This is a genomic window from Bradyrhizobium sp. MOS002, from assembly GCF_003020115.1.
Taxonomy (GTDB): Bacteria; Pseudomonadota; Alphaproteobacteria; order Rhizobiales; family Xanthobacteraceae; genus Bradyrhizobium.
The window spans coordinates 1-57,671 of record NZ_PYFX01000012.1 but is presented as its reverse complement, the minus strand read 5'-3'; the positions used below and the strand labels follow the sequence as shown (position 1 = coordinate 57,671).

The following is a 57,671-nucleotide window of genomic DNA, read 5'->3' as shown; positions in this document are numbered from 1 at the left end:
GCGTGTCTTTATCTTTGGCGACGCCACCCACGCCGTTGCCGCCGCACGCATTGCATCCGACGAGCTCGGCTTCAAGGTCGTCGGTCTCGGCACCTACAGCCGCGAATTCGGCCGCGAAATCCGGGACGCGGCAAAACGTTATGACGTCGAACCCTTGATCACCGACGACTATCTGGAGGTCGAGGCCAAGGTCGCAGAACTGCAGCCCGAGTTGGTGCTGGGGACGCAGATGGAGCGTCATATCGCCAAGCGCCTCGGCGTTCCCTGCGCCGTGATCTCGGCGCCGGTGCATGTACAGGATTTTCCGGCACGCTACGCGCCGCAGATGGGGTTTGAGGGCGCCAACGTCATCTTCGATACCTGGGTGCACCCGCTGATGATGGGCCTCGAAGAGCATCTGCTCGCGATGTTCAAGGATGATTTCGAATTCAAGGACGGCGCCGTGCCGTCGCATCTCGGCGCGGGCAATTCAGCGCCCGTTGCTGATCGGCCGGTTGAGGTTTCTGTCCCTGCGTCGAATATCGCAGCCGTTTGGGCGGCGGACGCCGAGAAGGAACTGCACAAAATCCCGTTCTTTGTCCGCGGCAAGGCGCGCCGCAACACCGAACGTTTCGCCAATGAAAACGGCGTTGCCACCATAACCATTGAGACGCTCTACGATGCCAAAGCGCATTACGCCCGCTGACGCGACGCCTCTCCGGGTCGTCGTCGTGACCATGGACAGTCATCTGTCCGGCGCGGCTGCGCGTGCGCAGGCACTGTTGAGGAATAACTTCCCGGGGCTGTCGCTCACGGTGCATTCCGCAGACGAATGGGGCACTGACGACGCAGCGCTCGATCGCTGCAAGGCCGATATTGCCCGCGGCGACATCGTGATCGCCACCATGCTGTTTCTCGACGACCATGTTCGCGCTGTGATGCCGGCACTTGTTACACGGCGCAATGATTGCGACGCGATGATCTGCTGCATGTCGGCGGCCGAGATTGTCAAGCTGACGCGGGTCGGCAAGTTCGACATGAGCGGTGAGGCGCTCGGCGCCATCGCATGGCTGAAGAAGCTGCGCGGCAATCGCAAGGGCAGCCCCGGCGGCAAGGGCGAGATGAAGATGCTGCGGCAGCTGCCCAAGTTGCTGCGCTTCATTCCCGGCACCGCGCAGGACATGCGCGCCTATTTCCTGACGCTGCAATACTGGCTGGCTGGGTCCGAGCAGAACATCGCCAACATGATCCGCCTGCTGGTCGATCGGTATGCGGAAGGACCGCGCCGCGGCCTGCGGGGCATCGTGAAGGCCGAGGCGCCGGTCGACTATGCCGATATCGGTGTTTACCATCCGCGCTTCAAGGGACGCATCGCGGATACAGCCGATCGCTTACCTGCCCTGGCTGGCGAGCGCGGCACCGTCGGCCTCCTTCTATTGCGCTCCTATCTGCTGGCCGGAAATGCCGGTCACTATGATGGTGTGATCGCGGCGTTCGAGGCGAGGGGGCTGCGCGTCATTCCCGCTTTCGCGAGTGGCCTGGATCAGCGCCCGGCAATCGAACGCTTCTTCATGAAGGACGGAAGCAGCATCGTCGATGCCGTGGTCTCGCTGACCGGTTTCTCGCTGGTCGGCGGCCCCGCCTACAACGACTCCCGGGCAGCCGAAGACATTCTCGCCAAGCTCGATGTACCCTATCTGTCGGCGCATCCCGTCGAATTCCAGACGCTCGAGCAGTGGGGCGCCTCGGATCGTGGTCTGATGCCGGTGGAGAGCACCATCATGGTGGCGATCCCCGAGCTGGACGGTGCGGCGGGGCCGATGGTCTATGGCGGCCGCTCCGACGGCGCAGGCGCTCCCTGCACCGGCTGTGAACGCGCCTGCATTTTCGCATCGGCCGAGACCGGCGGCGCAATGCATGTCTGCAGCGAGCGTGCCGACATGCTGGCGGCGCGTACGGCGCGTCTGGTCGCGACGCGCCGTACGGAGCGCCGGGATCGTAAGGTTGCGATCGTCCTGTTCAACTTCCCGCCGAATGCCGGCAACACCGGCACTGCGGCGTTTCTCTCTGTGTTCGAATCGCTGCATCGAACGCTTTGCGCAATGAAGCGCGCAGGTTATCAGGTCGAAGTGCCCGAAAGCGCCGACGCGTTGCGCGAGAGCATCGTGGTCGGTAACGCCGCCCGCTTTGGCGCCGATGCCAACGTCCACACCAAGATTCCGGCTGGCGACCACGTCCGCCGCGAAAAATGGTTGCGGCAGATCGAGGCGCAATGGGGGCCGGGACCGGGCAAGCAGCAGAGCGATGGCAGCTCGATCTTCGTGCTCGGAGAGCGCTTCGGTAACGTCTTCGTCGGGGTCCAGCCAGCATTTGGATATGAGGGCGATCCGATGCGGTTGTTGTTCGAGAAGGGCTTTGCGCCGACGCATGCCTTCTCGGCATTTTATCGCTGGCTGCGCGAGGATTTCGGCGCCGGCGCGGTGCTGCATTTCGGAACCCACGGCGCGCTCGAATTCATGCCGGGCAAGCAGGCCGGTCTCTCCGGCGCATGCTGGCCCGACCGCATGATCGACGATCTGCCGAATCTCTATCTCTATGCCTCGAACAACCCGTCCGAAGGCACGATCGCCAAGCGCCGTTCGGCTGCGACGCTGATCAGCTATCTGACGCCACCGGTCGCCCATGCCGGACTCTACAAGGGTCTGGTTGAGCTGAAGGCTTCGATCGCGCGCTGGCGTGGACTTGCTCCGGAAGACGATGCGGAACGCAGAGATATCGCGACATTGATACAGGCCCAGGCCAGTGCTCTCGAGCTAACCGAGGCGTCTCCCGCCTGGATGGATCCGGCCGCAGCGGTCGGCAAATTGTCGGAAGCCGTGCTCGAGCTTGAATACACCCTGATCCCGCATGGACTGCATGTCGTCGGTGAAACGCCGTCAGTCGGACAGCGGGTCGAGATGCTGCAGGCAGTCGCGGATGCCTCGCACGGCGCACGCCCGGACAAATCGATCCTCGAGGCGCTGGTGACGGGCGAGGCGCCCGAAGTGTTGGCCGCGAGGGACGACGCCGCGCTGGCGCTTTACAAGGAATTGGCTGGCATCGATCGCATCCTTCAGCAGGATCACGAACTGCCTGCGATCCTGCATGCGCTGGACGGAAAATTCATTCGGCCGGCACCGGGCGGCGATCTCCTGCGCACGCCGGCGATCCTGCCGACGGGCCGCAATCTCCATGGCTTCGATCCGTTCCGCATTCCCAGCGCCTTTGCCGTGCAGGACGGAGCACACCAGGCCGAGCGGCTGATCGACAAGCATGTCGGCGAAGGACACGGCATCCCGGAATCTGTCGCGATTGTGCTGTGGGGTACCGATAATCTCAAGAACGAGGGCGCACCGATCGGGCAAGCGCTGGCCTTGCTTGGGGCAAGACCGCGCTTTGACGGCTATGGCCGCTTGACCGGCGCGGAATTGATCCCGCTCGATCAGCTCAACCGGCCGCGGATCGACGTCATCATCACCATGTCCGGCATCTTCCGCGATCTGCTGCCGCTGCAGATCAAGTTGCTGGCCGAGGCCTGCTTCCTGGCAGCATCCGCCGATGAGCCGGTCGAACGGAATTTCGTGCGCAAGCACGTCTTGGCGTTTCAGGCAGCCAACAATTGCGACCTGGAAACGGCGTCCTTGCGCGTGTTCGGCAATGCCGACGGCGCCTATGGGTCGAACGTCAATCATCTGGTCGAGAACGGCCGCTGGGATAACGAGGATGAACTGGCCGAGACCTATACCCGCCGCAAGAGCTTTGCCTATGGCCTCAAGGGCCAGCCGGTGCAGCAGACGGCGCTGTTGAAGAACGCGCTCGCTACTGTCGATCTCGCCTATCAGAACCTCGACTCGGTCGAACTCGGCGTCACCACGGTCGATCATTATTTCGACACGCTCGGCGGCATCAGCCGTGCGGTGCGGATGGCCAGGGGCGGCCAGTCGGCGCCGGTCTATATCGGCGACCAGACCCGCGGCGCGGGTACGGTCCGCACGTTGTCGGAGCAGGTCGCGCTGGAAACCCGCACCAGGATGCTCAATCCGAAATGGTACGAGGGCATGCTCAAGCACGGCTATGAGGGCGTGCGCCAGATCGAGGAACACGTCACCAACACCATGGGCTGGTCGGCGACGACGGGCGAGGTGGCGCCGTGGGTCTACCGGCAGCTCACCGAGACCTTCATGCTCGATCCCGAAATGCGTGAGCGCCTGGCCTCGCTCAATCCGGTCGCCTCCGCGAAGGTCGCGAACCGGCTGATCGAAGCGCACGAACGCAAATACTGGTCGCCCGATCCGGAGATGCTCGATGTCCTGCGCAGGGCAGGCGAAGAGCTCGAAGACCGCCTCGAAGGCGTGGGAGTTGCCGCATGAATGTCCAGACCAAACCATCGTCGCTCAAGAGCCCGTCCTGTTGCGGCGATGGCGAAGGCAGCGTGCAAGTACAGCTCGATCCCAAGCTCAAGATCGGAACCGCAAAAGTGTTCTCGGTCTACGGCAAGGGCGGCATCGGCAAGAGCACGACGTCGTCGAATCTCTCCGTTGCCTTTTCCAGGCTCGGCAAGCGCGTGCTGCAGATCGGCTGCGATCCCAAGCATGACTCAACCTTCACGCTGACCAAGCGCCTGGTCCCGACCGTGATCGACGTGCTGGAATCCGTGAACTTCCACGCCGAGGAACTTCGCCCTGAGGATTTCGTGTTCGAAGGCTACAATGGCGTGATGTGCCTGGAGGCGGGCGGCCCGCCGGCGGGCACCGGCTGCGGCGGCTATGTCGTCGGCCAGACCGTGAAGCTTCTGAAGGAACACCATCTGCTCGAAGACACCGACGTGGTGATCTTCGACGTGCTCGGTGATGTCGTATGCGGCGGCTTCGCAGCACCCTTGCAACACTCAGACCGCGCGCTGATCGTCGCAGCCAATGATTTCGACTCGATCTTCGCGATGAACCGCATCGTCGCCGCAATCGAGGCCAAATCGAGAAATTACGGCGTCCGGCTCGGCGGCGTGATCGCCAATCGCAGCAAGGATACCGACCAGATCGACCGCTACAACGAACAGGCCGGCTTGAAGCGCGTCGCGCATTTCCCGGACCTCGACGTCATCCGCAAAAGCCGCCTGAAGAAATCGACGCTGTTTGAAATGGACGAGACGCCTGAATTGAAGGCCGTCACCGACGAATACATGCGCCTCGCCGCCGAGCTCTGGGCCGGAACGATCGAGCCGTTGCCCGGCAAGTCACTGAAGGACCGTGAAATCTTCGATCTGTTGGGGTTTGACTGATGTCCATCGCAACCTATCTCGAACGGCGTGGCGAGCTTGAGACCTATTTCGACCGGACCGCGGTCGATGCCTGGGCCAAACTGACGTCGGATGCTCCGGTCGGCCGCATCAGGGCAACCGTCCGCGCCGGCCGGGACGAGATGCGCAACACGCTGCTGTCGTGGCTGCCGCAGAGCATGAGCGGCGCGCGATTGCTGGACGCTGGCTGCGGCACCGGTGCCTTGTCGATCGAGGCCGCGCGGCGTGGCGCTCGCGTGGTTGCGATCGATCTGTCGCCAACGCTGGTGTCGGTGGCGCGAGAGCGGCTGCCGTCGGACCTCGATTCCTCCACCATCGAATTCCGCTCCGGCGACATGCTCGACCCCAAGCTCGGCAGGTTCGACTTCGTGGTCGCGATGGACTCGCTGATCCATTATCGCCCGGCTGATACCTGCCGGGTAATGGCCGGGTTGGCGGAGCGCACCGCCGAGGCCCTGCTGGTGACGTTCGCTCCGAAAACACCGGCTCTGGCCGTGATGCATGCTGTCGGCCGCCTTTTCCCGCGCGGCGATCGCGCACCGGCGATCGAGCCGGTTGGCGAGCAGAAATTGCGCCGGCTGCTGATGTCGGAAGAAGGGCTGGAGCGCTGGCAGCTCGGCCGCAGCCATCGCGTCGCCAGCGGATTCTACAAGTCGCAGGCCTTAGAAATGAAGCCTTGGAGATGATTCCCCGATGACCCGGATTTCGTCGACATTGGCAAAAGGCTGGATGCGGCTCGGGACCCGCTTCCTACCCTTTGCGGACGCGGCAACGACGGAGCTTCCGCTCGGACGGCTGCTGCGTCTGTCGCTGTTCCAGGTGTCGACTGGTATCTCGATCGTGCTGCTGAACGGCACGCTCAACCGTGTGATGATCGTCGAGCTCGGCGTCTCCACGCTTTTGGTCTCGCTGATGGTGTCGATACCGTTGGTGTTCGCGCCTTTCAGGGTGCTGATCGGCTTCAAGTCCGACAATCATCGCTCGGTGCTGGGCTGGCGCAGGGTGCCCTATATCTGGATGGGAACGCTGATCCAGTTCGGCGGCTTCGCCATTCTGCCGTTTGCGCTGCTTGTGCTGTCAGGCACCGGCGAATATCCCGCGGTCTACGGACAATTCGGCGCAGCGCTCGCCTTCCTGCTGGTCGGAGCCGGCATGCATACGGCCCAGACGGCGGGTCTCGCGCTCGCCACTGATCTCGCGCCAGCCGATGCGCGGCCGCGCGTGGTGGCCTTTCTCTATGTGATGCTGCTGTTCGGAATGGCCGGCAGCGCGCTAATCTTCAGTGAGCTCTTGCGCAACTTCAACGAGATACGCCTGATCCAGGTGATCCAGGGCGTTGCCGTCACGCAATTGCTGCTCAACATCGCCGCCCTGTGGAAGCAGGAGGCGCGCAATCCGGCACTGACGTCAGCTGCGCGAGAGCGGCCCGAATTCCAGCACTCCTGGGCCAGGTTCCGCAATGCCGGCGGCTCCGTCCGCGTCCTCGTTGCGGTGGCGCTCGGGACCTCGGCATTCTCGATGCAGGATATTCTGCTCGAACCCTACGGCGCCGAAATCCTCAAGCTGACCGTAGGCCAGACCACGGCGCTCACGGCGTTCTTCGCGCTCGGCACGCTGGCCGGATTTGGCCTCGCCGCAAGGACGCTGGGACGCAACGCCGATCCCTATCGCATCGCCGGCTTCGGCGCGGTAGCGGGCGTATTCGCGTTCGCTGCGGTGATCTTCGCAGCGCCCCTGGGCTCGGTGCTGCTGTTTCGGATCGGCACTGCGCTGATTGGTTTCGGAGGCGGGCTGTTTGCGGCGGGAACGCTGACCGCGGCGATGGCGCTGGCGCGTGACGGCGAAAGCGGATTGGCGCTGGGCACCTGGGGCGCCGTGCAGGCGACCGCGGCCGGTGGCGGGATCGCGCTCGGCGGCGGCATTCGTGATGCCGTGACGTCGCTGGCGTCGGGCGGCGCGCTCGGCCGCGCGCTGACGGACCCGTCGACGGGATACAGCGTCGTCTACCACATCGAAATTGCGTTGTTATTCGCCACTCTGGTTGCGATCGGTCCGCTCGTGCGCTCGGCACGCGCGAGCTTCACGCAGCCATCCACAAAGTTCGGCCTGGCGGAATTTCCAGGCTAGTCAACGACAGGGAGGTCGCCCATGCAGCCCGACGCGTATATGGACCTGGCACAGGTCACGCTCTACGTCTTCTGGATCTTCTTCGCCGGCCTGATCTTCTATCTGCGCCGCGAAGACAAGCGCGAAGGTTATCCGCTCGAATCGACCGGGATCAACGGTGGGATCGCGCATGGCTTTCCGCGCATGCCCGATCCCAAGACCTATCTCTTGCGGGACGGGCACACCGCGACGCTACCGAACCACAAGAACGATCGCCCCGACGTCGCGTTGGCGCCGATTGCCGTGTGGCCGGGCGCGCCGGCGGAGCCGACCGGCAATCCGATGCTCGATGGCGTCGGGCCCGGGTCCTACGCCAATCGTGAGGACGTTCCCGAACTGACGATGGACAACATCCCGTGCATCGTTCCGCTACGTGTTGCCGAAGGCACCTATCTTGAATCCCGCGATCCCGATCCGCGCGGCATGCGGGTCAACGGCGCGGACAGCGAACCGGGTGGCATCGTCACCGACGTCTGGGTCGATCGTGCGGAAGCCCTGATCCGCTATCTCGAAGTCGAGGTCCCGATTATCGGCGGCGTGAAGCGCGTGCTGCTGCCGGTGCCTTTCGCCAAGATCGACGGCCGCCGCAGCCGGGTCTGGGTCAACGCCATCCTCGGCAGCCAGTTCGCCGACGTCCCTGCCACCAAGAGTCCGGATCAGGTGACCAAGCTCGAGGAAGATCGCATCGTCGGATATTACGGCGCGGGCACGCTCTATGCCACGCCGGCGCGTCAGGAGCCGCTGCTGTGAAACAGGATCACCAACAGTTCAATTCGCAGTTCAAGGAACTGCCGGCGCCGCTGCCGATCGGTGAGCGTGTGATCTGGCAGGGCAAGCCCAGCTTCAAGGGGCTGGCGTTGCGGTCGTTCCACATCCGTGAGGTCGGGATCTATTTTGGCGTCCTGCTGGCGTGGCGGCTGTGGTCGAACTGGTCGCAAGGCGTGCCGGCCCGGGATGTCGTCATTTCGGCGCTCTGGTTGATCGCTCCGGCGATCAGCGCCATCGCCGTGCTCGCCGGCCTCGCGTGGCTGTTCCGCCGCGCCGCCTGCTACACGCTCACCAGCAAGCGGGTCCTGTTCCAGTTCGGCGTTGCGCTGCCGATGACCATGAACATCCCGCTGAGCAAGATCACCAACGCCGCCCTGAAGATCCATCGCGACGGGTCGGGCGACATTCCGCTCGGCGTCTCTGACGGCAAGCGCGTCTCGTACTTGCTGCTGTGGCCGCATATCCGCCCCTGGCGGCTGCGCGCGCCCGAGCCGATGCTGTGCGCGCTGCCGGATGCCGCGATCGTCGCCGCGAAGCTTTCGGACGCGTTGGGCGGCCAGCCCGCGCCGACGGCGGTCGCGCTCTCGGCGTCCGCCAACCGCAATTTGGTCTCGGGCGTCACGGCAAATTCGCCGTCGACCGCGGCTGCCTGAACGGAGAGCACTCATGAGCCAGGCCATCCACGAGCCCGTCGTTCCCAAAGGCGGAATCATTGCGGCTGCGGCCCTCGTCCTGTTTTCGCTCGCGACGGTGACGACGGCGCGATTGACGGGAACGGGTGGCGTTCACATGACGCTGCCGACGGTTGCCGAGAGCCGAGATTTCCAGTTCGAGGACGGCAAGAACGGCGCCGTGCTGGTGTACGACGCCGGCAGCCGGCAATTGGTGGATACCCTGGCGCCGGGCACCAACGGCTTCATTCGCGTCGTGCTGCGCGGGCTCGCGCGGGAACGCAAGCTTGGCGACATCGGCCAGCAGCCGCCATTTCGCGTCACCCGGTTCGTCAACGGCCAGATCACGCTGACGGACACCTCGACCGGCAAGCAGATCGATCTCGACGCTTTCGGATCGGCCAACACCGAGGCCTTTGCGCGGCTGATGAAATTGAAGGGAGGTGCGGCATGACTATGCTGTGGACGACGTCTCGCAAGACGTTCGACGTGCCCTGCACGATCGAGATCGAGCAGACCTCGGAGACGCTGCATGCCCATGTCGTGCTCGATGGCGATATCGCGATCGAGCCCGGCGACGAGGTCAGGGTTCATGACGCGCCGACCGGGGTCGCCTTTGGTGAGCGCCTGGTCGTGCGCCGGACCGCGACCGTGGTTCGCGCCGGTCCGCTCGACCGCCTGCGGGCGCGGATCGAAGGGTATCTGGAATTGACCGAGCTTTACGAAGTCAGTTTCTCGGACGGGAGAGCAACATGATCCCCATGGAAGGCGGAACCCAGGGCAGCCTGCACACGCGCCCCGGCATCAAGAGCAGCAGCGAGAGCCTCGATAAGGCGCGCGAGGACACCATCCTCAGCCCGCGCTTCTACACCACCGATTTCGAGGCGATGGATCGCCTCGATGTCAGCCTGGTCCGGTCCGAATGGAACGCGGTCATCAAGGAATTGCGCGCCGATCACAACAAGGCGCATTTCGTCAAGACCGACGAATTCAAGAACGACCTGGAATCTCTGCCGCCCGAGCTTCGCAAGGAGTTCAAGGATTTCCTGGTCAGTTCGCTCACCGCCGAATTCTCCGGCTGCGTGCTCTACGCGGAGATCAAGAAGCGGATCAAGAACAAGGATATCCAGGAGCTGTTCAGCTTCATGAGCCGGGACGAGGCCCGTCACGCCGGTTTCATCAACGAGATCCTGAAGGATCACGGCATCGGGGTGGATCTGAGCTTCCTCACCAAGGTGAAGAAGTACACTTATTTCCGTCCCAAATTCATCTTCTACGCGACCTACCTGTCCGAGAAGATCGGTTACGCCCGATACATCACGATCTACCGGCAAATGGAGCGTCATCCCGAGCGACAATTCCATCCGATCTTCCGCTGGTTCGAATTGTGGTGCAACGACGAGTTTCGCCACGGCGAAGCCTTCGCGTTGCTGATGCGCGCCGATCCCTCGCTGCTGCGCGGCCTCAACAAGCTCTGGATCCGGTTTTTCCTGCTCGCCGTGTTCGCCACCATGTATGTGCGCGATCACATGCGCCCCGCCTTCCACGAGGCGCTCGGCATGGATCCCACCGAGTACGACATGCGGGTGTTCCGCATCACCTCCGAGATTTCCAGGCAGGTGTTTCCCGTCACGCTGGATATCGAGAACCCGCGCTTCCTCGCTGGCCTCGAGCGTTTGCGGCTGATTTCGGAAGCGATCGCGGATGCGCGCGAGCAGGGCGGCTTGCTGTCGAGGGTGAAGCGCGCTGGCCTTGCGGCGCAGGCTGCACTGGCATTCGCACGGTTGTTCCTGCTGCCGGTGAAGCCGAACGCGCTGCCGCGTGAAATCTGCATGCAACCGGCCTGGTGAGGAGGGTGCCTTGATCGCCGCCTACACGGTCCCGCCCATCTACGCTGCCTTTGTGTGGTGGTTCAGCACCGGGGCCGTGCTGCTGCTGGTGGGACGCTCGGGACGATTCGAACTGTCGCGAGCGTTCCTGGCAGTTGGGTTGCTCGCCGGGTCGCTCGGCGGCCTCATGCTCACCGCCGGCGATACCAGCGTCGGAGGCGCCTACACGGCCTTCACTTGCACCATCCTGCTATGGGGCGCGCAAGAAATCGCCTTTCTCGCGGGCTGGTTGACGGGACCGCGACCGCAGCCTTGTCCGGCCGGCGCGATCGGTCCCAAGCGCTTCAGCCTCGCCTTGCAAGCCATCCTCTATCATGAGTTCGCGCTGCTGGCCTGCGGTGCGGCCATCGTCGCGCTGACGTGGAGCAGCCCTAACCAGGTCGGCCTCTGGACGTTTGCGGCCCTCTGGGTGCTGCGGCAAAGCGCCAAGATCAACCTCTTCCTCGGCGTTCCCGTCACCAACGACGAATTGATGCCGGACGCGGTGCGCTTCCTGAAGACGTTCTTCGCACGCAGGCCGGTCAGCGCCTTTTTCCCGCTCTCCGTCACCCTCGCGACCGCGGTTCTCGTCATTATGATCCAGCGCATTGTCGAAGTCGCGGTCACGCCCTTCGAAATCGTCGGCCTGACGCTGGTATCGACGTTGTTTGCGCTCGGCGTTGTCGAACACTGGTTCATGCTGCTTCCGCTGCCGGCGATCACGCTGTGGGGCTGGGGCATGCGCTCGGGTTTCCCGCCGGAGGACACCACCATGGAACAGGAACGAGACGCCAACACCACCGCGGCGCCGCCCAACCTCGTCGTGCTCGCGGATGTGCGCCCCGATGCGGCGCCGCCCAGGCTGTCGCAGGCAGCCTGCGCGCGGCAGCGTCTCGAAGACCAGTTTCGCCAGAGTTTTCGCGAACAACAGGCAAGAGAAGGCCTGACGGCGGCTCATACTATCGGTCCCGAGCCGGCGACAACGATCAAGGGGAGGACGTCATGAACTATGAAGCCTATTTTCGCCGGCAACTCGAAGGCCTTCATCGCGAAGGCCGCTATCGCGTGTTTGCCGATCTCGAACGCAAGGCAGGCGCCTTTCCCCGCGCCAAACATCATCATCCGGGCGGCGCCGGAGAAGTAACCGTCTGGTGCTCCAACGATTACCTCGGCATGGGCCAGCACCCTGCGGTGCTGAAGGCGATGCACGAGGCGCTCGACAGTTGCGGCGCCGGGGCCGGAGGAACCCGCAACATCGCCGGAACCAACCATTATCACGTGCTGCTGGAGCAGGAGCTGGCCGACCTGCACGGTAAGGAATCCGCGCTGCTGTTCACGTCGGGCTATGTCTCCAACATGGCGTCGCTGAGCACGCTGGCGTCGCGGATGCCCGGCTGCACGATCCTGTCGGACGAGCTCAATCACGCTTCGATGATCGAGGGAATCCGGCACAGCCGCAGTGAAACCTTCATCTTCGCCCACAACGACCCGCGCGATCTCGAGCGCAAGCTCAGCGATCTCGACCCGCACGCGCCGAAGCTGGTGGCCTTCGAGTCGGTCTATTCGATGGATGGCGACATCGCGCCGATCGCCGAACTCTGTGACGTCGCGGACGCCCACAATGCCATGACGTATCTCGACGAGGTCCACGGCGTCGGCCTCTATGGACCGAAAGGCGGCGGCATTGCAGACCGGGAGGGCGTCAGCCACCGCCTGACCGTGATCGAAGGCACGCTGGCAAAGGCCTTCGGCGTCATCGGCGGCTACGTCGCGGCATCGGCCACGATCTGCGATTTCATCCGCAGCTTCGCCTCCGGCTTCATCTTTACCACATCGTTGCCGCCGGCCGTCGCTGCCGGCGCGCTGACCAGCATCCGTCACCTGAAATCGAGCGCGGCGGAACGCGAGCGGCATCAGGATCGCGTCGCGCGGCTGCGCAAGCGCCTCGATGAGGCGGGAGTTGCTCATCTGGACAATTCCAGCCACATCGTGCCGGTCATGGTCTGCGACCCCGTGCTGTGCAAGCAGATCAGCGACGTGCTGATCGACCGCTACGGCATTTACGTGCAGCCGATCAACTACCCGACCGTGCCGCGCGGCACCGAGCGGCTGCGCATCACGCCGTCGCCGCATCACACCGATGCCGATATCGAGCATCTGGTGCAGGCCCTGGCAGAAATTTGGGCGGAGGTCGGGCTCGCCAAGGCAGCTTGATCGGCTGGCCTTGGATGACTGATCTGGGCGTTTGGAGTTGGTCGATGGCCCGATAGGCAGGATTTTTGCGAACTCCGGTAAATCATGCGGAAGTTGATGAAGTTTCTTCATACGCTGGGAGCGATCGGACTTGTCGGCGCGGTCGCTTGCTTTCTCGTCATGGCCGGATACGCGCCCGCACCAAGTGCGGTCGCGCAATACGCGCCGCTCAGCATCGCGACAGGGGCGGTGGCGACCTGGATCTTCATGCCGTCACTCGGGCTCACTCTGGTGGCGGGGCTGTTGGCCATGGCTGTGAACAGGACCTTTCACAGCGCGGGCTGGGCATGGGCAAAACTGGCGACGGGCGTCCTCGTTTTCGAATGGGGATTCGTCTCCGTGGTCGGGCCGCTCCAGCAGGAAGCCGAGCAAAGCGCGCGAGCGTTGGCCGGGGAAATCGATCCCGCCACGCTCGCCGGCGAACTGGGGACGCGTCGCACTACGCTCTGGGTGTTTTTGGCCATTGCGATGGCCAACATTGTTCTCGGCGTGTGGCGGCCGCGGCTCACGCGGTTGCCGGACTAGATTTCTTTCGTGATCACACAAGGAGGATCTCTGCGATGGCAACTCAAATCGTGATGGATCATTCAGGTGACACGCGTCACCATTTCGACCCCACGGACGCGCGTGCCAGCGCCGAGGCGCGGCGCCGCTTCGAGACCTTGACCGCGGCAGGCTTTACCGCCGCAGTCCGTACGCGTCCGGGCGATGTGCGTCGGTTGACCGCCTTCGATCCGCAGGCGGACGAGACGGTGTTCTTTCCTCGTCTGGTCGGCGGCTGAGATGCCGCGATGCGATGGCCGATCAAGGGACGTGACTACGCGCGGCTGAAATTGGTTCGCAGGCTTTTGCGTGCCATGCGTGCGGAGAATACCCCCGAAGCGCGTAGCCGACGTTTGCTGCGGGATTGGCTTTCCGCCGGACAACGCGCGCAATTCGACGCGGCCAGATATTTTGATGTAACTGGTTCCGACAGCGGCAAACGTTACCGGATATGCTACGGAACCGCGGCAAATATTCGGGAGCTTGATCGGAACGGCAAGGAAGGGATCGGCTGGTGCTTCGCGCCGGTCGGTGCGCTCGTCCCAGGCGACGTTATGCTTGCGCAAAAGATCGCCCTTGAGACCTCGGAGGCAGCTACTTTGTCTGTTGCTAACCGAGTCCCCCTGCTTCCCCGTGTGACCCATTAGGGCCCTGTCGTCTCCAGCCCGTGGTGTTGAAGCGGATGCGCGCGACAGCGCCGGAGATCAGGTTCGAGCCCTGGTGCGCCCACCAATCCTTTCAATAGCTTAGGGTTGGACAGAACCGGAACGGTCACCGCGGTTTGCTGTACGGTTTGCGATTTTTTGATCCTGTTTTGCATCCGCTCGCTGAGGGAGGTTTGCTTTGGATCAGTTCATCGACATCACGATTGCTGAATTCGACGACAAAACGTCTGAGCCCTCAGGTCCGGGAGCACTGCAGCGCCTTGTTCTTAGACTTTCCCAAAGTGCTCCGGGCGAATGGGCCGACTACTTCAATCAGGCTTGGAGTCAGCACCTATATGATGAAGCGGCACGCGTCGGTGTCCGGCAATCGGTTGCAAATCGAGCGCATGCCTGAGGAGGTTAAACCAGACCACCTTCCCGAAGTGAACAAAGTGATTGCGGAAACGAACCGAGCTTACAGGTCACACTGGGAGCAACAGCAGCGCCAAAAGCAGATTTGGGCGGAAGCTGAAAAACAACGGCAGGCCGAACTTGCTAACCTAAAAAAGGATCTGAAGTTCGACTGAGGCGCTAGCCGTACTGCGCCACCAGCTTGACGATCGCCTGTTCAGCAAGTTCGGCCTGGCTCTAATGATTGGGAGGCCGGCGTGATGGCTGACGAGGTCGAGACTTCGTGCAATAATAATGCAAGGCCGGTGTCAACGTGAAGGTTTCATTCCGTGCGATACACCGGCGTCGGCATCCCCTCCATCCGCGCCTTGATCTGCAACGCCGTGTAGAGAGAGAAGTGTCGCGCTTGTTGCAGATTGCCTCCCTGAAACCAGAGTGCTTCCTGCCTGGTCGGCTTCCACATGTTGCGCAATTCGCCTTCCCAGGGACCGGAATCTTTTGCTGTGCCGGAACCAAGGCCCCAGCATGGTCCGACCTTTTCGGCGACTGCCGGTGAGATCAGCTGTGCCGCCCAGTCGTTCATCGGTCCGTAGCCGGTCGCGTAGACGATGAGGTCGGCGGGCAGGGTGGTGCCGTCCGCCATGACGACGGCGTTCTCAGTCAGATAGTCGATCTCCACGCCGGACTTGACGGCGATCCGGCCGTCGATGATCAGGTCGGAGGCGCCGACATCGATGTAGTAGCCGGCACCGCGCCTGGGATACATCAGCCCGATGCCGCTCTCGTCCTCGCCGAACGTCAGCATGAATCCCGTTGCCGCGAGCCGCTCATAAAAATCCGCATCGTCCCGTCTGATCCGCGCCACCGTGGGCTTCGCGAACTGCGGCAGGATGCGGTAGGGGATCGAGGCAGCGATCAGGTCGGCACGGTCGGCGTCGATGCCGGCAGCGACCGCTGCTTCCGAATAAAGTGGCCGTCCGTAACGCTCCAGCGCACTGGATTTCACGACGAGGGTCGGTGAGCGCTGGATCATCGTCACGCTGGCGCCATTCTCCCACAGATCCGCTGCGATATCATGGGCGGAATTGTTCGCGCCGATGATGACGCATTTCTTGCCGGCATAGGGTGCGCCGTCCTTATGCTCGCTCGAATGGTGCTGAATGCCGCGGAAGCGATCCTGGCCTCTCAACACTGGACGGTTCGGCACGCCGGCCATGCCGGTGGCCAGCACCAGCTGCGCCGGCTGCAGCGTGATTGTTTGGCCGTCGCGTTCGACCTCGACCGTCCAGCGTTTGGTTGCGTCGTCGAATGCAGCGTGCGTGCATCGCGTCGCATTCCAGATGTCGAGTTCCATGATGGAGGCATAGGCCTCCAGCCAGTCGCCCATCTTGTCCTTGGGCGTATAGACCGGCCAGTTGTCCGGAAACGGCAAGTAAGGCATGTGATCGAACCAGACGGGATCGTGCAGACAGAGCGATCGATAGCGCCGACGCCAGCCGTCGCCTGGCCGCGGCAGCGCGTCCACGATCAAGGTAGAAACGTCGAGTTGTTTAAGCCGTGCAGCAAGCGCCAAGCCGCCCTGGCCGCCACCGACGATCAGGCAATAAGGCTGCCGCGAGATGCCGAGTTCGGCCTTGTCGTCGTTGCGCCCGTCAAGCCAGACCCGCCGTCCTTTGACGACGCCATGCTTGGCACCTGGAACGCGCGTCGGCCCGCGCTTTTCCTCATGCCCCTTGAGTTCGCGGAGCGTGGTGAAGAACGTCCAGCATCGCCCGTCCTTGAGCCTCAGGTGGCCCTTGCCGCGTCCGACCGCGGTCTCGAAGCTGAACCATGCCCCCACCGCGTCGCCGGGTGCGTCGACGGATTCGATCTGCCATTTCTCCGGCTTGACCTCGTCCAGCCGCGCCAACAGCATCTCCCAGATAGGCGCGCGGCCTTCGAGCGTGACGATATTCCAGGTGAAGGCCAGGAAATCCCGCCAGTAACATTCTTCCAGGAAGAGTCCCTGGAGGCGGGCCTTGTCACGGGCGACGAGGGCGTCGTGGAAGCCCGCGAGCCACTGCGCGGGCTGGCTATCAGACTGCATCGAAAAGTCACTTTCCACGCTCGTGAGTTGATATATGATATATTTCGATTTCGAGATTGGCCAGAGGCGCGTGGCGCCCGGGTCGCATTTTTAGTAAGAGGCCTCATGATCACCAGCGCTTGTCGGCTTCGCCCTCGCAGAGTCCGCGCCACGGGCTCATACTACTCGGGATAAAAAGATGGCTTTGACGGGTTTCGTTTCGAGCAGCCGCGAAAACCTGGCCTCGCGCACTTACGGTCAGTTGCGCGAGGCCTTGATGGCCGGACGCTTCTGGCCCGGCCAGCGACTGCGTATTCGCGAGCTGTCCGCGGCGATGGGCGTGAGCGACACGCCGGTGCGCGAAGCGATTATGCAGTTGGTTCGCGAGGGCGGCCTCGAAATGCGTTCGGGGCAATCGATTACCGTGACCCGGCTGTCGCTGACGCGCTACCGGGAGCTTCGTGAGATTCGCCTGTTCCTGGAAGGTCTCGCGACGGAAAAGGCTGTCTCGCTGCTGACTGCGGCTGATTTGAAAAAGCTGAAGAAACTCCACGAAGGGCTGGTGCGGGCCGAGAAAGACGGCGACTCCGAAGCCGCCACGCTGACCAATTTCAATTTCCACTTCCTCATCTACCGCGCGTCACAGGCCGAGGATCTGGTCTCCCTCCTGGAGACAATCTGGCTGCGTAACGGGCCTCTGCTCAAGTTCCTCTACCCGCACGCACGTCCGACCTATCCCGGGCGTCATCAGCATCTGATCCTGATGGAAGCGCTGCAAGATCGCGATCCCGTCGCGGCCCGCCAGGCGATTCAGGACGACATCATTGAAGGCGGTGCTTTGCTGGTGCAGCTGCTTTCGAAGATCGAGAGCGGCAAGGCAGTCGTCAGGGAGGATGCCGACGGCACCATGCGCCTGGAGCTGCTGGCGCCCGCATCGTGATACCTGACGGCACCTGACATCGTCGAGTCAATCGAAGCGTCTTCAGCTCGCAGCCGTGTTGATGCGCCAGTTGGACGGATGCGCGTTTGCGGCGGCCTGCTTCGCGCCCATAAAACTCTGCATTGACTGCGACGAAAACTGCGATCAGAATATATGATATATCCTGCAAGTGGGGCTTCCTGCTTTCGTCCGCGAAGTTAGAGACGTCGCCGATCGAGCTTGAATGCGCCGACACGATGGATCGCAACGCTCAACTTGGATGGCGTCATGATGGCAGGTTCTATCGATCTGAATTCAAAGGATAGTTTGCCGGATCTTGCGAGCCCGGCGGCGGTGCCCGGTCTGTCCGGCGAAGTCGAGCTGCGACGCGACACTTGGGGCATTCCACATATCCGTGCGGCCTCGCATCTCGACGCCTTTGCCGGGCTCGGATTTGCTCACGCGCAGGACCGTCTCTGGCAGATGGAAGCGCTGCTGCGGCGTGGCACCGGACGTTATGCAGAGTGGGTCGGCAAGTCCGCCATCGCTGCCGATGTGCTGGGGCGGCAGCTCAACACCGCCGGCGCCTCGCAGCGCGATTTCGCATTACTCAACGACGAAACCAGGGCCATGCTCGAAGCCTATGCGCGCGGCGTCAACGCCTTCATCGCGCTCGGCAGATGGCCAGCGGAGTACGCCATCCTCAATGCAAGACCGGCGCAGTGGGAGCCGTGGCATTCCATCGCGGTCATGCGCCAGATCGGCTTTCTGATGGGCTCGGTGTGGTGGAAACTATGGCGCGCGGCCGCATTGCCGATCGTCGGCGCCGACCAGATTGCAAAATTGCGGTTCGACGACGGCGGCGATGACATGCTGTGCATCCCGCCCGGCGTTGGAGGCGTGCGCTATCTCGCCACCCTCGCCGACCTCAAGCCGGGACTCGCAGCGTTGCTGGCCGGCCATGACCAGCAGGAGGCGGAAGTCGCCGGCGGCAGCAACAACTGGGCGCTCGGCCCGCAGAAGACCGCCACCGGGCGGCCGCTGCTGGCTGGCGACCCGCACCGCGTGCTGGAAATGCCGAGCATGTACTACCAGGCGCATCTGGCCTGCGATGAGTTCGACGTCATCGGCCTCAGCGTGCCCGGCGCGCCGGGCTTCCCGAATTTCGGTCACAACGGCAAGGTGGCGTGGTGCGTCACCCACGCCTTCGTCGATATCCACGACCTCTATGTCGAGCGCTTCGACCCGAAGGTGGAGAACACCAGCTTCAAGGGCGGCTGGAAGCCCGTCACGCACCGGGCCGAGACCATTGCCGTCCGCGGTGAAGCGAATGTCGTCATCGACGTGGTCGAAACCATGCATGGTCCGGTCATCGCCGGCGATCCCGCCGCAGGCACGGGCCTGGTACTGCGCTCAATGCAATTCGCGGTGCCCGACACCTCGTTCGATTGCACGCTACCGGTGTTGCGATCCTCGACCATTGAAGAGCTTTATGACGCGGGCCGCGAATGGGGGCTGATGGATCACAACCTTGTTGCCGCCGACATCAGCGGAAAAATCGGCAACCGCGTGCGCGCCAAGGTACCCGTGCGCCCGCGCGCCAATGGCTGGCTGCCGGTTCCGGGCTGGACCGGTGAGCACGAATGGAACGGGTTGATCCCATTCGAGGAGATGCCCTGCACCATCGATCCAGCGGAGCAGGCCATCGTCACGGCCAACAACCGCGTGGCGGAGAATGGCGTGCATTATTTCGGTACCGACAGCATGCCGCCGCACCGCACTAGGCGGATCTGGCAACGTCTCGCCGGGCTCGATAAGGCCACGGTGGAAGACATGGCAGCGATCCATCGCGACACCGTCAGCGTGATCGCGATTGAATTCCGCGACCGCATCCGCGGCCTTGCGGTCGATGGCGCCGCGGCGACCCTACGCGACCGCATCGTCGAATGGAACGGCGCCATGGATGGCGACTCGACGGCCGCGGTGGCCTACGTGGCACTGCGCACGGCGCTGACCAAGCTCGTCGCCGACCGGAGCGGCGTGCGCGCCGTTTCCGAAAGTCCTTATACCAAGATTTCGCCTGGCATTTTCGGCGAGAGCCAGATCTGGTGGACGGTGCCGCAACTGCTGCGCGCCAACGATACCGGCCTGCTGGCCGGCGCCAGTTGGGACGATCTGCTGGTGCAGGCGCTGAATGATGCGGCCAAGGAATGCCCATCGGATGACTGGGGCACCGTGCATCGCCCGATCCTGCGCCATCCGCTGTCGGCGACCTATCCGCAACACGCGGCTTCACTCGACAAGGCTTGCGGTCTGCTCGGTGGCGACAACGATACGCCGTTCGCCACAGGCTACATCGCGCGGCTCGGCATGAAGGCGACCTATGCCGCGCTCTCGCGCTACGTGTTCGATGTCGGCGCCTGGGACAATTCCCAGTGGATCGTGTTTCACGGTGCGTCGGGCCATACCGGCAGTCCGTCCTACGACAACCAGAATGCGACTTGGGCCGCCGGCAAGATGGTGCCGATGCTGTACGACTGGAGCAGGATCGCTGCGGAGGCGACGTCGCATCAGCAGTTGCTGCCGTCGTGATGGCAGGGCAGAGCTGCAGACTTGGCATCTTTTCAGTCAGTGCTGCCGCCAACCGCCCCAGTGCCGCGCTTGCGGCGATCTATATATCATATATCCTGATGCGGCGTGGACAGGAGAGCTGATGACCCCCGAACTCGGCCCGATCGATCGAAGCCTGCGCGACCGCGCCACCCGTGTCGTGCCCGGCGGCATGTATGGCCACATGCGCGCCAGCGGTTTGCCGGCCGGTTATCCGCAGTTCTTCACCCGAGGCGAGGGCTGTCACATCTGGGATGTCGACGGCCGCAAGTATCTCGACTTCATGTGCAGCTGGGGACCGATCGTGCTTGGCCACCGCCACCCAGTCGTGGACGCCGCGGCCCGGAAGCAGATGGAGCAGGGCGACGTGCTCAACGGACCGTCCGAACGCATGATCGAACTGGCGGAGCGCTTGGTCGGCCTCGTCACCCACGCTGACTGGGCGCTGTTCTCCAAGAACGGCACCGACGCCACCACAACCTGTGTGACCCTGGCGCGCGGCGCCACCGGGAAGCGCAAGGTCCTGCTGGCCAACGGCGCCTATCACGGTGCCGTTCCGTGGTGCTCGCCATATCCCTATGGCGTGATGTCCGAGGACCGCGCGCACATTCTGTATTTCGACTACAACGATGCCGCCAGTCTCGAAGCGGCGGTGGATAAAGCCGATGGCGATCTGGCCGCCATCGTCGTCTCCGCCTTCAAGCATGATTACGGCCAGCACCAGCAATTGCCCGATCCCGCTTTCGCCCGGCGCGCGCGAGAGCTGTGCGACGCCAACGACGCCGCGCTGATCCTCGACGATGTCCGCGCCGGTTTCCGGCTGACGCTGCATGGCAGTTGGGACCAGATCGGCGTGCAGCCTGATCTCAGCGCATGGAGCAAGGCGATTGCCAACGGCTATGCGCTGTCGGCGGTGCTGGGCAATGACCGCTTTCGCGACGCTGCGGCGCAGCTTTACGCCACCGGCTCGTTCTGGTGCGGCGCGACCTCGATGGCCGCCGCGCTCGCCACAATCGACGTGCTGGAGGCCGAGAACGGCCCCGAGCACATGCTGCGGATGGGCCAGCGGTTGCGCGACGGCATCGCCGAGCAGGCCCGGCGTTACAATCTCGGCGTCCGGCAAAGCGGCCCGCCACAGATGCCGGCGATCCTGTTCGAGGACGATGTCGATTACGCCAGGGGTTATCGTTTTACGCAGGAGACGCTGAAGCGCGGCGTATACATGCACCCCAAGCACAACATGTTTCTGTCCGCTGCGCATACTGCCGCGGATATCGATCACGCGTTGTCGGTGACCGATGACGCCCTCAGGATCGTGGCGGGGCTTTAGACTGCAGCAGGCTTGAACGGAGTTTGCGGCGAACTTTTGGGAGCAGGCGAATGAGTTGGAATGTTGCACGACGAGGCATCGCAGTGGCGCTGGCCCTGGGTCTCGCAGTTTCGCTCGGCCCCGTCGGTTCTGCCCGCGCACAGACTCCCAAGAAGGGCGGCACGCTGGTTTATGCCAGCGTCTCCGGTCCGGGTACGCTCGATCCCTACATGGCGTCGAGTGCGGTCGAACTCGAGGTCATCAACAATATCTTCGAAGGCCTGGTAACCCTCGATAACGCTAACGCCACCCGCCCCATGCTGGCGACAAAGGCCACCGCCTCGACCGATTTCAAGACCTACTCGTTTGAACTGCGCAAAGGGGTAAAATTCCACAACGGCCAGGAGATGACCTCGGCCGACGTCAAGGCTTCGTTCGAGCGCTACAAGCGCATCAGTCCCAATGCCAAGAATCTCGATGCCGTCGATCGTTTCGAAACGCCAGACCCCTACAGCTTCGTCATCGTGCTGAAGGAGCCCAACGTCGTTCTGCTCGACGTCATCAAGTCGCCGATCTATCCGCTGATGATCCTGCCGGCGTCGCAGAAGGACAAGCCAGCCCGGGATATCGAGGTGATCGGTACCGGCCCTTTCAAGCTCGGCGAATGGGTCAAGGACAGCCATCTCACCATCACCCGCTTCGACGATTACACCGCCGACACCAGTGTGCCCGGTCGTGACGGCTATGGCGGACGCAAGACCGTCTATCTCGACGGCGTGCGCTATCGGTTCATGCCCGAGGCGACGACGCGCATTGCCGCGCTGCAGAACGGCGAGGCGCAGATGATTTCGAGCGTGCCGAGCGAACTCGCCGCCCGCGTCACCTCGCGCAAGGATCTGGCGATCCGCGAAGTGTTTCCCACCCTCGGCAGCTATGTGATCGTCAACTCGCAGAAGGGCCTCACCGCCAACGTCCTGATCCGCCAGGCCATCGCCGCGGCCATCAATGTCGATGACATCATCGAGGGGGCCGGCGGCATCAACAAGCGCAATCCGTGGATGTCGTTTCCCGGCACGCCGTACTTCCTCGGCGATACCGCACCGACACCCTGGTACGACATCAAGAGTCCCGCCAGGGCCAAGGAACTGCTGAAGCAGGCCGGCTACAAGGGCGAGAAAATCGTCATCGAGACCAACAGCAACTACCAGTGGATGCGTTCCACCATGCTGATCGTCGCCGAGCAACTCAAGGAAGCCGGCATGACGGTCGATGTCCAGGTCACCGACTGGACCACCAACGCCTCGCATATGCAGCAGGGCACCGGCGACTGGAATCTGTCGACGACGGCCTTCGGGCCCGATCACATACTCGGGCCGCAGCAGTGGCGGCCGGTGCTCTACACGTTCCCGCATATCGTCGGCAACGAGATCCTCGACAAGGCCTATGCGGAATTCTTCGCGGCGCCGACGCTGGAAGCGCGGCGTGCGAGCTGGCTGACCATCCAGAAGGAGGTGCTGGGCGGCGGCTACCTGGTCAAGATCGCCGACACCGGTCGACTCACGGGCTACGCGAAGAAACTGCAGGGTCAGAACGACTATGCCGGCATTCTTCAGCTGTGGGACCTGTGGCTCGATTGATGCATAGTCCACCGAGATTTGCCGGGACCCGATGACGGGGTGGAGGAGGTCGCTCTGATACGCATCGTCGCGGTAAAATTCCTGCAGGCCGTGCCGGTGATCCTGATCATCTCGATCCTGGCGTTCCTGTTGCTCAGCCTGCTGCCCGGCGATCCGGCCCTGATCATCGCCGGCGAACAGGCCTCGCCCGCGGCGGTCGAACAGGTGCGCCGGCAACTCGGCCTCGATCGGTCGTTCCTCGAACAGCTCGGCATCTGGCTGTTCAATCTGGCGCAGGGCAATTTCGGATCCTCCCTGGTTCTGAATCAAAGCGTGCTGTCGGCTGTGGCGGAGCGACTGCCGGTGACCTTGTCGCTGGCGGCGCTGTCAATCTCCTTCACCATTCCGGTCGGCGTGCTGCTCGGATCGGTCGCCGCCTATTTCCGCCGCACCTGGATCGATTCCGCCGTGATGACCGTGGCGTTGCTCGGCGTGTCGATCCCGGCGTTCTGGATCGCCATCCTCGGCGTGATCCTGTTCAGCGTGCAACTCGGCTGGGTGCCGTCCAGCGGCTTTACGCCGATCTCCCAGGGTGTGGGGCCGTGGTTTGCCTCGCTGGCGCTGCCGGCGCTGATCCTGTCGCTGTTCCAGATCGGCTTCCTTGCCCGCATGACCCGTTCGGCGATGCTCGACGTGCTCGGCCAGGACTACATCCGCACCGCTCGCGCCAAGGGGCTGAGCGAGTGGCGCACGGTCGGAAAGCATGCGCTGCGCAATGCGCTGATCCTGATCATCACTGCCACCGGCATCCTGCTCAGTGCGGCGATCGGCGGCTCGGTGATCATCGAGCAGGTCTTCGCGCTGCCGGGCATCGGCCGCATGGTGGTGCAGGCGATCCTTGCCCGCGACTATCCGCTTGTGCAGGGCACGATGCTGATCCTGGGCTTCACCTTCGTGATGATCAACTTGATCGTCGACATCCTCTACACGCTCGCGGATCCGAGGGTGCGCCATGACTGACACCGGCCTGGGATCGCTGACGACGGTCCACGCTATCGCCGCGCCGCGCGGTTATGGCGCGTGGCGCCGCCTGCTGCGTCATCGGTCCTTCGTCATAGGCTCTTCCATCATTCTGCTGCTGACGCTGGCTGCGGTGCTGGCGCCGCTGATCTCGCCGGTCGATCCCTCTGCCATGCGGGTGCGCTTCCGCTTCCGGCCGCCGTCGCAGGCGTTCTGGTTCGGCACCGACATGTTCGGCCGCGATGTCTTCACCCGGGTGCTCTACGGCGCACGGGTCTCGCTGTTCGTTGGCTTCGCCGTCTGCGTGGTGTCCGGCCTGTGCAGCGCGATCCTCGGCGTGATCGCGGCACAGTTCCGCCGGCTCGATGGCGCCATCATGCGGCTGATGGATGCGCTGATGTCGTTTCCGGCGATCCTGCTGGCGCTGGGCATTGCCGCGGCGCTCGGCCCACGCGTCTCCAGCGTCATTATCGCGCTGACGGTGGCCTACATTCCCGCCGGCGTGCGCATCGTCCGCGCTGCGGCGCTGACCGTGCGCGAGATGGATTTCGTGCAGGCGGCGCAGGTCTCCGGCGCCTCGTCGCTGCGCATCGTGCTGCGGCACATCCTGCCGAACTGCCTCAGCCCGCTGCTGGTGCATCTCACCTTCATCTTCGCCTACGCCATGCTGGCGGAGGCGGCGCTGAGCTTTCTCGGCGTCGGTATCCAGCCGCCGATCGCCAGTTGGGGCAATATCATCGCCGAGGGCCGCGACTACGCCACCGAGGCCTGGTGGGTGATGCTGTTTCCCGGTATCGCCATCAGCCTCGCCGCGCTGAGCCTCAACCTGCTCGGCGATGCGCTCGGCGACATGCTCGATCCTCGCCTCAAGGGAGGCGAGTGATGATCATGCCGCTGCTGTCGGTCCGCAATCTCACCGTCCAGTTCCGCGTCGATTCCGGCTGGGTCACGGCGGTCGACGACGTGTCGCTGGATGTCGGTGAGGGCGATTGCGTCGGCATCGTCGGCGAGTCCGGCAGCGGCAAGAGCGTCACCGCGCTGTCGATCCTGCAGCTGCACCAGCGTGCCACCACGCGGATACCGTCAGGGACGATCACATATCAGGGGCAAGACCTGCTCCGCGAGCGGGGATCGACCATGCGGCGTATCCGCGGCAGCGAGATCGCCATGATCTTCCAAGACCCGATGTCGTCGCTCAATCCGGTGCTGACCATCGCCGATCAGATTTCCGAGACACTGCGCCAGCATCAGGGCCTCACGGGTGTTGCCGCGCGGAAGCGCGTGGTCGAACTGCTCGGGCTGGTACGGATCCCCGATGCGACGCGCCGCGCTGACGATTATCCGCATCGGTTGTCCGGCGGCATGCGGCAGCGCGTGATGATCGCCATGGCGATCGCCTGCAAGCCGCGCCTCCTGATCGCCGACGAGCCGACCACCGCGCTTGACGTCACCATCCAGGCGCAGATCCTCGAACTCCTGCGCGACCTGCGCAAGGAACTGAAGATGTCAGTAATGCTGATCTCACACGATCTCGGCGTGATTGCAGAATTTGCCCAGAGCGTCATCGTGATGTATGCTGGCCGCGTGGTCGAAGAGGCACCGGTGGCGCAGTTGTTCCGGCGACCGGTGCACCCGTACACCGTAGGGCTGATCGCCGCGGTGCCGAAGCTCGACAGCGATGCGCCACGCCTTGCCACCATTGCGGGCCGAATTCCAGGGCCGCAGGAGATCATTGTGGGCTGCCGCTTCAGCCCGCGTTGCGCGCTGGTGCAGCCGCGCTGCCGCGACGAGCCGCCATTGATGCAGCCGGTGAGCGATGGTCAGTCGGCGCGCTGCCCGCCGCGCATTCTTGTTCTGGGCGAGCGCCATGGTTGATCAGCCAATCGTCGAGGTCCGCGACCTCAAGAAGACCTTTGCCGTGAAGCACGCTGGAGGCACATCGACATTGCATGCGCTGAGCGGGGTCAACTTCGACATCATGCGCGGCGAGACGCTGGGACTGGTCGGCGAATCCGGCTCCGGCAAGACCACCGCCGGCCGCATCCTGGTCGGCCTGATCCCGGCCAGCAGCGGCACCGTCAGTCTGTTCGGTCATGACATCGCCGGAGCGAACGGCAAGGCGCAACTGGCCGCGGTACGGTCGCGCTTGCAATTCGTGTTTCAGGATCCCTATGCCTCGCTCAATCCGCGTATGCGGATCGGCAGCGCCATCGCCGAACCTATCGACATCGCCGGCACCCATTCGCGCAAGGACCGCAACGACCGCGTCGCCGAACTGCTCGAGTTGGTCGGCTTGCCCAGGAATAGCGTCGAACGCTACCCGCACGAATTCTCCGGCGGCCAACGTCAGCGCATCGTCATTGCCCGAGCACTGGCGCTAAATCCGGATTTCGTGGTGTGCGATGAGCCGGTGTCAGCGCTGGACGTGTCGATGCAGGCGCAGATCGTCAACCTGCTACTCGATCTGCAGGAGCGGCTCGGCCTGAGCTACCTGTTTATCGCTCACGATCTGGCGGTGGTACGCGCGGTGTCGACCCGCGTCGCCGTGATGTATGCCGGCTCGATCGTCGAGTTCGCACCGAAGGCGAAGATTTATTCTGATCCGCAGCATCCCTATTCGCGTGCGCTGCTCGACGCCGTGCCGCGCGCGGATCCGGATTTTGTTCGGCATCCGGTGGTCGCCGGCGAGGTGCCGAGTCTGCTCGATCCGCCGCCTGGCTGCTCTTTCCATCCGCGCTGCGCCTACGCGATGGACCGTTGCCGCGTCGAAGCGCCGTCGCTGAGAGAGTCAGGCCCCGGTCGGCATGTCGCGTGCCATCTCTTCTCGGCGTGAAAGCGCAACGCAGCATGGCGTCCAGCGGTTTGGAGTGCGACGGACGAGATGGAAATGCGGGTGAACTACGATCCGCCAACGCAACCGAGGAACCACCGATGATTGCGCGTCATTCCATTGGGGGAGTATCAGGCCAAACGCCTGTGTTCTCGCGGCGGCATGCGCACGACGCGCGCTAAGCACACTCATACTGCTCCGAGAGAAACTGGTTGATCGCGTCGAACGCCTGCAACCGGTTCTTCTCCAGCAGTATCATGTGCGTGCCTTCGCCGATCTCAACCCATCGCCGATATCGCGCGTGTTTCAGCGAGAGGAAGAGATCCTGCGCCGAGCTGATGGGCACGTCCCGGTCCCATTCGGCGTGGACCAGGAGCACGGGCACGCGAATGGCGCTGGCGTCGTAAAGGGCCTTGCCGGCGGCCCAGTATTCGCGGATGTCCAGGATCGGACCGTTCACCGCACGCATAAGCGGAGCAGTCCCTGCGCTGGCCTGCGGGTCTGTTGCGAGCGAGATGTTCGCCCAGAGTTCGAAGCCGCCTGCTGGAATTAGACCTGGCTGCGCTGCTTCGGGCGCTGCGGAAAGCCAGCGCTCCCTGAAGTCCAGAACAGGGACGTTGCGATAGGCCCCGAGGCGGCCGCCCGCATCGACCGGAGCCGGGCCCTTCAGCAACCACAGTGGCGCGACCAGCGCAAGCTTTACGATCTTGTCGTTATTGCCTGCCGTGTAAGCACCGGCCACAGAGCCGCCCCAGGACATGGCGACCAGATTGAGCCGCGTGATGTTGCGCTGCTTCAGGATGTATTGAACTGCGCTGGCGAGATCGCGCACGCCGATTTCGGTGCGCACGAGCGGCTCGGAGTCCTCCGGCGGTGCGTTCATTTGGGGCGGACGCGTCGATCCGCCATAGCCGCGCACGTCGAGTGCGAAGACATCGTAGCCATGCCCCGCCAGATAATCCATGAAGGAGATGCCGCCGAGCGGCGCATCGAACAGGCTTTCCGACGAATAGGTCGCGCCATGCATCATCAGGATGGTTCGCTCGGCGGAAAACGTCTTGAGCGCCGCTTGTCGCTTGTTGCGTAGGTGAAGCGAAATGCCGGCCGTGTCGCTCGGGATCATGAGATCCTCGACCACGATGTCGGACCTGTCTGCCCGTGCGAAAGTTTGCTGGTCCATGGTCGGTCTCCTTGATCAGAGGAAGTGCCAGGCGAAGCGATCGCCGCGGCGGTCGATGCGTCCGACGGACGATTGTGCGAAATGGGTGGTGAAGAGGGTTGCGCCACGATCGGCTGCGTCCTCCAGGACGGCGGCGCGCGAGCGCAAGGCGGCCTCAGGGAATTCGCAGAAGCAGGAATTGAGCGAAGGCTCATACACCTGCAGCGGATGGTGCATCACGTCGCCGGCAAACAGCGCCTGCTCGCCGCGGGAGACGAGACGGATCGACGCGTGATCGATACTGTGACCGGGAGTCGGGATGAAGGAGATGCCGTCGAGGACCTCCTCACCATTCACGGAAATGAGCTGGGCAAGCCCTGCCTCGATGACCGGCCGCACACTGTCGTCATAGACGCGGTCGGCCGGCTTGCGCGCTGCCGGGCCGAGGGCCGGGTCCGGGCGGGCTGCTCCGGCCGGCGCCGTGCCGGCCGCGAGGCTCTCGCCGTAGGCCTGCTCGATGCGGGAGAAGACGTAGGTCGCATTCGGGAACGTTGGAATCCAGCGACCGTCGACCAGGCGCGTGTTCCAGCCGACGTGGTCAGCATGGACATGCGTGAGCAGAACGTAATCCACCTGTTCCGGGGTGACGCCCGCCGCGGCCAGCCGCGCCAGGAAGGGCTCGTTCAGACGATGGAGCGGCGGAATGTCAGGCCGGTTCTTGTCGTTGCCGGTCGCCGTGTCGATCAGGATCGTGTGGTGCGGGGTTTTGACCAACCAGCTGTGGATGCTTTGAATGAAAGTGCCGGTCGTGGAATCGAAAGAGCCCGCCTCGAGCTGGTCGCGATGGCGCTCCAGCGCATCCGGATCGGCGCCAGGATAGAGGGCGTCGAACTTGAACGCGGCAAGCCGCAACTCATCGATCCGCGTGACGGCTGCTTCGCCAACGCGATAGGTTTTGGTCGCTTGCGTCATCAAGGTCCTCCACTCCAGATCGTGGCTGAGCCGGCCTGATTGCCAGCCGCCGTGACCGTGAAGTACGAAGCGCGCCACGCCGCCGGGAGGGCCGTGGGTTCGATAGGTCCCATCGACCCCGTCGATATCGAAGGCTGTCAGCCCGGCTTTTCAGGCCGCCATTTTGGCTTTACCTGTCTCATCGCGGCTGGTCCGGCCGCGATCATTGCCTTGAACGGAGGAGGACCGATGCCGGATGCGGAACACGGTCCAGGTCGGCCGGCCGACGACACCGATCTCGCCGAGATCGACCTTGGCCTATTGCTCGCCCTGGAGGCCCTGCTGCGCGAGCGGAACGTCACGCGCGCGGCGTCGCGCCTGAACATCGGCCAGCCGGCACTATCTGCTCGGCTGAACCGGCTGCGACAGGTCTTTGCTGATCCCTTGTTCGTGCCCGCGGCGGCGGGCCGCGGCGTGGTGCCGACGACGAGAGCGGTGGAGCTGCAGGCGGAGCTGGCAGACGTGCTCGGCAAGCTCCGTCGCATGGTCGAGGGGCCGGCCGTATTCGACCCGGTCCGCAGCCAGCGTACCTTTGTCGTTGCCATCCATGAGAATCCAGCCGTGACGCTGGCGCCCGGATTCGTCGCGCGGTTGACCTCCACGGCCGCACGGGCGCGGCTGGCCTTCGTCCATCCTACGCGCGACGTCGTCGATCGGCTTGAGCGGGGCGAGATCGACATTCTGGTGACGGGGGCGGACGGGGCGCACGGCGATCTGATGCAGCGCCCGCTTTTCGAGGACAGCTTCCTCTCCGCCCAGCGCAAGGGTCATCCACGCGGCAACGGCGCGCTCGATCTCGATCGCTTTTGTGCGCTCGATCATCTGCTGATCTCTGCCGACGGCGGTGGATTCTCGGGCCTGGTCGACGACGCACTGGCCGCGCTAGGCCGTTCCCGGCGCGTCGCCGTCTCAATTCAAACCTATGCGCTGGCGCCGGTCATCCTTGCCCACAGCGACTGCATCTGTACCCTTCCGCGACGTTTTCTGATGCGGTTTTCCCACGAGCTCGATCTCACGCCGCCGCCGCTCGATCTGCCGCCCGCGCGTATCGTTGCGTTGTGGCATCCGCGCAATCAGGAGGACGGCGCTCATGCTTGGCTACGCGAGTGCCTGTACCACGCGGCTGCGTCCTGATTCGACTTGGTCAACCGCACCAGGTCACGCATTTAGGCTTGATGATCGTCGGGACTCTCAATCAGCGGGTCCCCGCGCCACTATTGTCGAGCGGCGATGGCCGTGATCTCGAGTTTGACGCCGGGACCGAGATCGGCCACGCCGATTGCGGCGCGCGCCGGCAGATGAGCCTCTGCAAAATGCGCCTTCCAGGCTGCATTGAACTCTGCCTTCTCCTTGAGGCTCGTCATGTAGATGGTCACCTGCACGACGTTGCCCAGATCGGATCCTAGGGTCTTGAGCAGCTGCGTCAACTGCCCGAGGACGTCGTTTGCCTGGCCTGACATGTCGAGGCTCGTGTCCTCGGGGACGATTCCACCGATGTAAAGCACGCCATGATGCTCGACCACTTCGTGGAGCAGACCTTCGTAGGGCAAGACGCGCTTGATCATGATGGGACCGATGTTGTGTGTGACGAGCCGGGATATCGCACATTTCAATGTCAGTGTCGTTGCAAGAGATCGCGTGCCAAGTCTTACCGAAAGACGGGCGCGCGGCCTCTGAATGCAGTCGACTAAAGCGTTGAAAATAAAAGTACAAATTGGTCGAAAGATCGCCGCCGGTCGTCCCTGCGAACGTTGGCCAAGCAGTCTCTGCACGAGCGCCCGGCATTTTCGCAGGCCCTGACCCGACGACATCGAAGAGCGGATTGCTATACTGCTACCCGGATGACATCGGTGCGGCCGGGACGGTGCCGCGACCGGAACAAGGAATGCGACGATGGACGACACGATTGGCTTCCCCGACCCCGGCCTCGACCTGTCCGACGGCTTCAAGCCGCACACCTCGCATTGGGGCGTGTTCTCGGCACGCCAAGGCGAGGCCGGGCTCGAGGTCAGGGCGTATGCGGGCGATCCAGATCCGAACGGCATCATCGGCAATTTTCCCGGCGCGCTGCGCCATCAGGCGCGCATCACCCAACCCGCGATCCGCCGCGGCTGGCTCGAACGCGGTCCCGGTCCGGACGATCGCCGCGGCCGCGACGAATTCGTCTCCGTCAGCTGGGAGAAGGCGCTCGATCTGCTCGGCGACGAACTGGCACGCATCCGTGACACGCGCGGGCCCGGCGCGGTGTTCGGCGGCTCCTATGGCTGGTCGAGCGCGGGCCGCTTCCATCACGCCCAGAGCCAGGTGCATCGCTTCCTCAACGTCGCCTTGGGCGGCTATGTGCGCTCGGTGAACTCCTATTCCTCCGGCGCGTCGTCGGTGCTGCTGCCGCAGATCCTCTGCGGTTACGAGGACATCACCAAGCGTAACGTCACCTGGGAGCAGATCGCGGCCGATACCGACATCGTGCTGGCGTTCGGCGGCATGGCGCTGAAGAACTCGATGGTCGCAGGCGGCTCGATCAGCAAGCATGTCGAGCGCGGCGCGATGGAAGCTGCGCGCCGCCGCGGCTGCGAGTTCATCCTGGTCAGCCCACTGCGCGAAGACCTGCCCGTCGAGGCCGGCGCCGAATGGATGACGTGCGTGCCCGGCACCGACACCGCGCTGATGCTCGGCATCGTTCATACGCTGGTCGCTGAAAACCTGCACGACCAGGCGTTCCTCGATCGCTACACCGAGGGATGGCCCGTCTTCCTGCGCTATCTCACCGGTGAGAGCGACGGCCAACCCAAGAACGCCGAATGGGCCGCCGCGATCTGCGGCGTCGACACCAACACGATCCGCAAGCTGGCGCGCCGGCTCGCCGGGAAGCGCGCACTCATCACCGTCTCTCATTCGCTCCAGCGCGCCGAGCATGGCGAGCAGCCGGTGTGGATGGGCATGGTGCTGGCGGCTGCGCTCGGCCAGATTGGCCTCTCCGGCGGCGGCTACGCCTATTCGTTGGGGGCGATCGGCTATTACGGCCGCCGCGTCAACGACGTGCCGGGGCCGACACTGGGGCAGGGCCGCAACGCCGTCCGCGATTTCATTCCGGTGGCGCGCATCGCCGACATGCTGCTCAACCCGGGAAGCACCTATCGATACAATGGCGAGACGCGCACCTATCCGGATATCCGCCTCGTCTATTGGGCCGGCGGCAATCCCTTCCATCACCACCAGGACATCAACCGCCTGCGCAAGGCGTTTGCTAAAGTCGACACGCTGGTCGTGCACGAGCTCGCATGGACTGCCACGGCCCGGCATGCCGACATCGTGCTGCCCTCGACGATGACGCTCGAGCGCGAAGACATCGGCTATTCCAGCAACGATCCCCTGATGGTCGCCATGCACCGGATCGCCGAGCCGTTCGGCCTTGCGCGCGACGACTATGAGATCTTTGCCGATCTCGCCGACCGTCTCGGCGCGCGCGAGCCCTTCACCGAGGGGCGGACGTCACGTCAGTGGCTGGAGCATCTTTATGAGCCGACCCGCGCCTCGCTCGAGGCGCGCGGCCTGGAGGCGCCGAGCTTCGAAGACTTCTGGCAGCGCGGCAGCCTGGTGGTGCCGCAGCAGCCCGACGACGGTGGCCGGCTGCGCCGCTTCCGCGACGATCCCGTCAATCACGCTTTGCCGACGCCGAGCGGTCGCATCGAGATTTTCTCTACCAAGATCGCGGGTCATGGCGATGCGGACTGTCCGGGCCATCCGGTCTGGCTGGAGAAATCCGACATGCCCAAGCCGGGGGTGCCGTGCTTCCTGGTTGCCAACCAGCCGGCGACGCGTCTGCATAGCCAGCTCGATTTCGGCGGACATTCGCTTCAAAGCAAACATCGCGGCCGCGAGGTCGCGCGCATCAACCCGCAGGACGCGGACGCACGCGGGATCAAGCACGGCGACATCATCCGGCTGTTCAACGCGCGCGGCGCCTGTCTCGCCGCGGCCCATGTCACCGACGGCATCGCGCCCGGCGTGGTCCAGCTCCCGACCGGCGCCTGGTACGACCCGATGGACCCCGAAGACGACGCGCCGCTCTGCGTGCACGGTAATCCGAACGTGCTCACCCGCGACGTCGGCACGTCGTCCTTTGCGCAGGGCTGCACCGGCCAGCTCACGACAGTCGAGGTCGAGAAGTTCACCGGCAATCTGCCGCCGATCCGGGCGTTCGATCCGGTGTAACGAACCCCGGTCCGGGCTGCGTGATCGTCGCTTCCGCCGTGATGCAAGGCGGCGGGAGTCATGAAGAAAATGGGGCCGCCCCGTGTGGGTGCAGGGACGGCCCCGAGTGGCTCGCAGGCCCGGGAGGATGAGGGCGCGAGCGGATGCTTATGCGGCTGCGCTGATCCAGCCCCGCTCCGTAGAAGGACGACGCGGCGGCACTGCTTGCACCTCACGCCGTTCGCCCCTGCTGGCGAGGCGCCACCGTGCCGGGGATTGATCGCTGATGCGCTTGAACACAGTCGAAAAATGCGCCTGCGTACTGAAGCCGACGGCAAGCGCGATCTCCGCCAGCGGCCGCTCGGTGGTTGCCAGCAACGTCTTGGCCTGCTCGACCCGGTGATTGAGCAGATACTCCCGGGGGCGATAACCGGTCGCGGCGCGGAATTGCGCCGCAAAGTGCATTCTGGACAGGCCGGCGACATTGGCGAGTTCGGACAGGCTGATGCAGCGGTGAAACTGATCGGCGACATACTGCTCGACGCGCCGCAGCCGCCATTTCGGCAAGGCATTGACCCTGGCGCGCGGCACTTCCAGGCGCGCGAGATGCATCGCAAGGGTTTGGCCAATGCAGCGCGTAAACTCGTGATCCGCGGCGTCGCCAAGATCGATCAGTGCCTTGGCAAGCTCGGCTGCGAGCGGATCGCGCAACAACACGAGATCATTCAATCCCTCGGTTCCGGAAAATTGCGCCGGAAAATGATCCGCGGAAATGTGAAAGTGCAGGAAGGCGCATGGCGACTGGAATTGTACGGCGAGGGGCTTCGACGGCGCGGTGAGATACAGCGTGCCCGCAGGCATGGTCCCGTCGAAAATGAGCTGGCGATCCCGGGTGAGTTTCGCGCGCGTGGTCTTGAGGGCGATGCCGGCGAAATAGCGATCCTCAGGCGTCGTCGCTTGGTGCGACGAGATGCTCCGCGGGTCTTCCCATCGCGAGATCGCGATGTCCTCGGCGGCCACCCCCGCGCGCGGATCGATCTGACGCCATTGACGCTCCCGAATGATCGCCTGTGTTGCCTGGGGGATCTCGCAATCCTCCAAGCCGCCCGGAAATTCAATCCAGGCATCAGCCGCCTGCAAATTGGTCAACATCGTTCGTCCTCCCGGGCTTTCTCCGCTGTTTGCGACCAGCAAACGCGCAAAGCCCCGCGTTTTCGATGGTGAGAGGATAGGGGTGAGCTGCGCTGCAAGCTCGTTAGTGGTGATTAGGATGTGTTAGTTTTTGTGGGACCGCATCAGGTGCGACATCCCGTCTCAGGAAGCGTCTTTTTTTCAAATTTTATCAGATATTTGCGCATCTCCGACCCGACTGGGGAGAGCGCAGAAAATCCCGTGGAGATCGATGCGGCGGTGTGAGTTCTGTGCGGTGCCCTCGCTGGACCTAGCACCAGTGCCGGGTATAGTCGCGCCGCACTTCCATGGAGCAGCTGTCAGGATGAGTCAGAAGTGACCGAGCTCTCGGCGGGACACGGCTCCCGCGGCAGCGACGCCGCGACGATGCTCGATTTCGATACCGTCGCGTTCGGGCCATTTTCGCTTCGGTCGCGGCTGCTGGAGAAGGATGGCTTGCCGGTCAGGCTCGGCAGCCGCGCGATGGATATTTTGCGGCTGCTGGTCAGTCGCGCCGGCGAAGTGGTCCCGAAGGACGAGATTCTCGCCTATGCGTGGTCCGGGCTCTCCGTCGAGGAGATCAGCCTGCGCGTCCATGTTGCGGAGCTGCGCAAGGTGCTCGGCGATGGAAAGGATGGTGCCCGCTACATCACCACCATTCCGGGGCGGGGCTATTGCTTCGTCGCGCCGGTGCGGCGCGGCGAGCGCGCAGAGGTGTCCGCGCTGGCGTCGCGTGCGCCCGAAAGGGCCGCGCCGCCACCCTCGCTGCCGCGCCGATCGGACCGGATGGTCGGGCGGGAGGACGCAGTGGCCGAGTTGGCGGCCCGCTTGCTCCGCGATCGCTTCGTCACGCTGCGAGGGCCGGGCGGCATCGGCAAGACCACCGTTGCGACCGCGGTCGCGCACGAGATGTGCGATAGCTTCGACGGCAACGTCCATTTCCTCGAATTCGGTCCGCTTAAGGACGGGGCCTTGGTCGCGAGCACGGTTGCCGCAGCGTTGGGCCTCGTCGTGCACCACGATGATCCCTCGGCCAGCATCGTCAATCTCCTGCGGGGCCGGCGGCTGCTTCTCGTGCTCGACAGCTGCGAGCACGTCATCGAGGAGGTCGCGCGTCTTGCAGAAAAAATCTACCGGGAGGCGCCGGGCATCGTCATCCTCGCAACCAGCCGCGAGTCGCTGCTGGTGGAAGGCGAGCAGATTTTCGAGCTCGTTTCGCTCTCTGGGCCGCCGCAGGGCACCCGCCTCAGTGCCGGCGAGGTGCTGGCTTATCCCGCTGTGCGCCTGTTCGTCGATCGCGCCGTCGCGGCCGGGCATCGCGACGACATCACCGACGAGGATGCTGAGGTCCTGGCCCGGATTTGCGGCAAGCTCGATGGCATCGCGCTGGCGATCGAGCTGGCTGCCGCACGTGTCGGTCTCTATGGACTGCGCGAGATGGCGGCGCTGCTCGAGAACCGGCTGCAGCTCGAATGGCGCGGGCGGCGAACGGCGCCGCCGCGGCAGCAGACGCTTGGCGCTACGCTCGACTGGAGTTTCGGTCTGATCGGCGAGAGCGAGCGGATCGTATTCCAGCGCCTCGCCGTCTTCGCAGGTCACTTCACGTTGAAGGGCGTGATAGCGGTCGCGGCCGGGGCGCAGATGCCGGAGGATCGCGTCGTCGAGGCCTTGGAGCAACTTGTGGTGAAGTCGCTGGTTTCCACCCAGCCGGACGGTGCATCGCGGCGCTATCGCTTGCTTGACGCAACGCGCGCCTATGCCCTGCAGAAACTGGCCGACGGTGGACAGCTGGCCGAGATCGCGTACCGTCACGCTCGCTATGTTCAATGCGCGCTCGAAGCGGGCATGAAGGACAAGGAGGGCAGCGATCATGCGTCACGTTCGCAGGAACGCGCGAGCCTGGTCGCCGATGCCCGCGCTGCGCTGCAATGGAGTTACGCCAACGACGAAGGCACCGGCTTGCGTGTGCCGCTCGCGGGCAGCTGCACAAGGCTGTTCGTCGACCTCAATTTGCTGAACGAGGCGCGCATCTGGTCCGATCGCGCACTCGCAATGCTCGATGAGGCCGATCGGGGCGGCAGATGGGAGCTCGAGCTTCAGTCGACGCTCGGTCACGCCTTCATGTTCACCGAGCGCAACAGCGAGCAGGCGGAAGCGGCGCTCAGGCGCGGGCTGGAAATAGCGGAAGCGCTTTCCGATCACGCCAACACATTCAGGCTGTTGTCCCGGCTCAACATGTTCTATCGCCGCACCGGCCGCTATCGGCATCTGGTGCCGACTGCGCTTCACGCCGAGCGGATTGCCCGCGTCATCGGCGATACTGCGGGCATCGCCGGGAGCAAAGCGCTGCTCGGCGTGTCATATCACCTCGCCGGAGACCAGGCCGAGGCGCAAGCCCATCTCGACCAGGGCCTGCGCGACGACGCTGCGCTCCGCGGGACCCAACCTGGGCATTTCGCCTATTCACGCACACCGCAGATTCCGCTCGCGCGCGTGCTATGGCTGCGCGGCTTTCCCGATCGCGCGCTTGAATGCGTCCGGCCGCTTGTCGGCGCGTCAGCGCCGCAGGACGTGGTCATGCATTGTATCGCATTATGCTGGGCCGCTTCGGTATTCGGCTGGCTCGGCGATTGGTCGTCAGTCGAGGCGATGACCGATCGTCTGGCCGCCCATGCGAGCATGCACGGACTCGTGCCCTACGAAGCCGTCGCGGCGGGGTTTCGCGCGCAGAGCATGATCGCTCGGGGCGAGGTCGCCGGCGGCGTCGACCTGATGCGGAGTGCGCTTCCACGCCTGCACGCCGATCGCTACGAGCTCTATGCCTCGGCATTCGCCGCGGATCTGTCCCGAGGCTTGGTCACGTTGGGACGATTGACGGAAGGCATTCAAGTTGTTCACGAAACCATTGCGCGGGTCGAGCAGGAAGGCGGCGGCTTCGACATGCCCGAGCTGCTCCGTCTCCGAGGAGAACTGGAGGCCTATGGCGGCAATCTCGACGCGGCCGAGGCGGATCTCGTCGCCTCGATCTCGCTCGCCGAACAGCAGGGCGCGTTATCCTGGCGGCTGCGAGCCGAGATGTCGCTGGCGCGGCTTCGAATCCGGCAGCCTGTGCAACATCCACTCGAACAGCTCGCCAAAACCTATGCCCGGTTCTCGGAAGGGTTCGAGACCGCCGATCTCAGGGCGGCACGGAGCATGCTGAACGAGCCGGCGGCCTGATCAAGTCGAAGCGAATTTTTCGCGCGGGCTGCTACTCGAAGACGGCGTCAAAGATCTCGACGTCCATCAGCACGGGCTTGGCGACCACGGTGCCGTCGGGCCGCAGCGTCTGCGCGCGTCGGAGCGTCGGCACCACGATGCCGCCGAAGCTGTCATGGGCCCAGGAGTAATGCGCGACCTTCATTCCGAAGAGATCGTGATCGGTCCGCCGCTGCAACGCGTTCTCGTCGAAATAGAAGATCTGCTCGGGCGCGAGCGTGATCAGCCCCGGCGGGAACTGCGCGCGCAACCGCCGCCATGACTCGTTGTTCTCCTGCCACGGTGGCAGTTCCTCCACCACCACGTCGGGATGGGCGAGCAGGAATGGATTGGTCAGATAATTCCAGATCGCGACACCGCAAAAGAAGACGAGATGCAGTTCGTCCGCGAGCGTGGGCGAACCGGTTTCGGTGAACGCAAGGCTCGGATTGCGCCAGGTCCTGAGGATCTCACCCTCGAGGCTTTCGATCGTGATCGCGTCCGGCTGAAAAGAGCCGGAGTGTTCGCCGCCGGTGATGCCGGTGAAGCGGACCGACTGCGTGCGGGTCGAGCCCTCCGCCGTCACGTCCTTGAACTCGCTGGCATGTCCGGTGCTGGAGAACAGCGTTCCGGCGACGGAGAGGTGAAGCGTGAACCGGCTCAAGCTATTCCAGCGAGCGAGTCCGCCGCTGGCATCAATTACATCGTCAAGAAGCGCCATGTCCCGCCATATCCACCGTGAAGTGACACCACCATGGCGGGGCGGATGCGGCTTGGCGTGTTAGAAGTTGTTAGGAGTTGCGAGCGGATATTTTTACGGTATCCCGTTGAAGATACTCTCAATTCAGCGCCGTAAGGAGCTCCCTGGCGGCGACGAGATCACGGGTCTGGAGGCCCTCCTGGTACCGCGCGACGAGCGGGGCGAGCAGGGCACGTGCGTCTCCGGCTTTTCCGGCCTGGCGCCAGACCCGGCCGAGACTGATGGCCCCCCGCAGTTCCCAGCCGAGCGCGCATTGGCGGCGCGACAGATCGAGCGAGTCCCGGAAGCAGCTTTCGGCCTCCGCGGCATTGCCCGACCGGGCGAGGATGTCGCCCTTGACCCTGAGCATCTCGGGCATGTCGAAGGATTCGCCATGCTCGGGGATCTCTGCGATGGCGTCATTGATGGTCTGCAAGGCTTCGTCGGCTTGGTTCTGCGCCGCGAGTCCCTCCGCGAGCGCGGTCGCAAACACCGTCGTCATGATCCGGTGTCGCGTCGCGTACAGCGTGGCCTGGCTGCGGCGGAGGTGCTCGATCCCGGCGGCTACGTCGCCGCGGCGGAGCAGCAGCTCACCCTTCTGGCCGATGCCGACCGCGTGGTAGGGCCCGAGGAAATGCCGCGCGGAATGATCGATCAGCCGCTCGATCAGGATTTCCGCATTGGCCAAGTCGCCGACCCAGAGGAACACGTAGATGGTCCAGATCAAGGAAATACCGAGAGTGAGCGGCTGCTCGAGCAGCTCGGCTTCGCGAATGGTGTATCGGGACGCCTCGATCGCACGATCGGGCCGGCCGGTGAGCCACAACCCGCGCGCCAGCGCCACCAGCGCGACGATGCGGTCATCATAGCCGAGATGCCCGATATTCAGCCGCTGCGAGCCGGGATTATGCAACATCGCGCTCTCGCAGAGCTGCACCGCCTTGTCCTGGTTGCCGATCAAATGATGGGCGACGCCCAGCATCCATTCCACGTTCAGCGTGCTGGCGGGATCGTTCAGCTTCCGCGCGACGCTTTCGCCCTGTTCACCGGTTCCGAGTGCTCCGTGAAAATCTCCGACCCTGGTGAGGTAGATGTGCAATCCGCGCAGCAGCCAGAGCTGCCAGTGCAGATCCTGGAGTTCCCGCGCAAGCTGGAGACTGCGCGTGAATGCCGAGCGGACCGCTTCGGTATTGCCCTGCGTGAACATCGCGGAGACGCCGAGCGCGGCCTGCAAGATCATTTCATGGCGGCCATCCACCGCGCTCGCGTCGAGCAACGCCAGCGCCTGCTGGGTCCAGCGGTAGCATTCCGTCAGCAATGTCAGCTCGAGGAAGAACTGAGCCGCTGAAGCCGCCAGATCCACGCCGATCGTTCGGTCTCCGCCGTCCGAAAAGCTCCAGGTCAGCGCGGCCCGGACATTGGGCAGGTGGTCGGCATAGGGAAGGAAGCCGCCCGCGGTCTGCATGCCCGTGGATTTGACGGCGATGTCGCGAAGGAAGTCGCGGAAATATTCGGCGTGGGCATGTGCGACGCGGTCAGCTTCGCCGTTCTCGACGAGCTTCTCGGCGACGAAGGCACGCGTCGTATCCAGCAGGCGATAGCGCAGCCGCCGCTCCGCAGGGGAAGTCGCGATCAGCGATTTTGAGAGCAGATTGGAGATCGCCTCGGCGGCTTCTGCCTCGCCGATGCCCTGACAGGATGCGACCGCAAGCGCGGCCTCCAGGGTGAACGGCCCGACGAACGCCGATAATCCGCGCAGCGTTGCGCTTTCGGTTGCCGGCAGCAAATCATAGCTCCAGGCGAGCGCCGCACTGAGGGTGTGGTGCCGCGGGACAGCGGTGCGCCGCCCGCGCCATAGCAGTGAGAAACGGCTGTCGAGCAGCGAGGCGGTCCCGGCAATGCCATAGGCGTTCACACGCCCGGCCGCGAGCTCGATCGCGAGCGCGATGCCGTCCAGCCGGCGGCAGATATCGGCGACGAGCGGCGCATCTTCTTCGCTGAGCTCGAACTCGCTCAAGCTCTCCGCAATGCGTTCCACGAAGAGCTGAGTTGCGGGATAAGCAAGGATGTCGGCGATGCCGAGCCCGTCGCGCTGTGGCGGGCAATCCAGTGGAAACAGCCGATGGACACGCTCACCTTCGGCACGGAAGGATTCGCGGCTGGTGGCGAGAATATGCAGCTCGCCCGCTTCCCGGACGATGCGTTCGGCCAGGGGGGCGAGATCGTCGAGGATGTGCTCGCAACTGTCGAAGACCAACAGCATCCGCCGGTTGCGCAGGAACGTCAGCAACCCCGGCATCGGGTCGTCGGAATTGACTGTCAGGCCCAGCGCGGCCGCAATCGTTCCCGCAACGAGCCGGGTCTCCCTCAGTGCGCCGAAATCGACAAAACACACCTGGCCGCCGAAGGCCTGGAACTCGCGATGCGCGACCGCCAGTGCGACCGAAGTCTTGCCGATTCCGCCGGGGCCGACGATCGTGACGAAGCGATGTTGCGCAAGCTCGGCGGAAATCCTCTCGACCGCATCGTCCCGCCCGATCATCTTCGAAAGCGGCGAGGGCAGCGAGCGCGGCGAAGCAACGGGCGGGCTGGTCCGGTTCTCCGATGGGGCGGCCCGGAGCAGCGCGGCCGTGAAGCAATAACCCCGTCCGGGGACGTTGACGACGTAGCGGGAGCCTTCGCTCGGATCGCCCAAGGCCTTGCGCAGCGTCGTGATGTGAAAGCGCAGGCTGCCTTCGTCCACATTCACGTCGGCCCAGACCCGCCGCATCAACTCACGCTTGTCCACGACCTCGCCGGCGCGCTCGGCGAGAAAAACGAGAATGTCGAGCGCACGGCCGCCGAGGTGAACCGGGGCGCCGTCCTTCTCGAGCAGCCGCGTCTTTGCGAACAGCCGGAACGGCCCGAAAGCAATGGCCGAATCCTGGTCGTTAGTGTCCGGCACGGGCCAATCATTCCAGTGAAAGAGCTGAACTCTGCACTTTGATCTACCAGAAGGGAACTCTGAGTAAACTGGCCGAAAGTGGCGAAATCGCGTGGAAGGTGCCGGCAATTGGCCGATCGCGCGCGACGATCCGTCGCAAATTGTGCTCAAACGCGAGCATCTCGAAGCGATCGGAGCGACCCGGCAGCGTGCTTGACCGCCCAGCCCGCGCTTTGGAGCCCCCGTCGTCGCACCGCCATCATAACAAAAACTTGCAACGTCTAACGAGCAATGCGGGCGAACTGCATCCAGTATCCGTTCCGAGTTTGACGTTAATTCCAACGGGGAGGCTACGATGTCCGGTATCAATGCTCGGCCGAATGACGACGTCGTTCGATCTCAGCTTGTGGCCAGTTTAGACGATCAGTCGCGTGACTGGGAGCTCGTGCTGCGGGAATCCCACCATCGGATGAAGAACACGCTGACGATATTGGGTGCGTCAGTCCGCCGCGATTTCACCCGGTCGGGTACCAGGGACGTGTCGCTTGCAGCGGACCGGCTCGAGCGGCGCATCGTCGCCTTCGGCAGGCTCTATCAACTCTTGTCCGACAATGACGACCATACGGCGATCCCGGTGGCGGCCTTCTTCGAAAACCTGTGCGGAGCGATTTCCGAGGCGGTGCTGGAGCCGGCGGGCATCCGTTGCGAGGCGGCGATCGAAAGCGGCACGCTGCCGGCGTCGCAATGCCATCGGCTCGCGCTGATGTTGACGGAGCTGGTGACGAATGCGGCCAAGCATGCCTTCCCGGACAGGAACGATGCGCTGATCCGCATCGAGATGGCGAATCGCGATGGTGCCTGGTTCTGCACGGTCGCCGACAACGGGATCGGCGCGACTGGACCGCTTCAGGGCACCGGCAGCCGGATTCTCGAAGGACTCGCACGCAGCATTCACGCCCGGCTGCAGGGCGAGGCGGGAGAACAGGGCACGCGCGTAACGATCGCGATGCCGATCGCAGCTGCTTGAAGCTCGTCTTGAATCCAACCCAGGGAGTTCGACATGGCTACCACCGAAATCGACCGCGACGCCGCGGCCAAGCCTTCAAACAAGCCTTCCAACAAGCCTTCCAACAAGTCTGCGAACAAGCCTTCGACATTGCGTGGCGTTGATCAGAGGCTCGAGGTGATCGTGATCCCCGTGTCCGATGTCGATCGCGCCAAGGCCTTCTACGCGCGTCTCGGTTGGCGACTGGACGCCGATTTTGCCTCCGGCAATGACTGGCGCGTGATCCAGTTCACGCCACCAGGCTCGGCCTGCTCGGTGATTTTCGGCAGGAACGTGACGGCGGCTGCACCGGGCTCGGTGCGAGGCTTGTACCTGATCGTCTCCGATCTGGAGGCGGCGCGAGAGGATCTGCTCGAACGCGGCATCGAGGTCGGTGCTCCATTCCATGGTGCCGGCGATGCTCACGCCGGAACCGATGAGCCTTATCTCTCCGGCAGCGTTCGGGTGAGCGGTGCTGACCCGAAGCGCGGCAGCTACGGCTCATTTGCCTCGTTCAGCGATCCCGACGGCAATGGCTGGCTGTTCCAGGAGGTCACGACGCGATTGCCGGGACGGATCGCGGGCGACGGCACGACATTCGCTTCGCAGGCTGCGCTGGCCGCAGCACTGCGCCGCGCAGCGGCGGCACATGGCGAGCACGAAAAGCGGACCGGCGGGCACGACGAGAACTGGGCCGATTGGTACGCCGATTACATGGTCCGCGAGCAGGCGGGCCAGCCGCTGCCATCCTGAGCTGGACGGCACGGATTCGTCGACTGATGCAAGCCGAGGCGGCGCGTGATGACGGAGCTCATCGCGCGCCGTGTTGCTTTGGCGGCGCGCATCGCGGCTCGCAACGGCTAACGCGGTCTAACAACCCATAACGAGCAAATTGCCGGGGCCTGCGCCAATCTCTCTGCATGACGAACCGACGCGTTGATTTCGAATTCGGTCAGCGTCACCGATCAAAGTCAGGGAGATCGAATATGACCACGCAAGCACGGACCGACATTCTCAATCCAGACCGCCGTCAACTGTTGAGCCAGGCCGCGATGACCGCGGTCGCCGCAAGCGTATCGAGCCTGCTGCCGCTGCATTCCGCCAAGGCTGGCGTGAGTGGGGCGGTTCGCCCGTTCCACGTCAGCGTGCCCGAGCAGGATCTGCTCGATCTCCGCCGCCGTCTCGCGGCGACGCGCTGGCCGGATCGTGAGATCGTTGCCGATCAATCGCAGGGCGTGCAGCTGACGACGGTGCAAGAGCTCGTGCGCTACTGGCACGACGGTTACGACTGGCGCAAGATGGAAGCGCGGCTGAATGCCTTGCCGCAATTCGTCACCGAGATCGACGGCGTCGACATCCACTTCATTCACGTCCGCTCCAGGCACGAGAATGCCTTGCCGATGATCGTCACGCATGGCTGGCCCGGTTCGATCATTGAGCAGATGAAGATCATCGGCCCGCTCACCGACCCCACCGCACACGGCGCGACGGCGGCGGACGCCTTCGATCTCGTGATCCCCTCGCTGCCTGGTCACGGTTTCTCCGGCAAGCCGACGGAATTGGGCTGGGACCCCCAGCGCGTCGCGCGGGCCTGGATCGTGCTGATGAAGCGGCTCGGCTACAATCGCTATGTCGCGCAAGGCGGCGATTGGGGCAATGCCGTAACGGAGCAGATGGCAGTGATCGCGCCGCCGGAACTGCTCGGTATCCACACCAACATGCCCGCGACCGTTCCTGATGACATCGCCAAGGCGCTTCAGCCCGGCGGATCGCGGCCGTCGAACCTCTCGGCCGACGAGCGCTACGCTTACGATCAGCTCGATGATTTCTACAAGCATGGTCTCGGCTACGCGATCGAGATGTCCAACCGGCCGCAGACGCTCTATGGCCTGGTGGATTCGCCGGCGGGCCTCGCGTCCTGGATGCTCGACCATGATGCGCGCAGCACCGCCATGATCGCCCGGGTGTTCGACGGCAAGACGGAAGGTCTGTCGCGGGACGACGTGATCGACAACATCGCGCTCTACTGGCTCACCAACACCGCGGTGTCGTCGGCGCGGCTGTACTGGGAGAACAAGCTGGTGTTCTTCGAGCCCAAGCACATCAAGATCCCGGTCGCCGTCAGCGTCTTCCCGGACGAGATCTACGCCGCGCCGCGCAGCTGGACCGAGAAGGCCTATCCCAAGCTGATGCACTACAACCGTCTCGACAAGGGCGGCCATTTTGCGGCCTGGGAGCAGCCCGCATTGTTTTGCGCGGAAATGCGCACCGCCTTCCGACCGCTGCGTCAGTCGATCTGAGACCTGCGGGGACGCGCACTTCCGCGCGTTCCCCTCTTTTCCCACAGACCAGGAATCCAATCATGAACCGCCCCGAACGCACTTTTACGACCGACCAAATCCGCCTGGAGCGTCGGCTGCCGTCGTATTGGCGTGTCACCTTCGACATGCCCCCGGTCAATATCTTCGGCCCCAAGCAGCTCCCGCTTCTCGACGACGTCGTCACAGCGATCGAGAGCGATTCCGATGTGAAGGTCGTGGTGTTCGACAGTGCCGTCGAAGGCTTCTTCATCACGCATTACGACTTCCTCGCTCCGCTGGAGGATTCGCTTCGGATCCCGCCCGGCCCGACCGGCCTGCAGGCACTGCCGGACATGCTGGTGCGTCTCAGCCGTGCGCCGGTCGTCTCCATTGCCTCGATCAGGGGCCGTGCGACCGGCGTCGGCAGCGAACTCGCGCTCGCGAGCGATATGCGCTTTGCCAGCCGCGAAAAGGCGATCCTGTCGCAATGGGAGGTCGGTGCGGGCCTGGTGCCCGGCGGCGGGCCGATGGCGCGGTTGCCGCGCCTGATGGGACGCGGCCGCGCGCTCGAAGTTCTGCTCGGCGCCGACGACATCCACGGCGATCTCGCCGAACGCTACGGCTATGTGAACCGGTCGTTGCCGGATGCCGAGCTCGACGGCTTCGTCGAGGCGCTGGCCATGCGCATCGCGTCCTTCGACAAGGAGGCGATTGCCGAGACCAAGCGCCTCGTCGACGTTGCGAGCCTGCCGCCGGATGTCGAGATCAAGCCGGAATGGGACGCGTTCCTGGCTTCGCTCAGCCGCCCCGCGAGCCAGACCCGCATCAAGGCGCTGATGGCGCGCGGCTTCCACCGCGCCGGCGACGTCGAGAACCGGCTCGGCTTCCACGTCGGACAGATCGGTGGCTAGCGGAACTGTTGCGGCGTTCGGCCGGTTGGAATGATGACAGGCGGTCGTGCGAATGTCGCTTTCGTCCGGTACCGAGCGCCGGTGCTAAAACAATCAAACATGGAGAACTGAGATGATCCGCAAGGCAACAGCAGTCTGGAAGGGCACCGGTCGCGATGGCACCGGTCAGCTATCGAGCGAATCCGGCGTGCTCGCCCAGACGCCTTATTCCTTCAAGACCCGCTTCGAGAACGAGAAGGGCACCAATCCCGAGGAATTGATCGCGGCGGCCCATGCCGGCTGCTTCACCATGGCGCTGGCGTTCGGCCTGCAGCTCGCCGGCTTTACGCCGGACGAGCTCTCGACGGAAGCCGCGGTCAGCCTCGAGCCGGAAGGCAAAGGCTTCAAGATCAGCAAATCGGCGCTGACGCTGCGCGCGAAAGTGCCGAACCTTGACGACGCAGGTTTCGCCAAGATCGCCGGCGAGGCCGAGAAGAACTGTCCCGTGTCGAAAGTGCTCAACGCCGAGATCACGCTCGACGCCAAGCTGACCTAGCTCAGCACACACCAGGACTGCCGTCATGCCCCGCCAACATCAGCCGGATGAAGACAGGTTCCGGGCGATTTTGCCCGAGGACGTCGCGTGGCAGCCGTTCCCCGCATTTCCGCCCGGGGCGCGGCTGGCCGTGATGGTCGGCAGTCCCACTGAGCCCGGACCTTACGTGGTCCGGGTGAAGGTGCCGGGCGGCACCAGGCTGATGCCGCACAAGCATCCGGAGGACCGGATCTACACGGTCATGTCGGGTGTGTTCTACATCGGGCTCGGCGAGATTTTTGATGGCGACAAAGTGAAGGCTTATCCGCCGGGCAGTGTTATCGTGCTGCCCGGCGAGACCTGGCATTTTCATTGGGCGAAGTCCGGCGAATACGTTACGCAGGTTTCTGCCATCGGCCCATTGGGCCTAGAGTATCACGACGACCATGATGACCCGCGCCTGCATGCAACGACGCAATGAGGCCTTACGGATCGCGACGGAACGAATGGAGCATCGAATGACGACGGAACGCGCAGTTTTGGCCGGAGGGTGTTTCTGGGGCATGGAGGATCTCATGCGCAAGCAGCCCGGCGTGGTCTCGACCCGTGTCGGCTACACCGGCGGTTCGGTGAAGAACGCGACCTACCGCAACCATGAAGGCCACGCCGAAGCGATCGAAATCATCTTCGATCCGGCGAAGACCAGCTTCCGGACGATGTTGGAGTTCCTGTTCCAGATCCACGATCCCACCACGCTCAATCGCCAGGGCAACGACCGGGGCACGAGCTATCGCTCCGCGATTTTCTATACGACCGACGAGCAGAAGCGGATTGCCGAAGACACCATCGCCGACGTCGAGGCGTCGGGCCTGTGGCCCGGTAAGGTGGTGACCGAAGTGACGCCCGCCGGCGAGTTCTGGGAAGCCGAGCCGGAGCATCAGGATTATCTCGAACGTTATCCTGACGGGTACACCTGCCACTTCATCCGGCCCGACTGGAAGCTGCCGCGGCGCGGGGCTGCAGCGGCAGGCTAGGCTGCAGCTTCGCAGAGGCGGATTGAGGCATAGAGCATACTGCCGCCGGGCGTACGGTTGCCACCGAGGCCCGTGAGGTCATCGATCAATCTACGATGCTGTCATCGTCGGTGCCGACGGTGCGCGAAAACACTTGTGCTTCGTTTGGGGACTTTCGCCTGCTTTTCACGGAAGCGCGGGAACGCAAATGTGTGACCTATCCCCTTCGCGTGCCGGCGGCAGTTTTCGAGTCTCGAGAATGCGTTGCGGCCCGCCGCATCTCCCGTCATCCGCAGATCACATTGACCGCCTTCCGGGCAACCTCCCTCAGTTCGGCGCGGGACGCGCCGGCACGGGCGCGGATCGCGATGGTGTGCATCGTAGCCGAAGCCAGGATCGCAAGCGTTGCGGGATCGGCATCGCGCTTCAACTCACCCTTGTCCTGAGCGAGGCGGAATCGTGCCTCGAAATCGGCGTCGATCGCGCGAAGTCCCGCCGCGACACTTTTCCGGATCGCCTCATCTTCCGCGACCTCCGTGACTGCGGTCCCGACCACAAAGCAGCCGCGCGCGCGTCCCTTGCCCGAAAAATAGATCGACAGCGCTGCGTCATAGGCGAGCATCAGCGCCTCGGCCAGGGGATGGTCTCCCGCGAGAGCCGCGCGCGTCGCAGTAAGGCTGATCTCCCAATAACGCGCGAGCGCCTCGAGATAGAGCGCGTGCTTGTTGCCGAAGACCGCATAGAGGCTCGGGGGGCTCATCCCGGTGGCTGCAGCCACCTTGTCGAGGGAAGTTCCAGAGTAGCCGGTCTTCCAAAAGGTCTCGGTTGCCTGCTTGAGGGCTGCCTGTGCGTCATAGGCGGGTGGCCGCCCTCGCCGAGCAGGGCTCTTTTCGCTTCTTTTTTGCGTCATGTCGTCAAAACCTCGGCTGCCGTACGTCGTTACAGATATTTGTATGGGTCGTTATAAAAATCAAGAGGCGGAGCCTTGATTGCCGATCCGTGGGATAGTATTTGTAACGAACGTTAGGTAATTGAATAGAGGTGAGGCCTCCAATGTCGTTCAATTTTGCGCCAATCGCCGGCTGGTGGGGCGATCGCACGAGCTTCCGCGGAAGCGAAGCAGTCGGGCAGCTGCTCGGACCCGAGTTCGTGAGGCGGCTGCGCCGCCCCTTGATGCTGGCAGTGCCGATCATCGCGGCCGCGTTCGGCGCCTCCATGTATCTGGCCCAGGAGCAATATGTTTCGACCGACGATGCATTCGTTCGCGCCGCCAAGGTGACCATCAACGCCCGGGTTTCCGGCCAGGCGGTTGAGATCGCCGTGCGGGACAATCAGCGCGTTCGGCAGGGCCAGGTCCTGTTTCGAATCGATCCGGAGGCTTACCAGATTGCCGTCGATCAGGCGGAGGCCCGGCTTGGCAGTGCGCGCCTGCAGATCGACTCGCTCAAGGCGACCTACCGTCAGCAGCAGGCGGAACTGCAATCGGCCAGGGAATCCGCGTCCTTCGACGAGCGTGAGTTCGGCCGCAAGAAGATGTTGGTCGCTTCAGACTTCACTCCGCGCGCGGTCTATGAGCGGGCCGAGACGGACATGAAGGTCGCCCGCCACCGCATGGCGTCGATCGAACAGCAGATCGCCAACACGATCGTCGCGCTCAATGGCGATGCCGATATCGACGTCGATCGCCATCCAACGGTTCGCGCGGCCAGGGCGCAGCTCGACCGTGCCCGGCTCGATCTCTCCTATGCCACCGTGACGGCGCCCGACGACGGTATTGTGACGAAGGTCGACGATCTGCAGATCGGCGGCTTCGTCAATGCCGGCGCAGCCACGTTCTCGCTGATGTCGAGCCGGCATGTCTGGATCGAGGCGAACTTTCGCGAGACCGGATTGACCCACATGCGTCCGGGGCAGGAGGCGACGATCGAGGTCGATGCCTATCCGGATCGCAAATTCGGGGCGCATATCGTCAGCATGAGTCCCGGCACCGGATCGGACTTCTCGATCCTGCCACCCGAGAATGCCACCGGAAACTGGGTCAAGGTCGTCCAGCGTTTGCCGGTGCGCCTTGAACTCGACGACCTTGATGCAAGCCGGCCGCTGTTCTCGGGCATCAGCGTCACGGCGCGGGTCGACACCGGCTATCGCCGCACCTGGCCCCATCGGCTCCAATCCGCGCTCGCGACTGAGGGCAAATGAGTACGCCCCTCCCATCAACTGCTGCGCCCGGCGGTCATCACGCGATCGCCACGGCCGCCCTCATGGCGACCTACATGCAGGCCGTCAACATTTCGATCCCGAACGCTGCGCTGCCCCACATTCAGGCGACGCTGTCGATGGCCAATGACGAGGTCGGCTGGGTGTTCTCCTCGTATATCGCCGCGAGCGCCGTGACCATGTCGATCACGCAATGGCTGGCGGGACGTTATGGCCGAAAGGCGGTCTATCAGACCGCTATCGCAATCTTCGTGTTGGGTCTCGTGCTCGACACGCTGGCAACGACGTCGATCCAGTTCGTGCTGGCCCGCATCCTCCAGGGATTGGCAAGCGGACCGCTCGCGCCGCTTTCGCTGGCGATCCTTCTCGAGGTGACGCCGCCGCCGCGACATGCGCGCATGAGCCTGGCGTGGACCGTGTGCTCTCTGCTCGGCATCAGCAGCGGCCCCGCTATCGGCGGCTGGCTCAGTGAATATTACGGCTGGCCGTCGATCTTCCATGTCAGCCTGCCGATGGCCGTCTTCATCTTCCTGACGATGGCCCAGTTGCTGAGCGAGAAGCGCGCGCAGCGAAGCCAGTCCTTCGACTTCTTCGGCCTGACGACGTTCTCCGTCGGCATGATCGGGCTGCAGATGCTGCTCGACCGCGGCGAGCGCCTCGAATGGTTCGCCTCGACGGAGATCTGGGTCGAAGCGATCGCGTCGATCCTGGGCTTCTATCTCTTCATCGTCCACGTCATGACGACAAAAGAGCATTTTCTCCGCACGGCGCTGTTGCGGGATCGCAATCTCGTGCTCTCGACCGTGATCTCCTTTGCGCTCGGCTTCGTCCTGCTGCCGACCCTGGCCTTGACGTCCCCCATGCTGGAGGAATTGCTCAACTACCCGGTCGACACCACGGGCTACATGACCATTCCGCGCGGCGTGGCGCTGGTGGGAGCGCTGGTGCTGACGAGCCTTGTTCCGGCGCAGGTCGATACCCGGCCATTCCTCGTGGGTGGAATGACGCTGGTGGTCTATGCCAATTGGCTGATGCTCGGCTATTCACCGGCGATGGATTGGCGGCCGGTGGTCGGGGCGGGCCTGTTCCAGGGGGCCGGTATCGGCATGTTGTTGCCGGCGCTCGCCAGGGCGGCGTTCGGCACGCTCGATCCGAAGCTTCGCCCGGAAGGCAGTGCGCTGATCAACCTGTCGCGGCTCTATGGCAGCACCATCGGCATCGCGATGGTTCAATTGTTCTTCTACGCCAACACGCAGGCCGTGCACATCGCACTTGCAAAGAACCTCACGCCCTACCGCGTCGCTGCTTATTTCGGGGGCTCGATCGGCAAGCCGGGCCTCGCCGCGCTCAACGGCATGGTCACGCGTCAGGCAGCCACGGTCGCAGTCATCGACCAGTTCGAGATCCTGATGTTCGCAATGCTCGTCGTGATCCCGCTCGTGTTCTTTCTCCGCAAGCCGCGGCCCGCCGGTTGACGCCCGGGAGTCGTGGAACGGCATCGCATCGTCAATTTCGATCACCTCGTCCCCCGCTTGTGCGGGAGCCGAGGACAAACAAGGGAGCATCAGCATGAATACGTCCGATACGCTTCGTCATACAAGGATTTCCACTCATGCGTCGGGAGCGATTCCCGCGGTGGGATTTGGTACGCTCATTCCGGATCCGCTCGTGACCAGGCAGGCCACCAGGGCTGCACTGGAGGCCGGATTTCGACATCTCGACTGTGCGGAGCGCTACCGCAACGAAGCCGCGGTCGGCGACGCGCTCCAGGACGCGTTCAAGGCGGGGACGCTTCAGCGCGAAGACCTGTTCGTGACGACGAAGCTATGGAACACCAATCATCGGCCGGAGCGGGTCAGACCTGCCTTCGACGCCAGCCGCCGGCGGCTGCAGCTCGACGATGTCGACTGCTACATCATCCATACGCCCTTTGCCTTTCAACCCGGCGACGAGCAGGACCCGCGAGACGCGCGCAGTCAAGTCATCTATGATTCAGGCGTGACGTTGGCGGAGACATGGGGCGCGCTGGAGCGCCTTGTCGATGAGGGGCACTGCAAGTCGATCGGTCTGTCGGACATCACCCTGGAGAAGCTGCGCGAGATCGTTGCGGTCGCGCGGATCAGGCCCGCCATGGTGCAAGTCGAATCGCATCCGTATCTTCCTGAATGGGACCTGCTCGACTTCTGTCGAGAGCACGGAATTGTGTTGCAGGCGTTTGCAGCGCTGGGACACGCCATGAAGCCGAACCTCCTGGCCGATCCGGTGATCACTGCCATCGCGGAGCGCCTACACAAGACACCGGCTCAAATTGCGCTGGCGTGGGCCGTCCAGCGCGGCACGGCTTTCCTGACGACTTCGACCAATCCTCGGCGTATCCAGGAGAACTTCGATATTTCGGCCTTGCCCGAAGACGCCATGCGAGAGCTGCGGGACCAGATCACGACAAACATCAGGTTCAACACGGTCGTCGAGACCGGCGTGCCTGGATTCATTCCGCGGGCTGGATGAATCGCCGCCGGCCAGCCGACGCGTCAAGCCCGGAGCTGCGCGATCAAATCGCGAGCGCTGCGGATATCGGCGATGTCGGCACCCTCGGTGAACGGCCCGCATGCGCGTTCCAGAATTGCCGAGGCCTCCGTGGTCTGGCCAGCGCCGATCATGCACCGCGCCAGGCTGACCGCGCTTCGCAGCTCCCAGAAACGCGCGCCTTGCTGGCCGGCAATGTCCAGGGCCTCGCGAAAGCGCGCCTCGGCATCTTCTGAATGCCGGGCGCTCCTGACCATCAACTCTCCCTTGATGCGGATCAGCTCCGGCAGATACCAGAGCTCCTGCCGGTCGTTGCATCGGGTCAGGACATCCTCGATCACGTCGAGGCCGCGATCGACCTGGTCGGCCTCTCCGGAACACGCGGCGAGTTCGCCGAGCAGGGGCAGAAAGCGCGGCAGGAAGCGCGCATCGCCGGCGCGATTGAGCTCCTCGCGCAGCAACGGCAGGCCGGTTGCGACGTCGCCGCGTTTTGCCATGACTGCGGCATTGAAGGCCCTAGCCCACAGGCCCCACAGCCGGATCGCGTGGCGTTCGGTGTGTTCGAGCAGCTCGGCGCCGTGACGCTCCGCGGCGTCGAAATCGCCGGACCAGAAGGCGATCGGACAGGCGGCTTGTCCAAGCACGCTGCAGAAGGTCAGCGCGTGACCGTTGGCGCGGCCTTCCTCGATGTTTCTGGCGGTGAGGGCTTGAGCCTGATCGGCCAGGCCCTGAATCCACAGGATGCGAGCCCGGAAATATTGCGTCGATATTCTCAAATCGAGCGGGAAGATTTTCGGCTTCTCCGCCAACAGATGCAGCGATGCATTGACCCGGTCGATGCGCAGCCGAGCCTCGTTCTGATCCCCGAGATAGTGCAGCGCCACGGCCATCAGCCGGTCGCCCAGCATGACATCGGTCTTGTCGGGCGAGCTCGCGGCTGCGTTCGCAAAGCGATCGGCGAGCGCACGAGCCTTGCCGAACTGTCCGTTGTTGAACTGGTCAATGCACAAGCCCCAGAGCGCGCGCAGCCGGAAATCCTTGTCGTCGAGCCTGTCAGCCAGTTCGAGGGTCGTCTCGAGGATCGGCCGCGCCTCGCGCGCGCGGCCCTCGCCATACATCAGCGACCATCCGAGCGCCGACAGGAGCTGCATGCGGATGCGGTCGTCGTCGGCGGTGTCTGCGAGCGCCGCGAGCGCCGTTCTGCTGCGCTCACGGCATTCCGCGAACAGCGAAAGACGCACCCACAGCGTGACCGCGGCCGCCGTCAGCGCGATACCGAGTCTTGCCTCGCCGTCGGGCCCGAAGGCCCAGTCCAACGCCGCGCGCACATTGTCCAGTTCCGCGCCATAGATGCTCAGCCATTGGGGCAGCGGCGTCGAAATATCCGCCTCCGCGCGCTCGAAGAAATCGCGAAAATGCTCGGCATGACGCCGCGCGAACTGCCTGGCTTCGCCGAGCTCGTTGAGTTTTCCGTGCGCATAAGTGCGCGTGGTGTCGAGCAGCCGATAGCGCAGCGTCCGCGACCCGGACGGCGAGATCAGTGACTTGGTCACCAGGCTGTCGATTGCTTCGAGAGTTTCGGATGCGTTGAGGCCGTCACCGGACGCGACCGCCGCAGCTGCCTCCGGGGCGAAAGGCCCGGCAAAGACCGACAGGCGTCGCAGCGTGGCGCTCTCCACGGGAGGCAGAAGGTCGTAGCTCCAGTCGAGAGCCGCGGCGAGCGTCTGGTGCCGTGGCACGGCGGTGCGCCGGCCGCGCCATTGCAGCGAAAAACGGCTGTCGAGCAGGGACGCCGTGCCGGCGATGCCGTAAGCATTGACGCGGCCTGCCGCGAGCTCGATCGCCAGCGCGATGCCGTCGAGGCGCCGGCAGATGCTTGCGACGAGGGGCGCCTCTTCCGCGCTGAGCTGGAACGGGCCCGAGCTCTGCGCAATGCGCTCCACAAAGAGTTGAGCCGCGGGGTAGGCAAGGACCTCGTCGACAGCAATCCCTTCGCGCTCGGGCGGACAATCCAGCGGGAATAGACGGAAAATCCGCTCGCCTTCGCTGCGGAACGACTCGCGGCTGGTTGCGAGAACACGAAGCTGTGGTGCCTCGCGAACGATATGCTCGACGAGCGGCGCCATTTGATCCAGCACATGTTCGCAACCGTCGAAGATCAGCAGGGCCGGGCCGGTCTTCAGAAACGTCAGGAGAGCCGGCGTCGGATCCTCCGCGCTGATGGTCAGTCCGAGCGCCGAAGCAATAGTGGTCGCGATGTGACTGGCATCCCTCAGCGGACCGAAGTCGACAAAGAAGACCCGCCCGCCGAAATCCTGAGAACGCCGATGCCCGACCGTGACGGCGACCGAGGTCTTGCCGATGCCGCCCGGGCCGACGACGGTCATGAAGCGATAGAGCGAAAGTCCGTTCGAGATCTTCTCGATGACGTCTTCCCGGCCGACCATCCTGGTGAGTTCAGCGGGCAGGGAGCGGGGAGGGGCGATTTCGGCCGCGGCCGAGACCGCAGGCGGGGCTGCTTGAGCGAACGAGGCGACAAAGCAATAGCCGCGGCCGGGCACGTTGACGACATAGCGGGCCGACTTGCCGGTGTCGCCGAGCGCCTTGCGCAGCGCCGCGACGTGGAAGCGCAAGCTGCCCTCGTCGACATTGACGCCGGCCCAGATGCGCTTGACCAGCTCTCTCTTGTCGACGACTTCTCCGGGGCGTCCGGCAAGGAAGATGAGAATGTCGAGCGCGCGGCCGCCGACATGAAGCGGCGAGCCCTCCTTCTCCAAGAGCCGGGACTTCGGAAACAGTCGAAATGGCCCAAAGGAAATGGCCGAGTCTTCGCTACGATCTGGCACGCGCCATCGCCCCCTCGAAGGGAGTCAAAAAGTATTACTTTCTGCTCTACCAGAACGAGGCGTACAGTAAACTGGCCGAAAGCAGTGGGCAGGGCTGACAGCCCTGCACGGCCGGCGGGCTCGCCGAAATAATGCTTGAAAAATAAAGAGTTAGGCCGGCGCGACCATGCGATGATGCCGGGGCTCGTCGGGATGGAGGATTGACTGTGATGCTGGATTACTGCGATGGCTTGGTCCGGGAGCCGGTCCCGCCACCACATTGACTGCCGACTTCCGGAATTTCCAGCATGGCCTCTTTCACGCGGCGACAATTTGTGCATGCGTTGTCGGGCGCAGCGGCGCTCGCCGCGCTTCCCCGCACCGGACAAGCCGCCGACTATCCGTCTCGTCCGATTCGCCTGGTGATTCCCTACGGAGCCGGCGGATCGGGTGACCAGATCGCGCGTCCCTGGGTGGACAGGATGCCGTCGCTGCTCGGGCCGACCTTCGTCGAATATATCGGCGGCGCGGGCGGCGCCATCGGGACCGCGGCGGTCGCGCGCGAGGAGCCCGACGGCTATTCGCTGTTGCTCGGCAACGGCAGCACGCAGGTCATCATTCCCATGACGTCGGCGAATCCCGGATATTCCGTTGGCGATTTCCGCGCCGTCTACCGCCTGATCAACAGCGCGCTGGTTTTCGCGATCAATCCTTCGATCCCCGCCGCAAATTTGCGCGAGTTGATCGCCTATGCGAAAGCCAATCCGGGAAAGCTGTCCTACGGCACGCCGGGGATCGCCACCGGAAACCATCTGGTCGGCGAATCCTTCAAGCAGCAGGCCGGCGCGCTGGACATCGTCCATGTACCCTATCGCGGCATCGCGCAGGCGACCAACGACCTCGTCAGCGGCCAGATATCGCTCGTCATTGCCGTCATGTCCGTTCAATTGCAGCAGCTGGCTCAAGCGGGGAAAATCAGGCTGCTTGCGGTCACCACCGAAACGCGGCTGAGCGGCGCGCCGGAGATCCCGACCGCCGTCGAATCCGGCATGCCCGGCATTCGCTATGAGGGATGGTTCGGTCTGTTCGCACCCAAGGACACCGACGATGCGATCATCGACCGGATCGCGCAGGCGACGCGGCTCGCCATGGCCGATACGGCGCTTCTGGCAAGCTATCGCGCCCAGGGCATGGAGCCGGACAATGATTCTAGCCCGGACAAATTCCGGCGCATCGTCGAGGCTACATCCGCAAGCCTCGCGCCCCTGATCAAATCGATCGGGCTGAGCAATTTGTGAGGCCGTTCAGCCGTCGGCGCGCGTGACAATGCGCGCCGTCAGCGTGACGAGGGCCATCAGCGCGGCCAGGAGCCAGAACGCCATCGTCAATCCGCCAAGGCGCGCTACGAAGCCCACACCGGCGGGGCCGACGAGAACGCCGGCGTAGCCTGCGGTCGTGATCGCCGCGACGGCAAGTCCCGTGGGCATCACCGTCTGCCTCGCCGCCCGGCGGAACAGCACCGGCACGAGGTTCGATGCACCGAGGCCGATCAGCAGGAAGCCGGCCACGGCGACCGTCACGACGGGAGCGGTGAGCAGGACCACGAAACCCGCGATCGCAATGAGGCTGCCCCAGAACAATGTCGTGCGGTCTCCGATGCGCGCGACGACAGCGTCGCCGCCGAGCCGTCCGATCGTCATCGCGACCGAGAACACGATGTAGCCGATCCCGCCTTGCGCTTCGGAAACGAGGCCCGCGCCGATGACGAGCAGCGCGCCCCAATCGAGCATCGCGCCTTCGACGAGGAAGGTAATGGCGCAAAGCAGCGCGAGCAGGAGCACGGAGCCATGCGGCAGCACGAACAGCGGTCCTTCCTGCACCTGCACGGAGCGAAGCAGACGCGGCCAGGCCGCCAGCGTCGCGATCAGCATCAGGACGGAGCAGATCAGCGTGCAAGCGAGCGCCCCGAGTTGCAGCGAGAGCAGTGCGGTCATCAGCGCGGATCCGGCGAAGCCGCCGATGCTGAACAGCGCGTGGAAGCCGGACATCAGCGGACGTCCCGCGGCGCGCTCCACCTCAACCGCGTGGATGTTCATGGCTACGTCGATGGAGCCGAGCGCGGCGCCGAACGCGAGCAGTGCCAGCGCCAGCGTCATGGGCGAGCTCGCGATCGTCAGCAGAGGCAGGACCAGGGCCAGACCGAGCCCGCCCGCAATGATGATCGGCTTGCTGCCATAGCGCGCGCTCAGCACGCCGGTCAGAACCATCGCAACGACCGAGCCGATGCCGAGGCTGAGCAGGAGCAGTCCGAGGATGCCCTCGTCGACGGCGAGCCGCGCCTTTGCGAACGGGACCAGCGGTGCCCAGCACGCGACGCCGAAGCCCGCGACGAGGAAGGCAAGTCTGGTCGCAAGGCGTGTCGCCGGCCTGTCGGCAGAAGACATGGGAACTCCGGGGAGGTGGAATAGGGCAGGACGATCGACAAGCCCCGAAAATGTTGCGTCTTTATGTCCGCGGCGGACTCGAAGTGTCGCAAGCGGCCACCAGGGCTTTTGGCTCGTCACCGGCATCTCGGCGCGCCGGTGAGCTGCGCCATCGGACGAAACACCTTGACGTCCCGACCTGAACCGGTGTCAAGCCACGCCGACAAAAATATTCCACTTTACCGAAATTCGGTTTTAGCGTATGTGTCGCCTATCCCGGCTCATCCTTGAGGGGCGATCTTGTGGTCGTCACGTTCGCGAGCCGGGCTTGCGGTGGACGCGGCAGCGTTCGGGTGCGAGAGGCGTGGGCAGGGCGGATTGCTCTCCGTGAGCCCAAGGCTTCGTTCCGACGAGCGGCGCTGCTAGGCTTCGTCTCGTCTGTAAGTTTCCGGCTCCG

At 64.0% G+C, this 57,671-nt stretch carries 48 protein-coding genes (1 of these 48 running past the window's edge); 38 read left to right on the top strand and 10 right to left on the bottom strand.

Annotation, left to right across the window (positions count from 1 at the left end; translation table 11 throughout):
- From bchB to C7G41_RS37035, 16 genes are all read left to right on the top strand, one after another.
- Positions 1 to 685: the 3' end of a ferredoxin:protochlorophyllide reductase (ATP-dependent) subunit B gene (bchB, locus tag C7G41_RS27375; protein ID WP_106945443.1), read on the top strand. Its footprint begins 881 nt before the window's first position; 685 of the gene's 1,566 nt are visible here — the last part of the coding sequence; its start codon lies beyond the left edge, outside the window; its stop codon occupies positions 683 to 685.
- Positions 660 to 4,388, top strand: a complete 3,729-nt coding sequence (locus C7G41_RS27370) for a magnesium chelatase subunit H (protein WP_106945442.1) — start codon at positions 660 to 662, stop codon at positions 4,386 to 4,388. The genes bchB and C7G41_RS27370 overlap by 26 nt, the downstream gene beginning before the upstream one ends.
- Positions 4,385 to 5,296 (top strand): ferredoxin:protochlorophyllide reductase (ATP-dependent) iron-sulfur ATP-binding protein, encoded by a 912-nt coding sequence (gene bchL, locus C7G41_RS27365; RefSeq protein WP_106945441.1) that lies wholly within the window; start codon positions 4,385 to 4,387, stop codon positions 5,294 to 5,296. The genes C7G41_RS27370 and bchL overlap by 4 nt, the downstream gene beginning before the upstream one ends.
- Positions 5,296 to 6,000: a magnesium protoporphyrin IX methyltransferase gene (bchM, locus tag C7G41_RS27360; protein WP_106945440.1), complete on the top strand. Its 705-nt coding sequence runs from the start codon at positions 5,296 to 5,298 to the stop codon at positions 5,998 to 6,000. The genes bchL and bchM overlap by 1 nt, the downstream gene beginning before the upstream one ends.
- Positions 6,001 to 6,007: 7 nt before the next feature.
- Entirely contained in the window at positions 6,008 to 7,441 is a 1,434-nt protein-coding gene (locus C7G41_RS27355) for an MFS transporter (protein WP_106945439.1), read from the top strand.
- Between the two features lie 21 nt (positions 7,442 to 7,462).
- Complete coding sequence (gene puhA / locus C7G41_RS27350; RefSeq protein ID WP_106945438.1) at positions 7,463 to 8,230, top strand: photosynthetic reaction center subunit H; 768 nt, start codon at positions 7,463 to 7,465, stop codon at positions 8,228 to 8,230.
- Positions 8,227 to 8,901 (top strand): photosynthetic complex putative assembly protein PuhB, encoded by a 675-nt coding sequence (gene puhB / locus C7G41_RS27345; RefSeq protein WP_106945437.1) that lies wholly within the window; start codon positions 8,227 to 8,229, stop codon positions 8,899 to 8,901. Before puhA ends, puhB begins: the two co-directional genes overlap by 4 nt.
- A gap of 13 nt (positions 8,902 to 8,914) precedes the next feature.
- Positions 8,915 to 9,373: a photosynthetic complex assembly protein PuhC gene (gene puhC, locus C7G41_RS27340; RefSeq protein ID WP_106945436.1), complete on the top strand. Its 459-nt coding sequence runs from the start codon at positions 8,915 to 8,917 to the stop codon at positions 9,371 to 9,373.
- The gene (locus C7G41_RS27335; protein WP_199198641.1) at positions 9,370 to 9,675 is read left to right on the top strand and encodes a hypothetical protein; all 306 of its coding nucleotides are present in this window, start codon (positions 9,370 to 9,372) and stop codon (positions 9,673 to 9,675) included. The genes puhC and C7G41_RS27335 overlap by 4 nt, the downstream gene beginning before the upstream one ends.
- On the top strand, positions 9,672 to 10,769 hold the full coding sequence (acsF, locus tag C7G41_RS27330) for a magnesium-protoporphyrin IX monomethyl ester (oxidative) cyclase (protein WP_106945434.1): 1,098 nt from the start codon (positions 9,672 to 9,674) through the stop codon (positions 10,767 to 10,769). Before C7G41_RS27335 ends, acsF begins: the two co-directional genes overlap by 4 nt.
- A gap of 13 nt (positions 10,770 to 10,782) precedes the next feature.
- A complete protein-coding gene (gene puhE, locus C7G41_RS27325) occupies positions 10,783 to 11,793 on the top strand; it encodes a putative photosynthetic complex assembly protein PuhE (protein ID WP_106945524.1) in 1,011 nt (336 codons plus the stop codon).
- A complete protein-coding gene (gene hemA, locus C7G41_RS27320; protein WP_106945433.1) occupies positions 11,790 to 13,001 on the top strand; it encodes a 5-aminolevulinate synthase in 1,212 nt (403 codons plus the stop codon). Before puhE ends, hemA begins: the two co-directional genes overlap by 4 nt.
- 84 nt (positions 13,002 to 13,085) lie before the next feature.
- Entirely contained in the window at positions 13,086 to 13,565 is a 480-nt protein-coding gene (locus C7G41_RS27315) for a hypothetical protein (protein ID WP_106945432.1), read from the top strand.
- Between the two features lie 35 nt (positions 13,566 to 13,600).
- On the top strand, positions 13,601 to 13,822 hold the full coding sequence (locus C7G41_RS27310) for a hypothetical protein (protein ID WP_106945431.1): 222 nt from the start codon (positions 13,601 to 13,603) through the stop codon (positions 13,820 to 13,822).
- Positions 13,823 to 13,831: 9 nt separating this feature from the next.
- On the top strand, positions 13,832 to 14,230 hold the full coding sequence (locus tag C7G41_RS27305) for a hypothetical protein (RefSeq protein ID WP_373681162.1): 399 nt from the start codon (positions 13,832 to 13,834) through the stop codon (positions 14,228 to 14,230).
- A gap of 353 nt (positions 14,231 to 14,583) precedes the next feature.
- Entirely contained in the window at positions 14,584 to 14,814 is a 231-nt protein-coding gene (locus C7G41_RS37035) for a hypothetical protein (RefSeq protein ID WP_146159802.1), read from the top strand.
- 146 nt (positions 14,815 to 14,960) lie between these two features.
- Here the strand turns inward: C7G41_RS37035 and C7G41_RS27295 are convergent, their stop codons facing one another.
- Positions 14,961 to 16,724 (bottom strand): NAD(P)/FAD-dependent oxidoreductase, encoded by a 1,764-nt coding sequence (locus C7G41_RS27295; RefSeq protein ID WP_106945428.1) that lies wholly within the window; start codon positions 16,722 to 16,724, stop codon positions 14,961 to 14,963.
- Positions 16,725 to 16,902: 178 nt separating this feature from the next.
- On the opposite strand from C7G41_RS27295, the gene C7G41_RS27290 reads away from it, so the two are divergent.
- The 8 genes from C7G41_RS27290 to C7G41_RS27255 all read left to right on the top strand — a co-directional run bounded on the left by C7G41_RS27290 (position 16,903) and on the right by C7G41_RS27255 (position 27,010).
- Complete coding sequence (locus C7G41_RS27290; RefSeq protein WP_106945427.1) at positions 16,903 to 17,643, top strand: GntR family transcriptional regulator; 741 nt, start codon at positions 16,903 to 16,905, stop codon at positions 17,641 to 17,643.
- A 267-nt stretch (positions 17,644 to 17,910) separates the two neighbouring features.
- Complete coding sequence (locus tag C7G41_RS27285; RefSeq protein ID WP_245446705.1) at positions 17,911 to 20,214, top strand: penicillin acylase family protein; 2,304 nt, start codon at positions 17,911 to 17,913, stop codon at positions 20,212 to 20,214.
- 121 nt (positions 20,215 to 20,335) lie between these two features.
- The gene (locus C7G41_RS27280; RefSeq protein WP_199198640.1) at positions 20,336 to 21,562 is read left to right on the top strand and encodes an aminotransferase class III-fold pyridoxal phosphate-dependent enzyme; all 1,227 of its coding nucleotides are present in this window, start codon (positions 20,336 to 20,338) and stop codon (positions 21,560 to 21,562) included.
- A gap of 50 nt (positions 21,563 to 21,612) precedes the next feature.
- Entirely contained in the window at positions 21,613 to 23,178 is a 1,566-nt protein-coding gene (locus tag C7G41_RS27275; protein ID WP_106945426.1) for an ABC transporter substrate-binding protein, read from the top strand.
- A 54-nt stretch (positions 23,179 to 23,232) separates the two neighbouring features.
- Positions 23,233 to 24,177 carry an ABC transporter permease gene (locus C7G41_RS27270; RefSeq protein ID WP_373681164.1) on the top strand — a complete coding sequence of 315 codons (945 nt, stop codon included), beginning with the start codon at positions 23,233 to 23,235 and terminating at the stop codon, positions 24,175 to 24,177.
- Positions 24,170 to 25,060 (top strand): ABC transporter permease, encoded by an 891-nt coding sequence (locus C7G41_RS27265; protein WP_106945425.1) that lies wholly within the window; start codon positions 24,170 to 24,172, stop codon positions 25,058 to 25,060. The genes C7G41_RS27270 and C7G41_RS27265 overlap by 8 nt, the downstream gene beginning before the upstream one ends.
- Positions 25,060 to 26,052: an ABC transporter ATP-binding protein gene (locus tag C7G41_RS27260; protein ID WP_106945424.1), complete on the top strand. Its 993-nt coding sequence runs from the start codon at positions 25,060 to 25,062 to the stop codon at positions 26,050 to 26,052. Before C7G41_RS27265 ends, C7G41_RS27260 begins: the two co-directional genes overlap by 1 nt.
- Complete coding sequence (locus tag C7G41_RS27255) at positions 25,994 to 27,010, top strand: ABC transporter ATP-binding protein (RefSeq protein WP_373681161.1); 1,017 nt, start codon at positions 25,994 to 25,996, stop codon at positions 27,008 to 27,010. The genes C7G41_RS27260 and C7G41_RS27255 overlap by 59 nt, the downstream gene beginning before the upstream one ends.
- A 175-nt stretch (positions 27,011 to 27,185) precedes the next feature.
- Here C7G41_RS27255 and C7G41_RS27250 read toward each other — a convergent pair whose 3' ends face one another.
- Positions 27,186 to 28,187: an alpha/beta hydrolase gene (locus C7G41_RS27250; protein ID WP_106945422.1), complete on the bottom strand. Its 1,002-nt coding sequence runs from the start codon at positions 28,185 to 28,187 to the stop codon at positions 27,186 to 27,188.
- Positions 28,188 to 28,202: 15 nt separating this feature from the next.
- The gene (locus C7G41_RS27245) at positions 28,203 to 29,138 is read right to left on the bottom strand and encodes an MBL fold metallo-hydrolase (RefSeq protein WP_106945421.1); all 936 of its coding nucleotides are present in this window, start codon (positions 29,136 to 29,138) and stop codon (positions 28,203 to 28,205) included.
- 51 nt (positions 29,139 to 29,189) lie between these two features.
- Between C7G41_RS27245 and C7G41_RS27240 the strand changes: the two genes are divergently transcribed.
- Positions 29,190 to 30,311, top strand: a complete 1,122-nt coding sequence (locus tag C7G41_RS27240; protein ID WP_245446701.1) for a LysR family transcriptional regulator — start codon at positions 29,190 to 29,192, stop codon at positions 30,309 to 30,311.
- Between the two features lie 80 nt (positions 30,312 to 30,391).
- Here C7G41_RS27240 and C7G41_RS27235 read toward each other — a convergent pair whose 3' ends face one another.
- Positions 30,392 to 30,742: a RidA family protein gene (locus tag C7G41_RS27235; RefSeq protein WP_106945420.1), complete on the bottom strand. Its 351-nt coding sequence runs from the start codon at positions 30,740 to 30,742 to the stop codon at positions 30,392 to 30,394.
- A 328-nt stretch (positions 30,743 to 31,070) separates the two neighbouring features.
- Here C7G41_RS27235 and C7G41_RS27230 point away from each other — a divergent pair, with 328 nt between their 5' ends.
- Positions 31,071 to 33,392 carry a molybdopterin guanine dinucleotide-containing S/N-oxide reductase gene (locus C7G41_RS27230; RefSeq protein ID WP_106945419.1) on the top strand — a complete coding sequence of 774 codons (2,322 nt, stop codon included), beginning with the start codon at positions 31,071 to 31,073 and terminating at the stop codon, positions 33,390 to 33,392.
- A gap of 147 nt (positions 33,393 to 33,539) precedes the next feature.
- On the opposite strand, the gene C7G41_RS27225 is transcribed toward C7G41_RS27230, so the two are convergent.
- Positions 33,540 to 34,523: a helix-turn-helix domain-containing protein gene (locus tag C7G41_RS27225; protein WP_199198639.1), complete on the bottom strand. Its 984-nt coding sequence runs from the start codon at positions 34,521 to 34,523 to the stop codon at positions 33,540 to 33,542.
- A 354-nt stretch (positions 34,524 to 34,877) separates the two neighbouring features.
- Here C7G41_RS27225 and C7G41_RS27220 point away from each other — a divergent pair, with 354 nt between their 5' ends.
- Complete coding sequence (locus C7G41_RS27220) at positions 34,878 to 37,760, top strand: winged helix-turn-helix domain-containing protein (RefSeq protein ID WP_106945417.1); 2,883 nt, start codon at positions 34,878 to 34,880, stop codon at positions 37,758 to 37,760.
- A 31-nt stretch (positions 37,761 to 37,791) separates the two neighbouring features.
- Here C7G41_RS27220 and C7G41_RS27215 read toward each other — a convergent pair whose 3' ends face one another.
- Both C7G41_RS27215 and C7G41_RS27210 read right to left on the bottom strand, forming a co-directional pair.
- Positions 37,792 to 38,499 carry a hypothetical protein gene (locus C7G41_RS27215; protein ID WP_106945416.1) on the bottom strand — a complete coding sequence of 236 codons (708 nt, stop codon included), beginning with the start codon at positions 38,497 to 38,499 and terminating at the stop codon, positions 37,792 to 37,794.
- 118 nt (positions 38,500 to 38,617) lie between these two features.
- Positions 38,618 to 41,461: a winged helix-turn-helix domain-containing protein gene (locus C7G41_RS27210; protein ID WP_106945415.1), complete on the bottom strand. Its 2,844-nt coding sequence runs from the start codon at positions 41,459 to 41,461 to the stop codon at positions 38,618 to 38,620.
- Between the two features lie 334 nt (positions 41,462 to 41,795).
- Between C7G41_RS27210 and C7G41_RS27205 the strand changes: the two genes are divergently transcribed.
- From C7G41_RS27205 to msrA, 7 genes are all read left to right on the top strand, one after another.
- On the top strand, positions 41,796 to 42,467 hold the full coding sequence (locus C7G41_RS27205; RefSeq protein ID WP_106945414.1) for a sensor histidine kinase: 672 nt from the start codon (positions 41,796 to 41,798) through the stop codon (positions 42,465 to 42,467).
- Between the two features lie 33 nt (positions 42,468 to 42,500).
- Positions 42,501 to 43,238: a VOC family protein gene (locus tag C7G41_RS27200; protein ID WP_106945413.1), complete on the top strand. Its 738-nt coding sequence runs from the start codon at positions 42,501 to 42,503 to the stop codon at positions 43,236 to 43,238.
- 233 nt (positions 43,239 to 43,471) lie between these two features.
- Positions 43,472 to 44,785, top strand: coding sequence for an epoxide hydrolase family protein (locus C7G41_RS27195; protein WP_106945412.1), 1,314 nt, complete (start codon positions 43,472 to 43,474; stop codon positions 44,783 to 44,785).
- A 62-nt stretch (positions 44,786 to 44,847) separates the two neighbouring features.
- Entirely contained in the window at positions 44,848 to 45,696 is an 849-nt protein-coding gene (locus C7G41_RS27190; RefSeq protein WP_106945411.1) for an enoyl-CoA hydratase/isomerase family protein, read from the top strand.
- A 112-nt stretch (positions 45,697 to 45,808) separates the two neighbouring features.
- Positions 45,809 to 46,231: an OsmC family protein gene (locus C7G41_RS27185; protein WP_106945410.1), complete on the top strand. Its 423-nt coding sequence runs from the start codon at positions 45,809 to 45,811 to the stop codon at positions 46,229 to 46,231.
- A 25-nt stretch (positions 46,232 to 46,256) separates the two neighbouring features.
- Positions 46,257 to 46,691 carry a cupin domain-containing protein gene (locus C7G41_RS27180; RefSeq protein ID WP_106945409.1) on the top strand — a complete coding sequence of 145 codons (435 nt, stop codon included), beginning with the start codon at positions 46,257 to 46,259 and terminating at the stop codon, positions 46,689 to 46,691.
- Positions 46,692 to 46,728: 37 nt separating this feature from the next.
- Complete coding sequence (gene msrA, locus C7G41_RS27175; protein ID WP_106945408.1) at positions 46,729 to 47,244, top strand: peptide-methionine (S)-S-oxide reductase MsrA; 516 nt, start codon at positions 46,729 to 46,731, stop codon at positions 47,242 to 47,244.
- A 265-nt stretch (positions 47,245 to 47,509) separates the two neighbouring features.
- On the opposite strand, the gene C7G41_RS27170 is transcribed toward msrA, so the two are convergent.
- On the bottom strand, positions 47,510 to 48,133 hold the full coding sequence (locus tag C7G41_RS27170; RefSeq protein ID WP_106945407.1) for a TetR/AcrR family transcriptional regulator: 624 nt from the start codon (positions 48,131 to 48,133) through the stop codon (positions 47,510 to 47,512).
- 143 nt (positions 48,134 to 48,276) lie between these two features.
- Here C7G41_RS27170 and C7G41_RS27165 point away from each other — a divergent pair, with 143 nt between their 5' ends.
- The 3 genes from C7G41_RS27165 (at position 48,277) to C7G41_RS27155 (ending at position 51,948) form a co-directional block, all read left to right on the top strand.
- Positions 48,277 to 49,422 (top strand): HlyD family secretion protein, encoded by a 1,146-nt coding sequence (locus tag C7G41_RS27165; protein ID WP_106945406.1) that lies wholly within the window; start codon positions 48,277 to 48,279, stop codon positions 49,420 to 49,422.
- Positions 49,419 to 50,915, top strand: a complete 1,497-nt coding sequence (locus C7G41_RS27160) for an MDR family MFS transporter (protein WP_106945405.1) — start codon at positions 49,419 to 49,421, stop codon at positions 50,913 to 50,915. The genes C7G41_RS27165 and C7G41_RS27160 overlap by 4 nt, the downstream gene beginning before the upstream one ends.
- Positions 50,916 to 51,009: 94 nt before the next feature.
- Complete coding sequence (locus C7G41_RS27155; RefSeq protein WP_106945404.1) at positions 51,010 to 51,948, top strand: aldo/keto reductase; 939 nt, start codon at positions 51,010 to 51,012, stop codon at positions 51,946 to 51,948.
- A gap of 23 nt (positions 51,949 to 51,971) precedes the next feature.
- On the opposite strand, the gene C7G41_RS27150 is transcribed toward C7G41_RS27155, so the two are convergent.
- Complete coding sequence (locus tag C7G41_RS27150; protein ID WP_106945403.1) at positions 51,972 to 54,812, bottom strand: winged helix-turn-helix domain-containing protein; 2,841 nt, start codon at positions 54,810 to 54,812, stop codon at positions 51,972 to 51,974.
- Between the two features lie 287 nt (positions 54,813 to 55,099).
- Between C7G41_RS27150 and C7G41_RS27145 the strand changes: the two genes are divergently transcribed.
- The gene (locus C7G41_RS27145) at positions 55,100 to 56,089 is read left to right on the top strand and encodes a tripartite tricarboxylate transporter substrate binding protein (protein ID WP_106945402.1); all 990 of its coding nucleotides are present in this window, start codon (positions 55,100 to 55,102) and stop codon (positions 56,087 to 56,089) included.
- A gap of 6 nt (positions 56,090 to 56,095) precedes the next feature.
- Here C7G41_RS27145 and C7G41_RS27140 read toward each other — a convergent pair whose 3' ends face one another.
- The gene (locus tag C7G41_RS27140; RefSeq protein ID WP_106945401.1) at positions 56,096 to 57,235 is read right to left on the bottom strand and encodes an MFS transporter; all 1,140 of its coding nucleotides are present in this window, start codon (positions 57,233 to 57,235) and stop codon (positions 56,096 to 56,098) included.
- Between the last annotated feature and the right edge of the window lie 436 nt (positions 57,236 to 57,671).

What these genes read in the sequence shown, in the direction of transcription:
- C7G41_RS27250 (WP_106945422.1), bottom strand. Translation starts at nt 28,187, where the DNA reads ATGGACCAGCAAACTTTCGCACGGGCAGACAGGTCCGACATCGTGGTC.
- C7G41_RS27310 (WP_106945431.1), top strand. Translation starts at nt 13,601, where the DNA reads ATGGCAACTCAAATCGTGATGGATCATTCAGGTGACACGCGTCACCAT.
- C7G41_RS27295 (WP_106945428.1), bottom strand. Translation starts at nt 16,724, where the DNA reads ATGCAGTCTGATAGCCAGCCCGCGCAGTGGCTCGCGGGCTTCCACGAC.
- C7G41_RS27205 (WP_106945414.1), top strand. Translation starts at nt 41,796, where the DNA reads ATGTCCGGTATCAATGCTCGGCCGAATGACGACGTCGTTCGATCTCAG.
- C7G41_RS27155 (WP_106945404.1), top strand. Translation starts at nt 51,010, where the DNA reads ATGAATACGTCCGATACGCTTCGTCATACAAGGATTTCCACTCATGCG.
- C7G41_RS27305 (WP_373681162.1), top strand. Translation starts at nt 13,832, where the DNA reads ATGCGATGGCCGATCAAGGGACGTGACTACGCGCGGCTGAAATTGGTT.
- C7G41_RS27225 (WP_199198639.1), bottom strand. Translation starts at nt 34,523, where the DNA reads ATGTTGACCAATTTGCAGGCGGCTGATGCCTGGATTGAATTTCCGGGC.
- acsF (WP_106945434.1), top strand. Translation starts at nt 9,672, where the DNA reads ATGATCCCCATGGAAGGCGGAACCCAGGGCAGCCTGCACACGCGCCCC.
- C7G41_RS27140 (WP_106945401.1), bottom strand. Translation starts at nt 57,235, where the DNA reads ATGTCTTCTGCCGACAGGCCGGCGACACGCCTTGCGACCAGACTTGCC.
- C7G41_RS27255 (WP_373681161.1), top strand. Translation starts at nt 25,994, where the DNA reads ATGGTCAGTCGGCGCGCTGCCCGCCGCGCATTCTTGTTCTGGGCGAGC.
- C7G41_RS27335 (WP_199198641.1), top strand. Translation starts at nt 9,370, where the DNA reads ATGACTATGCTGTGGACGACGTCTCGCAAGACGTTCGACGTGCCCTGC.
- C7G41_RS27285 (WP_245446705.1), top strand. Translation starts at nt 17,911, where the DNA reads ATGATGGCAGGTTCTATCGATCTGAATTCAAAGGATAGTTTGCCGGAT.
- C7G41_RS27235 (WP_106945420.1), bottom strand. Translation starts at nt 30,742, where the DNA reads ATGATCAAGCGCGTCTTGCCCTACGAAGGTCTGCTCCACGAAGTGGTC.
- C7G41_RS27370 (WP_106945442.1), top strand. Translation starts at nt 660, where the DNA reads ATGCCAAAGCGCATTACGCCCGCTGACGCGACGCCTCTCCGGGTCGTC.
- C7G41_RS27180 (WP_106945409.1), top strand. Translation starts at nt 46,257, where the DNA reads ATGCCCCGCCAACATCAGCCGGATGAAGACAGGTTCCGGGCGATTTTG.
- puhC (WP_106945436.1), top strand. Translation starts at nt 8,915, where the DNA reads ATGAGCCAGGCCATCCACGAGCCCGTCGTTCCCAAAGGCGGAATCATT.
- C7G41_RS27355 (WP_106945439.1), top strand. Translation starts at nt 6,008, where the DNA reads ATGACCCGGATTTCGTCGACATTGGCAAAAGGCTGGATGCGGCTCGGG.
- C7G41_RS27165 (WP_106945406.1), top strand. Translation starts at nt 48,277, where the DNA reads ATGTCGTTCAATTTTGCGCCAATCGCCGGCTGGTGGGGCGATCGCACG.
- msrA (WP_106945408.1), top strand. Translation starts at nt 46,729, where the DNA reads ATGACGACGGAACGCGCAGTTTTGGCCGGAGGGTGTTTCTGGGGCATG.
- hemA (WP_106945433.1), top strand. Translation starts at nt 11,790, where the DNA reads ATGAACTATGAAGCCTATTTTCGCCGGCAACTCGAAGGCCTTCATCGC.
- C7G41_RS27160 (WP_106945405.1), top strand. Translation starts at nt 49,419, where the DNA reads ATGAGTACGCCCCTCCCATCAACTGCTGCGCCCGGCGGTCATCACGCG.
- C7G41_RS27275 (WP_106945426.1), top strand. Translation starts at nt 21,613, where the DNA reads ATGAGTTGGAATGTTGCACGACGAGGCATCGCAGTGGCGCTGGCCCTG.
- C7G41_RS27265 (WP_106945425.1), top strand. Translation starts at nt 24,170, where the DNA reads ATGACTGACACCGGCCTGGGATCGCTGACGACGGTCCACGCTATCGCC.
- bchM (WP_106945440.1), top strand. Translation starts at nt 5,296, where the DNA reads ATGTCCATCGCAACCTATCTCGAACGGCGTGGCGAGCTTGAGACCTAT.
- puhA (WP_106945438.1), top strand. Translation starts at nt 7,463, where the DNA reads ATGCAGCCCGACGCGTATATGGACCTGGCACAGGTCACGCTCTACGTC.
- C7G41_RS27245 (WP_106945421.1), bottom strand. Translation starts at nt 29,138, where the DNA reads ATGACGCAAGCGACCAAAACCTATCGCGTTGGCGAAGCAGCCGTCACG.
- C7G41_RS27195 (WP_106945412.1), top strand. Translation starts at nt 43,472, where the DNA reads ATGACCACGCAAGCACGGACCGACATTCTCAATCCAGACCGCCGTCAA.
- C7G41_RS27145 (WP_106945402.1), top strand. Translation starts at nt 55,100, where the DNA reads ATGGCCTCTTTCACGCGGCGACAATTTGTGCATGCGTTGTCGGGCGCA.
- C7G41_RS27215 (WP_106945416.1), bottom strand. Translation starts at nt 38,499, where the DNA reads ATGGCGCTTCTTGACGATGTAATTGATGCCAGCGGCGGACTCGCTCGC.
- C7G41_RS27290 (WP_106945427.1), top strand. Translation starts at nt 16,903, where the DNA reads ATGGCTTTGACGGGTTTCGTTTCGAGCAGCCGCGAAAACCTGGCCTCG.
- C7G41_RS27260 (WP_106945424.1), top strand. Translation starts at nt 25,060, where the DNA reads ATGATCATGCCGCTGCTGTCGGTCCGCAATCTCACCGTCCAGTTCCGC.
- C7G41_RS27190 (WP_106945411.1), top strand. Translation starts at nt 44,848, where the DNA reads ATGAACCGCCCCGAACGCACTTTTACGACCGACCAAATCCGCCTGGAG.
- bchL (WP_106945441.1), top strand. Translation starts at nt 4,385, where the DNA reads ATGAATGTCCAGACCAAACCATCGTCGCTCAAGAGCCCGTCCTGTTGC.
- C7G41_RS27200 (WP_106945413.1), top strand. Translation starts at nt 42,501, where the DNA reads ATGGCTACCACCGAAATCGACCGCGACGCCGCGGCCAAGCCTTCAAAC.
- C7G41_RS37035 (WP_146159802.1), top strand. Translation starts at nt 14,584, where the DNA reads ATGATGAAGCGGCACGCGTCGGTGTCCGGCAATCGGTTGCAAATCGAG.
- C7G41_RS27170 (WP_106945407.1), bottom strand. Translation starts at nt 48,133, where the DNA reads ATGACGCAAAAAAGAAGCGAAAAGAGCCCTGCTCGGCGAGGGCGGCCA.
- C7G41_RS27185 (WP_106945410.1), top strand. Translation starts at nt 45,809, where the DNA reads ATGATCCGCAAGGCAACAGCAGTCTGGAAGGGCACCGGTCGCGATGGC.
- C7G41_RS27280 (WP_199198640.1), top strand. Translation starts at nt 20,336, where the DNA reads ATGACCCCCGAACTCGGCCCGATCGATCGAAGCCTGCGCGACCGCGCC.
- C7G41_RS27230 (WP_106945419.1), top strand. Translation starts at nt 31,071, where the DNA reads ATGGACGACACGATTGGCTTCCCCGACCCCGGCCTCGACCTGTCCGAC.
- C7G41_RS27315 (WP_106945432.1), top strand. Translation starts at nt 13,086, where the DNA reads ATGCGGAAGTTGATGAAGTTTCTTCATACGCTGGGAGCGATCGGACTT.